This window comes from Alteromonas sp. K632G (genome assembly GCF_017653625.1).
In the GTDB taxonomy this organism is placed as follows: domain Bacteria; phylum Pseudomonadota; class Gammaproteobacteria; order Enterobacterales; family Alteromonadaceae; genus Alteromonas; species Alteromonas naphthalenivorans.
Window position 1 is genome coordinate 1 of sequence record NZ_JAGGDM010000018.1, and the last position, 57,671, is coordinate 57,671.

General features: G+C 44.7%; 48 protein-coding genes and 1 tRNA gene (1 of these 49 running past the window's edge). 35 read left to right on the top strand and 14 right to left on the bottom strand.

Annotation, left to right across the window (positions count from 1 at the left end; genetic code table 11):
• Window positions 1-40: 40 nt before the first annotated feature.
• The 5 genes from J5X92_RS16310 to glpK form a co-directional block, all read right to left on the bottom strand.
• On the bottom strand, window positions 41-1,489 hold the full coding sequence (locus J5X92_RS16310) for a tryptophan halogenase family protein (protein ID WP_208806124.1): 1,449 nt from the start codon (window positions 1,487-1,489) through the stop codon (window positions 41-43).
• Window positions 1,490-1,501: 12 nt separating this feature from the next.
• Complete coding sequence (locus J5X92_RS16315) at window positions 1,502-2,944, bottom strand: SLC5 family protein (RefSeq protein ID WP_013785876.1); 1,443 nt, start codon at window positions 2,942-2,944, stop codon at window positions 1,502-1,504.
• A gap of 69 nt (window positions 2,945-3,013) precedes the next feature.
• Entirely contained in the window at window positions 3,014-4,375 is a 1,362-nt protein-coding gene (locus J5X92_RS21140) for a TonB-dependent receptor (protein WP_339348813.1), read from the bottom strand.
• Complete coding sequence (locus tag J5X92_RS21145; protein WP_244360939.1) at window positions 4,376-5,722, bottom strand: TonB-dependent receptor; 1,347 nt, start codon at window positions 5,720-5,722, stop codon at window positions 4,376-4,378. It abuts the gene before it with no gap.
• Between the two features lie 329 nt (window positions 5,723-6,051).
• Complete coding sequence (gene glpK / locus J5X92_RS16325; RefSeq protein ID WP_208806125.1) at window positions 6,052-7,536, bottom strand: glycerol kinase GlpK; 1,485 nt, start codon at window positions 7,534-7,536, stop codon at window positions 6,052-6,054.
• A gap of 157 nt (window positions 7,537-7,693) precedes the next feature.
• On the opposite strand from glpK, the gene J5X92_RS16330 reads away from it, so the two are divergent.
• From J5X92_RS16330 to tldD, 27 genes are all read left to right on the top strand, one after another.
• Complete coding sequence (locus tag J5X92_RS16330) at window positions 7,694-8,452, top strand: DeoR/GlpR family transcriptional regulator (protein WP_013785874.1); 759 nt, start codon at window positions 7,694-7,696, stop codon at window positions 8,450-8,452.
• A gap of 344 nt (window positions 8,453-8,796) precedes the next feature.
• Window positions 8,797-10,323, top strand: a complete 1,527-nt coding sequence (gene glpD / locus J5X92_RS16335; protein ID WP_208806126.1) for a glycerol-3-phosphate dehydrogenase — start codon at window positions 8,797-8,799, stop codon at window positions 10,321-10,323.
• 134 nt (window positions 10,324-10,457) lie between these two features.
• Window positions 10,458-11,006: a histidine phosphatase family protein gene (locus J5X92_RS16340; protein WP_013785872.1), complete on the top strand. Its 549-nt coding sequence runs from the start codon at window positions 10,458-10,460 to the stop codon at window positions 11,004-11,006.
• Between the two features lie 92 nt (window positions 11,007-11,098).
• Window positions 11,099-12,064, top strand: coding sequence for an MSHA biogenesis protein MshI (locus J5X92_RS16345; protein WP_126872567.1), 966 nt, complete (start codon window positions 11,099-11,101; stop codon window positions 12,062-12,064).
• On the top strand, window positions 12,061-12,690 hold the full coding sequence (locus tag J5X92_RS16350) for a hypothetical protein (RefSeq protein WP_126872566.1): 630 nt from the start codon (window positions 12,061-12,063) through the stop codon (window positions 12,688-12,690). Before J5X92_RS16345 ends, J5X92_RS16350 begins: the two co-directional genes overlap by 4 nt.
• Window positions 12,687-13,331 (top strand): type II secretion system protein GspM, encoded by a 645-nt coding sequence (gspM, locus tag J5X92_RS16355; RefSeq protein ID WP_126872565.1) that lies wholly within the window; start codon window positions 12,687-12,689, stop codon window positions 13,329-13,331. The genes J5X92_RS16350 and gspM overlap by 4 nt, the downstream gene beginning before the upstream one ends.
• Window positions 13,324-13,665, top strand: a complete 342-nt coding sequence (locus J5X92_RS16360; protein ID WP_013785868.1) for a hypothetical protein — start codon at window positions 13,324-13,326, stop codon at window positions 13,663-13,665. Before gspM ends, J5X92_RS16360 begins: the two co-directional genes overlap by 8 nt.
• A 1-nt stretch (window position 13,666) precedes the next feature.
• The gene (gene mshL, locus J5X92_RS16365) at window positions 13,667-15,340 is read left to right on the top strand and encodes a pilus (MSHA type) biogenesis protein MshL (protein WP_126872564.1); all 1,674 of its coding nucleotides are present in this window, start codon (window positions 13,667-13,669) and stop codon (window positions 15,338-15,340) included.
• Window positions 15,341-15,342: 2 nt separating this feature from the next.
• On the top strand, window positions 15,343-16,257 hold the full coding sequence (locus tag J5X92_RS16370; RefSeq protein WP_126872563.1) for an AAA family ATPase: 915 nt from the start codon (window positions 15,343-15,345) through the stop codon (window positions 16,255-16,257).
• The gene (locus J5X92_RS16375) at window positions 16,254-17,516 is read left to right on the top strand and encodes a tetratricopeptide repeat protein (RefSeq protein ID WP_126872562.1); all 1,263 of its coding nucleotides are present in this window, start codon (window positions 16,254-16,256) and stop codon (window positions 17,514-17,516) included. The genes J5X92_RS16370 and J5X92_RS16375 overlap by 4 nt, the downstream gene beginning before the upstream one ends.
• The gene (locus J5X92_RS16380; RefSeq protein WP_126872561.1) at window positions 17,513-19,249 is read left to right on the top strand and encodes a GspE/PulE family protein; all 1,737 of its coding nucleotides are present in this window, start codon (window positions 17,513-17,515) and stop codon (window positions 19,247-19,249) included. Before J5X92_RS16375 ends, J5X92_RS16380 begins: the two co-directional genes overlap by 4 nt.
• Before the next feature lie 11 nt (window positions 19,250-19,260).
• Window positions 19,261-20,487, top strand: coding sequence for a type II secretion system F family protein (locus J5X92_RS16385; RefSeq protein WP_126872560.1), 1,227 nt, complete (start codon window positions 19,261-19,263; stop codon window positions 20,485-20,487).
• An 83-nt stretch (window positions 20,488-20,570) separates the two neighbouring features.
• A complete protein-coding gene (locus J5X92_RS16390) occupies window positions 20,571-21,089 on the top strand; it encodes a hypothetical protein (protein WP_013785862.1) in 519 nt (172 codons plus the stop codon).
• 44 nt (window positions 21,090-21,133) lie between these two features.
• Window positions 21,134-21,757 carry a prepilin-type N-terminal cleavage/methylation domain-containing protein gene (locus J5X92_RS16395; protein WP_013785861.1) on the top strand — a complete coding sequence of 208 codons (624 nt, stop codon included), beginning with the start codon at window positions 21,134-21,136 and terminating at the stop codon, window positions 21,755-21,757.
• 109 nt (window positions 21,758-21,866) lie between these two features.
• Complete coding sequence (locus tag J5X92_RS21330) at window positions 21,867-22,370, top strand: type II secretion system protein (RefSeq protein ID WP_013785860.1); 504 nt, start codon at window positions 21,867-21,869, stop codon at window positions 22,368-22,370.
• Between the two features lie 14 nt (window positions 22,371-22,384).
• Window positions 22,385-22,942: a prepilin-type N-terminal cleavage/methylation domain-containing protein gene (locus tag J5X92_RS16405; protein WP_208806127.1), complete on the top strand. Its 558-nt coding sequence runs from the start codon at window positions 22,385-22,387 to the stop codon at window positions 22,940-22,942.
• Window positions 22,932-23,474: a prepilin-type N-terminal cleavage/methylation domain-containing protein gene (locus tag J5X92_RS16410; protein WP_126872559.1), complete on the top strand. Its 543-nt coding sequence runs from the start codon at window positions 22,932-22,934 to the stop codon at window positions 23,472-23,474. The genes J5X92_RS16405 and J5X92_RS16410 overlap by 11 nt, the downstream gene beginning before the upstream one ends.
• Complete coding sequence (locus tag J5X92_RS16415) at window positions 23,474-24,337, top strand: prepilin-type N-terminal cleavage/methylation domain-containing protein (RefSeq protein ID WP_126872558.1); 864 nt, start codon at window positions 23,474-23,476, stop codon at window positions 24,335-24,337. The genes J5X92_RS16410 and J5X92_RS16415 overlap by 1 nt, the downstream gene beginning before the upstream one ends.
• A complete protein-coding gene (locus tag J5X92_RS16420; protein WP_126872557.1) occupies window positions 24,327-24,878 on the top strand; it encodes a hypothetical protein in 552 nt (183 codons plus the stop codon). The genes J5X92_RS16415 and J5X92_RS16420 overlap by 11 nt, the downstream gene beginning before the upstream one ends.
• 270 nt (window positions 24,879-25,148) lie before the next feature.
• Window positions 25,149-26,192 carry a rod shape-determining protein gene (locus J5X92_RS16425; protein WP_013785855.1) on the top strand — a complete coding sequence of 348 codons (1,044 nt, stop codon included), beginning with the start codon at window positions 25,149-25,151 and terminating at the stop codon, window positions 26,190-26,192.
• A 37-nt stretch (window positions 26,193-26,229) separates the two neighbouring features.
• Entirely contained in the window at window positions 26,230-27,147 is a 918-nt protein-coding gene (gene mreC, locus J5X92_RS16430) for a rod shape-determining protein MreC (RefSeq protein WP_208806128.1), read from the top strand.
• A complete protein-coding gene (mreD, locus tag J5X92_RS16435) occupies window positions 27,140-27,616 on the top strand; it encodes a rod shape-determining protein MreD (protein WP_041453083.1) in 477 nt (158 codons plus the stop codon). Before mreC ends, mreD begins: the two co-directional genes overlap by 8 nt.
• A gap of 17 nt (window positions 27,617-27,633) precedes the next feature.
• Complete coding sequence (locus tag J5X92_RS16440) at window positions 27,634-28,221, top strand: Maf family protein (RefSeq protein WP_208806129.1); 588 nt, start codon at window positions 27,634-27,636, stop codon at window positions 28,219-28,221.
• Window positions 28,221-29,687, top strand: coding sequence for a ribonuclease G (gene rng, locus J5X92_RS16445; RefSeq protein ID WP_013785851.1), 1,467 nt, complete (start codon window positions 28,221-28,223; stop codon window positions 29,685-29,687). Before J5X92_RS16440 ends, rng begins: the two co-directional genes overlap by 1 nt.
• Before the next feature lie 25 nt (window positions 29,688-29,712).
• The gene (locus J5X92_RS16450; protein WP_013785850.1) at window positions 29,713-33,708 is read left to right on the top strand and encodes a YhdP family protein; all 3,996 of its coding nucleotides are present in this window, start codon (window positions 29,713-29,715) and stop codon (window positions 33,706-33,708) included.
• On the top strand, window positions 33,701-34,519 hold the full coding sequence (locus J5X92_RS16455) for a carbon-nitrogen hydrolase family protein (RefSeq protein ID WP_013785849.1): 819 nt from the start codon (window positions 33,701-33,703) through the stop codon (window positions 34,517-34,519). The genes J5X92_RS16450 and J5X92_RS16455 overlap by 8 nt, the downstream gene beginning before the upstream one ends.
• Window positions 34,512-35,954, top strand: coding sequence for a metalloprotease TldD (tldD, locus tag J5X92_RS16460; protein ID WP_126872555.1), 1,443 nt, complete (start codon window positions 34,512-34,514; stop codon window positions 35,952-35,954). The genes J5X92_RS16455 and tldD overlap by 8 nt, the downstream gene beginning before the upstream one ends.
• A gap of 118 nt (window positions 35,955-36,072) precedes the next feature.
• Here the strand turns inward: tldD and J5X92_RS16465 are convergent, their stop codons facing one another.
• Together J5X92_RS16465 and yjgA are read right to left on the bottom strand one after the other, a co-directional pair.
• Window positions 36,073-38,499, bottom strand: coding sequence for an Ig-like domain-containing protein (locus J5X92_RS16465; protein ID WP_208806130.1), 2,427 nt, complete (start codon window positions 38,497-38,499; stop codon window positions 36,073-36,075).
• Window positions 38,500-38,517: 18 nt separating this feature from the next.
• Complete coding sequence (gene yjgA, locus J5X92_RS16470; protein ID WP_057794562.1) at window positions 38,518-39,063, bottom strand: ribosome biogenesis factor YjgA; 546 nt, start codon at window positions 39,061-39,063, stop codon at window positions 38,518-38,520.
• A 72-nt stretch (window positions 39,064-39,135) separates the two neighbouring features.
• On the opposite strand from yjgA, the gene pmbA reads away from it, so the two are divergent.
• The gene (gene pmbA, locus J5X92_RS16475; RefSeq protein WP_208806131.1) at window positions 39,136-40,467 is read left to right on the top strand and encodes a metalloprotease PmbA; all 1,332 of its coding nucleotides are present in this window, start codon (window positions 39,136-39,138) and stop codon (window positions 40,465-40,467) included.
• 66 nt (window positions 40,468-40,533) lie between these two features.
• Here the strand turns inward: pmbA and J5X92_RS16480 are convergent, their stop codons facing one another.
• Window positions 40,534-41,568 carry a helix-turn-helix transcriptional regulator gene (locus tag J5X92_RS16480; RefSeq protein ID WP_208806132.1) on the bottom strand — a complete coding sequence of 345 codons (1,035 nt, stop codon included), beginning with the start codon at window positions 41,566-41,568 and terminating at the stop codon, window positions 40,534-40,536.
• A 116-nt stretch (window positions 41,569-41,684) separates the two neighbouring features.
• Between J5X92_RS16480 and J5X92_RS16485 the strand changes: the two genes are divergently transcribed.
• Complete coding sequence (locus tag J5X92_RS16485) at window positions 41,685-44,867, top strand: beta-galactosidase (RefSeq protein WP_208806133.1); 3,183 nt, start codon at window positions 41,685-41,687, stop codon at window positions 44,865-44,867.
• A 151-nt stretch (window positions 44,868-45,018) separates the two neighbouring features.
• Here J5X92_RS16485 and arcA read toward each other — a convergent pair whose 3' ends face one another.
• The 6 genes from arcA to J5X92_RS16515 form a co-directional block, all read right to left on the bottom strand.
• Entirely contained in the window at window positions 45,019-45,726 is a 708-nt protein-coding gene (gene arcA, locus J5X92_RS16490) for a two-component system response regulator ArcA (RefSeq protein WP_013785842.1), read from the bottom strand.
• 155 nt (window positions 45,727-45,881) lie between these two features.
• Window positions 45,882-47,537: an ATP-binding protein gene (locus J5X92_RS16495; RefSeq protein WP_208806134.1), complete on the bottom strand. Its 1,656-nt coding sequence runs from the start codon at window positions 47,535-47,537 to the stop codon at window positions 45,882-45,884.
• Between the two features lie 101 nt (window positions 47,538-47,638).
• A complete protein-coding gene (gene glgA / locus J5X92_RS16500) occupies window positions 47,639-49,063 on the bottom strand; it encodes a glycogen synthase GlgA (RefSeq protein WP_208806135.1) in 1,425 nt (474 codons plus the stop codon).
• A gap of 152 nt (window positions 49,064-49,215) precedes the next feature.
• Window positions 49,216-50,295 carry a methyltransferase gene (locus tag J5X92_RS16505; protein ID WP_208806136.1) on the bottom strand — a complete coding sequence of 360 codons (1,080 nt, stop codon included), beginning with the start codon at window positions 50,293-50,295 and terminating at the stop codon, window positions 49,216-49,218.
• On the bottom strand, window positions 50,295-51,014 hold the full coding sequence (gene trmB, locus J5X92_RS16510; RefSeq protein WP_159528067.1) for a tRNA (guanosine(46)-N7)-methyltransferase TrmB: 720 nt from the start codon (window positions 51,012-51,014) through the stop codon (window positions 50,295-50,297). Before trmB ends, J5X92_RS16505 begins: the two co-directional genes overlap by 1 nt.
• Before the next feature lie 103 nt (window positions 51,015-51,117).
• Window positions 51,118-51,822 (bottom strand): alpha/beta hydrolase, encoded by a 705-nt coding sequence (locus tag J5X92_RS16515; protein ID WP_208806137.1) that lies wholly within the window; start codon window positions 51,820-51,822, stop codon window positions 51,118-51,120.
• A gap of 111 nt (window positions 51,823-51,933) precedes the next feature.
• On the opposite strand from J5X92_RS16515, the gene mutY reads away from it, so the two are divergent.
• The 6 genes from mutY to J5X92_RS16545 all read left to right on the top strand — a co-directional run.
• Entirely contained in the window at window positions 51,934-52,995 is a 1,062-nt protein-coding gene (gene mutY / locus J5X92_RS16520) for an A/G-specific adenine glycosylase (RefSeq protein ID WP_013785836.1), read from the top strand.
• Between the two features lie 26 nt (window positions 52,996-53,021).
• Window positions 53,022-53,294 carry an oxidative damage protection protein gene (locus tag J5X92_RS16525; protein WP_013785835.1) on the top strand — a complete coding sequence of 91 codons (273 nt, stop codon included), beginning with the start codon at window positions 53,022-53,024 and terminating at the stop codon, window positions 53,292-53,294.
• 149 nt (window positions 53,295-53,443) lie between these two features.
• Window positions 53,444-53,519, top strand: a tRNA-Phe gene (locus J5X92_RS16530).
• Window positions 53,520-54,225: 706 nt separating this feature from the next.
• Entirely contained in the window at window positions 54,226-54,399 is a 174-nt protein-coding gene (locus tag J5X92_RS16535; protein WP_208806138.1) for a DUF2986 domain-containing protein, read from the top strand.
• A gap of 119 nt (window positions 54,400-54,518) precedes the next feature.
• Entirely contained in the window at window positions 54,519-56,573 is a 2,055-nt protein-coding gene (locus tag J5X92_RS16540) for a TonB-dependent receptor (RefSeq protein ID WP_208806139.1), read from the top strand.
• 18 nt (window positions 56,574-56,591) lie between these two features.
• Window positions 56,592-57,671, top strand: the 5' portion of a protein-coding gene (locus tag J5X92_RS16545) for a PepSY-associated TM helix domain-containing protein (RefSeq protein WP_208806140.1). 159 nt of this gene lie beyond the right edge of the window; the window shows 1,080 of its 1,239 coding nt (coding positions 1-1,080); the start codon lies at window positions 56,592-56,594; its stop codon lies off the right edge, out of view.

Sequence of the window (57,671 nt, forward strand, 5' to 3'; positions counted from 1 at the left end):
ACCACCTCCGCAGCCATTTATTGGTGTGGTCTACAGAGGATTATGTCTTTTTAGAGGGGAAAATCCCTAGAACCCCATACTGGCTCAAGTTGGTCTTATGTGACATTCCATAAAGTATATAGCGATAGCTTTGTGCGCTAAATACCTCATCTGTATCAGTAAAGTCGCTATCAAGAATAGGGCGGTATTGCCACTCTTCAAGCAAGGATGCTAGCCGTTGTGGAATGCTCTGTGGTGATCTGTTTGCTAACCAGAAGTCTTCGTTACGATTACTAAGAACATAGTGTAGTTTTAAAAATTCTATAGTGCTTTGCCACTTATTAGTTAACGCCCGATTAAAGCGGCTTGCCACGTGGGGCATTACCTGTGTGTAGGCGGGTAATTGCTCAGCAAGTTGAATTGCACTTTGCTCAATTAACATCAGTGAAGAGGCCTCAAGGGGCTCTAAGAAGCCACTAGATAAACCTATAGCTACGCAATTTTTTTCCCAGAAACGTTTTCTATAGCCAGTTTTATAGTTAATTTTTCTAAAAGTAGAAGGTAACTCTTCGTTAGGGTTTATCGATTTTAGATAAGCCATAAACGTTTGAGTTGCCTCATCATCGGATTGAAATTCTGACGAATAAACGTAACCCGTGCCCCGGCGATTTTGCAAACCAATGTCCCATATCCAACCAGCTTCTTGCGCGGTAGATAGGGTGTGACAAGCAATAGGCTGATGTTCATCAGAATATGCAATTTGATGCACCAAAGCTGAATCTGAAAACAATACAGAGGATGCGTCTTCCATGGGAACATCTAGTGCTTTTTCGATAAGACGTGCACTAAAACCTGTGCAATCAACAAAAATATCACCGCGAATATGGTCATTATTTTTTGTCACGACATGCTTTATGCCTGCGTCATCAGTAGCAACATCGGTGACATCATCAATAATGTGCTCGACGCCTAACACTTTCTTACAGTGTTCACGTATTACGTTAATGAATTTACCGGCATCAAGATGATAGCCGTAATTGGCACTGAAGCTTTGCTTTGAATCGGCCTTTAATTTGGGGGCTAGACCTTGTTCGCACAGGCTAGGTTGAAAACATACATCTGAGGCATACTCGTTTAATGAGTCGTTGTGTAACCAATACGGGGTTATATCTACACTGGCCGAGCCTTGAGGCGCGCTAAAGGGGTGGTAGTATCCAGTGCGTTGCCCTTCAGTGTGCCAGTGAACAAACTTACTCGCCTGTTTAAAGGTCGCACTCGCTTGTTGGACGAGTGCAGCTTCTTCAATTCCTATTTTAGCTAAGGTGCTGCGCATAGTAGGCCAAGTGCCTTCGCCCACACCAATAGGATGAATCGAATCAGATTCAATAACCTTTACAGACAAGCGTGCGCCGGTGGAGCCTTGTTTAGAGTGGGTAGCCGCCAGCAGACCAGCAGTAAGCCAACCCGCCGTGCCTCCGCCTACAATAACAACACTATTTACCGGCGTCATACGCTGCGCTACCTAGTCTGCATCTACCAATCTGCCACGCCATTGCGCCGACTGTCTAAATACGAGTTTATTTACACCTAAGGCTACACCAATACAGCAAATTAAGGTAACCAACATAAGGTGAATATAATGCAAACCAAAAGGTGCGTGCACGAAGCTAAAGAATGAATAAAGTAACACGCCGAAGATAACAGCAGTAATGCCTGCATACGGGTTAACATTATTAAACAACAAGCCGACTATAAAAATAGAAAGTATAGGCATGCTAAGCAAACCATAGAGTTGTTGTAACAAGTTAATGATACTTTCGGCTTGCGCGTAGATTGGCACCATTACCAGTGAAACTACAGTAAGAATTGCGGTAACAATTCCACCTAACTTGGCCACTTCAGGCTTTTTGTTCACGTAAGCTTCGTGTATATCGCATACATATAACGCCGTGGCTGAGTTTAAGTTACTGTTATATGTTGTGAGTACCGCCGCCGCTAGCGCAGCTGCAAAAACGCCCGACAACCAATCAGGTAAAACGTCGCCAACTAGTGTTCCGTAGGCTGCATCGTTTATGTCACCGTAAAGTTTGAATGAGATGATGCCAGGGACAACAATTATACTAGGAACAATGATAAAGCGAATGATCGCTGCTGCGTACACGCCTTTCTGTGCCTCTTTGATATTAGGGGCAGCCATAGCGCGTTGTGTAATGGTTTGATTGGTACTCCAGTAGAACGTCTGAATGAAGATCATACCGGTTAATAGGGTTTGCCATGGAAGAGGAGAGTCTGCATCACCAATTAATGTTAAGCGTTCTGTAGGAATGCCTGAGAAATCAAAATCGATAGCTACCATTGCCAATATCACTACAACTATTGCCATAACCAGCAACAAAACACCCGAGTACGTATCTGATACCGCAACCGCGCGTAACCCGCCAAAAATTGCATACAACGCACCAATGATGGCAAAAGCTGTAGCTACATACATGAGTGGAAGGTCTAGGTTAAACATGTTAATCATGAACAAAGAGCCAGAATAAATAACCGCTGGCATAAATATAAGGCTGCTACCTAAGAAGAAAAGCAGCCCAATAAGCGCACGAATATGCTTGTTGTTGTAACGCTTCTCTAAAAGCTCGGTAGTAGTTGTGCATTGATAGTGATAATAAACAGGAAGGAAAATACGGGCTAAGATTATTAAGCCTATAACGGCTGCAAATTCCCACCATGCCAGTAACGCCATTTGGTTACCGTTCATACCTACTAATTGGTCGGTACTTAAATTAGTTAACGTAATAGAGCCCGCGACAAAGATCCATGTAAGACCACCGCCAGCTAGAAAGTATTCTTTAGTTTCACTTGCCTTACTGTGTCCATGTCCGCGGCACTTAATGTAGGTGAGTAGACCTATAAGCGCAGTAATAACGAAGAAAACAATGATTTGGATTAAGCTGCCTGACACAAAAAACTCCTCAGCAGAAGAAACAACTAAAAAGGGGGCGAATGCCCCCCTCTTTCATTCTAGGTATAATTAAAAGTTAGCACGTACGCCAACTGCATAGCGAGCACCATCATTCACTTGTTGTACAAAGTGTTCAGATAGGCGACCACGACGCGTTAGCTCTTCTTCAGTAATATTGATACCTTCGAAGAACACGGTAACGGTTTCATTAACATCATAGCTTACGCTCATATCCACTTGGGTATATGTCTCTGTGAACAGAGGCTCAGTACCACCTAGTGAACTTACCGCTTCTTGCATGAAAGTTTCACGGTTGTTCAGTGCTACACGGGCTTGGAACGCATCTTTTTCATAGAAAAGCGTAATGTTTTGAGAGTTCCCCAAACCTGGCAGACTAAATTCAGCATCTGAATTTACGATAGTGGCGTTAGCTTGAATACCAAAACCATTTTCTAAAGTATGTAGCCAAGCTAGTTCAAGACCTTCAACATTCAGTGTCTCGCCATTACGAGGACGAAGCACACTAAATACATACTCACCGCTATCTAAGAATAAAGACTCTTCTTCAGTAGATGAAGAAATGAAGTCTTCAACTTCCTTATTAAATGCAGCCGCTGAGAAGTAACTAGTGTCATCGTAATACCATTCTAAAGATACATCCCAGCTAGAAGCTTGGTATGGTTGAAGTTCGGTATTTCCCGCTTGAGCTTGCAAGTTACCTGGACGAGATACCGTTACGTTAAATACAGGTACTAGGTCGTCCATCATTGGGCGAGTAAGTGTTTCTGAATAAGCATAACGTAGATACAAGTCGTCAGTTAGTTGAAGTTTAACGTTTACATTAGGCAGCAACGAAGAGTAGCTGTTTTTCTCATTAATCGGCGTTCCAACATCGGTCGCATAAACAACGTTAAGGTCTGATGGGTCGTTAGGAATAGGCTCTAAATCTTGAACCTGTTGAACAGTTCCATCTACAGATGTATCTGTTTCTGTGTAACGGAAACCGAAGTTAATATCTAAAGGTAAATCTGAGATTTCAGTTTGGAAGTAGAACTGCGTGTAAACACTTAATAGTTCTTCGCCCACAACGTAAGAGTCGGCACTTGCTTGCGGGTTACTAATATTTGTTGCATCAAGGGTTGCACGAACATCATCAAATGATAAACCTGTTGCATCAGCAATTTGCTGTGCAGCGGCGTCAGAGTTTGCATAATCGAAGAACGCTTCCGGGTTGTACGTCAACCATTGGTTAGGTACGCCAGCAAAGTAGTTTTCGGCAGTGAAAACAGTAAGTAGCTCATCAGGAATATCGAAACTGTATCCACAGTAAACATTACATGCTGAAGCGAAGCGACGTGTGTTGTCTTTTTCACGGTCTTGATAGTAAATACCAAAATCCATTTTGTAGAAGGCATTATCCGAATCTGGCACTCATGTGAAATCCGCACGGTATTCTGAAATAGTGTCTTCAGTATCGAAGCCGTTACGTTCGTTGTAATGCATGCGGCCTAACGATGGTGTTTGTAAGGCTGCATCACCACCATCAACAGTTAGTGTTGGTGTAGTCCCTGAATAATCTACGCTGTAGGCATTGTTGTAACCTACAACGGTAAAGAAGTTATCGCCACCACTGTTGTCTTCAGCCGTTGATGTTGATAAATCGATAACGGCAGTTAAATTGTCATTTACTAACCACTCGAAGTTCGCACCAAATGCTTGAATTTCAACGTCACGACCGTATCGACGACGGATAAAGTCAGTTGCACCACCAACACCTTCAACTAATGTACTGTCTAAGCTAGTTAGTGAGCCATTGTCATTAAAGGTCATATTGTCTAAGTTGCTATCGGTGAACCAATGACCAACACTGTGGGCGTCTGAATCAACTTCGAACTTTGAGTAAAGACCGTCTAAGGTAAGAGTCATATCATCGTTAGGAGCGTATTGAACAACCAAGTTTCCAGATGTTCTTTCACGATCTACCAAGTCAACAATTTGGTCAAAGTTCTGTGGAACGTAAACGCCATTGTATTGCGAGCTATCGGCATAGTCTGGGTTATCCAGTTCTGAACGATCTGTGATGCTAACACCTGGACGCCAGTAGCGTGTTTCCAACATATTTGTTTGAAGTTTACGTTGTTGGAAGGAAGCAGCAGCTAAAACGCCTAGCTTGCCATCCATAAAGGTATTGGTAACAAGGCCAGATAGTTGTGGTGTTGTTTCTTCAGAAATGTCTTCATACATGCCTTTAACACTTGCTACAGCTTTAAAGCCATCAAATGCGAAAGGGCGTGCAGTGGTAACTTCAACAGTCGAGCCAATACCACCTTCTTGCATTGATGCTAGCGGGCTCTTGTATACCTTTGCACCACTAATTAATTCTGCAGGAAGCGTGTCGAAGCTGAACGCTCGACCTTGGTTCTCAGTAGCGATTTGACGACCATTTACCAATACGGTGTTAAATTCTGGGCCGAAACCACGTACTGTAATGAATTGTCCTTCACCGCCACTTCTATCAATAGCAACACCAGTAATGCGCTGCAGTGACTCTGCAACGTTTTGATCTGGGAATTTACCAATATCTTCAGCAGTAATACCGTCGTAAACAACATCAGATGCTTTCTTATCTAGCATTGATGCTTTAAGTGAACTGGTAAAACCTTTAACTTCAATAACTTCAACTTGGTCTTCAGATGGTGTCGCTTCTTCTTGAGCGAATACCAACGGGGTGTGTAAGGCTGTCGCAATAGCAACGCCTAATAGTGAGCGCTTGGCCATTGGGCCTAATAATGATGTGATTAATTTTATGTGTCACTGTGTTTTCTCCGTGAGTAGGCTATTTTCTACTTAGTTAGCGTACAAATAGCGTAATAAGTATGTTCGGATCAAGCTTATTAACATTCTTTTTACACACCTTATAACCTAAATTTCGAATTATTATTATTAAGATGTTGAAATTAAAGGTTTTTAAAAATTAAGAAAAAAGGTAAACGTTTTCCTTAATTTTTGATAGTAACACAAATTTACATTGTAATGACAATGTTATAAAAATATTTTTTTATATTAAAAGCGCGGTTTATTACCGCGCTATATATGGAGAGGTAAAATTAACTACAGCGGATACGGGCAACGGCGTTTTTCCAACCGTCATAGGCCTTGTCACGCTCTTCTTTTGAAAGCCGAGGAGTGAAAATACTGTCACTTTTCCAGCACTCGGTAAGGGAATCAACAGAGGTAAATACACCAGCTTGAAGGCCAGCAAGGAATGCGGCGCCAAGTGCGGTGGTTTCAGTAATTTCGGGGCGTTCAACTTCTGCGCCTAATATGTCAGACAAGAAACCCATTACCCAATCGTTTCGAGACATGCCGCCATCTACGCGGATAGTGGTTGGCCGTGCGCCATCACTTTCCATGGCTTTCTGTAAGTCTTTGGTTTGATAACATACTGATTGCAAGCCCGCGGCAACAATTTCGCTTATGCCGGTGTCTCGAGTTAGGCCCAAAATCGCACCTCGCGCATCGGGATCCCAATAAGGAGCGCCTAGTCCGGTAAAGGCTGGCACAAGAAAAACACCATTATCTTGTCGCGCTCTTTGCGCCAACGCTTCGGTTTCGGAAGCATCGTCAATCAGTTTCAAGCCATCACGTAACCACTGCACCGTAGCGCCGGCCATGAAAATACTACCTTCAAGGGCGTAAGTGGTTTTTCCGTTTAACCTATAACCGATGGTAGTTAACAAGCGGTTCTTAGATTGAAGAGGCTTGTCGCCTGTATTCAAAATCATGAAACAACCCGTACCATAAGTACTTTTTGCCATGCCTTTCTGGAAGCAGGCTTGGCCAACAAGCGCAGCCTGCTGATCGCCGGCTACACCTTGAATAGGGATAGCACAGCCCAAAATATCTTTGCTTACAACACCAAATTCATCAGCACAGTCCATGACCTCAGGAAGCATGGCTTTAGGGATATTAAAGGTATCGAGTAATCGTTCGTCCCAACACTGAGTATTAATGTCGAACAACATGGTACGAGAAGCGTTAGTGGCATCGGTCTTATGTGATTCGCCGTTGGTCAAACGCCAAATTAAGAAGGTGTCCACTGTACCAAAAAGCAATTCACCGGCTTCGGCTTGCGCTCTTGCACCTTCTACATTGTCTAAGATCCACGCTAGTTTGGTGGCCGAAAAATAAGGGTCAAGCAGTAGCCCCGTAGATTCAGTAATATGCGCCACTAAACTTTCATCGTCGTCGAGTTCGCGACATTGCTGCGAGGTACGTCTGTCTTGCCAAACAATAGCCGGGTACACAGGCTTGCCGGTGTTTTTATTCCAAACTAAGGTTGTTTCGCGTTGATTGGTAATACCTATAGAGGCTATATCTTCAGGTGATACAGAGCACTTATCGAATACTTGCTTCATGGTAGTGGTTACGCTTTCCCAAATTTCTTCTGGATCGTGTTCCACCCAACCATCTTGTGGGTATTTTTGAGAAAACTCTTGTTGTGCAACAGCTACGATAGCGCCGTCCGCTGCAAAGATAATGCTACGTGAACTCGTGGTTCCTTGGTCTATGGCAAGAATATATTGGCCCATGACACGTCTCCTGAACATAATTTGGTAAGAGTTTGCACCATTTACACCAGTTTAACAATGCTATATTTTCGAAAACGAACATTTCAGTGTTCGAATTACCGTAGGCAGGCAAAGGTGAACCACGTATAATAGCTAAATCGCCACAAGGAATGACCCAATGAACCAAACGCAAAGACACGAAAAAATTGTTAGCTTTATCAAACAAAATGGCTTCATGTCTATTGACGACTTGGTTACTCGTTGTGATGTTACCCCCCAAACTATTCGTCGCGATCTAAACCAGCTCGCCGAGGCAGGTATTGTTAGTCGATACCATGGGGGCGCTGGACTTAATCGAAGTTGGGAAAATACGCCTTATCAAGAACGCAAAACACAAAACAGTGAAGTAAAAGAAAGAATTGCTGAGGCAGTGGCTAGCATGATCCCCGACGGGGCTTCATTATTTATAAACATAGGCACGACGACTGAAATGATAGCAAGCAAGTTACTTAATCATAAAAACTTGCACGTGGTAACGAATAACATTCATGTCGCGACCATTCTTTCTGCTAAAGAAGACTTCTCAGTTATTATCGCTGCGGGCGAAGTACGTTACCGAGATGGCGGTATTATTGGGGAAGCAACCTGCGACTTCATCAGCCAGTTTCGTATGGATTACGGCATTATAGGTATCAGTGGAATTAGCGCTGATGGTGCACTGCTCGATTTTGATTTTAGGGAAGTAAAGGTATCACAAGCGATATTAGAGCATACCCAGCACGTTATTCTTGCAGCAGATTATAGTAAGTTTGAACGAAGAGCTATGGTAGAGCAGGGGCATATTTCTCAGGTTGATTGCCTGGTATGCGATCAAACACCGCCCCCTGCTATTCGAAAAATTATTGATGAAAACAACATCAGTTTCATTAAGGCGTAAACGGCCAACTTATAACCTTAGTAGTCACTTATCAGTTTACTATCTACTTCCAAAACAGCATGCTGCCCAGCATTGTTGTAACGGCGCGCCATCCTTGTTACCCATGTATTAACTGCTATGGTTAAGTAAGCTTACGGCTATGCATAACAGTAGGCATACCTAATACCTGCAAAAGCTATATATCAAACTTTTATCTGAAACCATGGGGCTATGTTGAACCAGTGCTTTAATTGCGTAGGTTAAAAATGAGCAAGAATGTTCGTTAATGTTCGTTTTGTGTTGACATGTTTTCTTTTTGGTTGTCAAATAGCCAGCATGCTAGTGAAGCCGAAAGGGGCGAGAACATGAATCAGAATACAAATAGTACACAAACCGTTGACGTTTTAGTGGTTGGCGGCGGTGTCAATGGAGCCGGAGTAGCATTAGATGCAGCCGGTCGCGGACTTTCGGTAGCACTATGTGAAAAAGGCGATCTTGCAGGTGCAACGTCTTCCTCTAGCAGTAAGTTAATACATGGTGGTTTACGCTATTTAGAGCATTATGAGTTCCGCCTTGTGAAAGAAGCGCTCGCTGAGCGTGAAGTGCTATTGGAAAAAGCCCCACATATCATGTGGCCTTTACGTTTTCGTTTACCTCATCAAAAGCATCTTCGTCCCGCATGGATGATACGAATTGGCTTGTTTATGTACGATTCACTAGCCAAACGTAATGTATTGCCGCGCTCAAAGAAAATGTCTACGTCACCGACAGGCCCCTTGGTGAATGATATAACAACATGTTTTGAGTACTCAGATGGTTGGGTAGACGATGCTCGTTTAGTGGTATTGAATGCGTTAGCAGCGCAAGATAAAGGTGCTAGCATCTATACCCGCACTGAATGTATTAGTGCCGAGAAGCAAGACAAGTTATGGAAAGTGACTTTAAAAGACGCATTAGGGAAAACGTTTACAATCAATGCCAAGGCTGTGGTTAACGCTGCTGGGCCATGGGCTGTTTCATTCCTAGATAGACTTGCCGACACTAAAAACCCAAATGCGATGCGTATGGTGAAGGGCAGTCATTTTATTGTGCCTAAATTGTATGACACAGAAGAAGCTTATATTCTTCAAAATAAAGACGGCCGTATTGTTTTTGTTATTCCTTACGAAGATGACTTTTCACTCGTTGGTACTACCGATGAGAACTATGTTGGTGAGCCATCGCAAGCCGCTATTTCTGAAGCTGAAACTGAATATCTTATTGAAGTTGTTAATACGTATTTTAAAACCAAAATTGACGAAAGTGATATTGTTCATAGCTACAGTGGCGTGCGCCCATTGCTTGAAGAAAAAAATGCGTCTGCGCAAGAGTTAACGCGCGATTATAAAGTAGAGCTAAGCGGCACTGAGTCTTCGCCAATATTGCTTAATATTTTCGGTGGAAAAATTACTACCTACAGAAAATTGTCTGAGCATGCAGTAGATAAGTTAACTAGCCTGTTTCCAAAGGCAGGTAAAGCCTGGACCAAAAATGTAGCGCTTCCGGGTGGCGCTTTCACCAATAAAGCAGATTTAATTAAACAGCTACAACAAGACTACCCATGGTTACCTGAATCGGTAGGGGTTCGCTATGCGCGTCAATACGGCATGTTGTGCGTTAAGTTTCTTGAAGGAAAAGCAGATTTAGGCAGCATGGGTGAGAACTTTGGTGCCGACATGTACCAAGCAGAAGTGGACTACCTTATTGATCACGAATGGGCAATGTCTCTTGAAGACGTCATTTGGCGCCGAACTAAGCATGGTTTACGTTTAAGCCAGAGCGAGCAAACCAACTTAGAAAGCTATATAACGACTCAAGTGTCTAAAAGTGTCGATATGCAGCAATCTGCGTAGATATTCAATATAGAATCTTAAAAAGCCCGTATCTTTATTTCACAAAGTGCGGGCTTTTTTATGTCCAAAATACTTAACTACAGCGATATAGTTGGTCTACTGGTTTTAAAGCTATTCATATAGAGGAAGATAGGATGAAGGAAATAATTCTAATTCGGCACGGAAAGCCGTTGTCTGCTCACAACAATAAATTAAGTGCGGGTGAATTTACCAATTGGGTTCGCCAGTACAATCAGTCACCTTTAGACAGCGCCCATTACCCAAATGAAAAGCGCGAATTTGCCGCGCATCACATCATTGCTAGCCCGCTTAAAAGAGCGCAGCTCTCGGCGAACTATTATATGGGCGAGCCCGCAGTTGACGTTATTCCCGAATTAAAAGAAATGGATATACCCTACTACAGGCTACCGCTAAGATTAAAAGCGTGGCATTGGGTTTTATTAAACAGGCTAATGTGGATTTGCGGGAAAGCGGGGCGGTTTGAGTCTTTCGTTGAGGCTAAAAATCGCGTGGGTAAAGCGGCAAAGGAACTCGAAAAGAAAGCCGAACAGCACGCTCAAATTGTTGTGTTTGGACACGGCATGAGTAATCGTTATATTCGCATTCTTCTGGCTAAAAGAGGCTGGGAAATAACGGAGAAAAATAACGGTTATTGGGGTGTGACGCGTTTAATAAAAAATTGAAATATTCTTAAAAATAAACAACTTTCGTCTACTGGTGCTATTGTTATTACTTTGTTGTAATAACACAATTATTCATGGCCAAAGATTTTACAATGCACATTGGATGGCGCCAATACCTAAAGCAGAAATTTAGACGTGTTTCCAAGCACCATGTGCTCGGCGTTTCTGTAGACGCTGAGTCTGTATCCTTCTGCATCGTAAAACGTGAGCAAGATTCAATAGTTTTAGTTGACGAAGAAACGGTAACGCCAGAAAAATGGGGTGAAAAGCTTCATACTTGGCTAAAGGAAAAAAACCTTCTTGGTATCTCAACGTGCGTGTGTATGTCTCACAGTTGGTACAATGCGTTACAGCTAGACCGGCCAAATGTTGAGGACAACGAAGTTCACGGCGCACTGCAATGGTCTGTTGCCGAAATATTGGGTAGCGACAAAGCCTATGTATTTGATTATGTCGATTTGCCCGTGCCTCTTGCAGGCACTAACAAGGTAAACGTATTCGCGTTACCTCGCTCTGTCATTGCTGATGTTGTCAGCCATATCCAATTTGCCGATGTCACTTTAAAAGAAATCACGACTGCTGAATTAGCGCTATGCGAGCTCATGCCGTCAATGGAAAGCGCCACCGTACTGTTAACACAAGAAGCCGGTGAAGAAGTGGTTTTAAATGTGGTTAAAGATGGAAACCTTTATTCTTCTCGGCGGTTAAAAGGTTTTGAAAATATTGGCTCGTTTTCCCAAGAAGAATTGGAAATGGGACTGCTTGATAATTTGGGTGTGCAAATTCAACGTTCTATGGACCACTTTGAAAGTCAGTTGCGCCAACCGCCCATCCGTTCGGTTTTATTTCGGTTAGACTCCCCGCATTCTACTACGGTTAAGATGCAGCTCAGCCAGTTAATTCCGGCACAAATCGACCAGTTAATTTCGCCTATTCAAGTTAGCGAAGACATTGATGTTTATCGGCTGAACTTGGTGAGCTTAAGTGCTGCGTTTTGTGCATTGGTTCCACAACCTATAGCACCTCCTACTATGAGTACTACAGGAGAGCTAAAATGAGACAGCGGATTAACCTCTATTGGCCAGAGTTTAAACCGGAGTTTCGCTGGTTGAACGTAGGCACAATGCTCGTAGTGTGGTTACTTACATTGCTGATAGTCGTGCTAGTTACCATGAGGTTGAGCGTGACGGTTCAAAAACAAAGTGCAGTGTTAAACCAAGCGCAAGAGCGAACTATCCAGCTTGATGAAGAGTTAGCCATGGCGAAATCTCAATTAGCTGAACGAAAGCCATCACAAGTTTTATCTGAAGAACACGAAACGTTAAACCTTTCGGTCAGCCAAAAAACATTACTTATAGAAGAATTGAGTGGGCAAGAAACTCGAGAGCAGGCGCCATTTTACCAAGCCTTAAATGGTTTTGCCGATGTTGCAGACGGTTCTCTATGGTTAACGCGATTTGTAGTGCGCAGTGAGCGATTGTCATTATATGGCAAAGTAAACGACCCAGGTGCGCTGCCAGCGTGGTTAAAACGACTAGGAAACGCTACCTACTTTGAAGAAAAAGAATTTGAAGTCATTAAATTAAGCCGTGATATCAACAAGGATGGCAATCCAAATGGCGTGTTGTCGTTTGAGTTACTCAGTGAGCCAGCTGATGAAGACGTTGAGGTGGCACCAGAATGAGCAAAGATAGCTTGAACAGTAAACTGGCCGCCATGAGCCCTCGAGAACTCATCATGCTCTTCGTCGCGGGCTTAGTGGTGATAGTACTTGTTGGTTTCACGTTTTTCATCGAACCACTTTGGAAAAAGTCGCAATCGATGGAAAGAAGGCTTGCGTCTGAAGCCACGCAAACCTCTTCGTTAAGCCAGCAATTGCAAATTTATCTCGAAGCGCTAGAAGAGGATCCCGACAAGGCCTTGATATCAAGCATTGCAGAATTAGAAGAAAAAGATGCGATATTGGAACGGCGATTTAGAGATGAACTTAAGACCCTAGTCACCCCTGATGAAATGCCAGCGTTGGTTAGTCGTATGTTTGATGATGCACAACAAGTGCGCTTGGAATCTATGGCAACTATTGCGCCTGTTAATATATTTGCAGGGCGTGAAGACTTATCGGCGCTTACGCTTTATCGACACGGCCTAACCCTAACGTTCAGCGGTAGCTATTTTGATATCAGAGACTTTCTTCAACGTGCTCAAAAAGAAAATATAAAGCTTTATTGGGAAGCGATGGATTACCAAGTCAGCGATTACCCTAACGGAAAAGTGACAATAGAGTTTTATACCGTTAGCACGCAAAGGACATTTATCCGTGTTTAAACTAATACTAACAATAGTGCTCACTTTTAGCTCATTTTTGTTGTTTGCACAGCAAGACCCAACTCGTCCTGGGAATACCAAAATGACAGGCATTGGTGCTACGCAGCAAGGGGAGTTTTCCTTAAGCGCCATCATGTATTCTGCGCAAAGTAAGCATGCCATTATTAATAATAAAGTGGTCAGGGAAGGGGATGATATCGCCGACGGCAAAGTAGAAAGCATCACTAAGAATACCGTAGTAATTTTGAAAAACCGTTATGCCAAGCCTGTACGAACTGTATTGTCTCTAGCGCCAATAACAACAATTAAAAAAAATGTATCAGAGGATCTGTAAAATGGGCAAGTTACCCCGTCTGTTTGGAGTATTAAGCATATCTTTAGCGATGGCCGGTTGTCAGAGTACATCAGAGCCTCAGCAGCAGCTTGTGTCAAAAGTTGAACAAGACTTACAAGAACAAATTGATGCAGAAAAAGCGCGTAAATCTTCACAACTAAATACCCCAGTGCCCATTCCCTCTGCGGTATCAGCTGCATTGGCAGCACCCGAAAGTGTGTCTTCAACTAACAGCTTGTTCGGCCCACAACGTTTCGACGTTAACGCGCAAAGTGTGCCTATCAGCGCCTTTTTCGCAGGCTTGGTTGAAGGTACGCCTTACAGTGTTGCTATTCATCCGCAAGTAACTGGGTCGGTATCGCTGCAACTCAAGCAAGTTACAATAGATGAAGTTATGTCACTACTCAGTGACTTATATGGCTATGACATTGCGCGCTCAGGAACGGTGTTTAAAGTGCGCGCTGCAGGTATGCGTACTGAAACCTTTGCCGTGAATTACCTCTACATGCAGCGAAACGGGGCAACTCAAACCAGTATTACCTCCGGCGGTGTAACGCAAAATAATAATCAAAATAACAACAATGGTTCTTCTTCGGGCTCGTACAGTGGCAACTTCAGCAGTTCCGAAAGCTACGGAAGTCAAAACAACAGCAATACTAACGGCACAACGATAAACACTCGCACTGAAACCGACTTTTGGGCCGACTTGAAGGTTAGTCTTGAAGCTATGGTAGGTAAGGAAAACGGCCGTGCTGTATTTGTTACTCCGCAAGCAAGCTTAGTTACTGTGCGGGCTATGCCTGATGAATTGTCTGATATACGCCGCTTTTTGAAGACCTCAGAAGCGAACTTAACTAAGCAAGTTATTTTGGAAGCCCGTATTTTAGAAGTTGAACTGAATGACGGTTATCAGCAGGGTATTAATTGGAATGAAATATTGGCCAACACCGGCAATACAGACTTTTCGCTTTCAACCACTGCTGGCACGTTAGGCAATGACATCAGCGCTACTTTGGGTGGCGTGACAAGCCTCGCTTTTTTGAACAAAGACTTCTCAGGCGTGCTGTCATTACTGTCTACTCAAGGGAATGTACAAGTACTTTCGAGCCCCCGGGTGACCGCTATTAATAATCAAAAAGCGGTTATAAAAGTAGGTGACGATGAATATTTTGTCACTGATGTGTCAAGCGACAGCACGGTAACCAGCACTACAACGTCTATATCACCGGATATTGAACTTACCCCCTTTTTCTCGGGCATTGCGCTAGATGTAACACCGCAAATTGATGACAAAGGCACGGTACTTTTGCATGTTCACCCATCGGTGATTGAAACTGCTGAGCAGCAAAAAGTTGTGACTATGGATGATGAGCAAATTGTATTGCCATTGGCACAAAGCACCATTCGAGAGTCAGACACTATAATTCGTGCTGGCTCTGGCGAAATTGTGGTGATAGGTGGCTTAATGCAAACCAGTCAAACCGATGTGGTATCAAAAACGCCATTACTGGGTGACATTCCCTTGTTTGGTGAATTGTTCAAAAATCGCCAAGTTAGCGAAACAAAAAAAGAACTTATTATTTTACTCAAACCCACTGTTGTAGGACACGACACGTTCGAACAGCAACTTGAAACCAGTCGCCAAAATATGGTTGATTGGTTGTATGTGGATTAAGTATGTATTTGTATCATTTTGGCATTAGAGAGCTACCTTTTACTTTAACGCCAAACACCAGTTTTTTTTATGGCCTACCCAGTCATATTGAAGCCAGTGAGGTGTTACTCACTGCGCTTAAATCTGGTGAGGGCTTTATCAAAGTGACTGGTGAAGTCGGTACAGGAAAAACCCTTATTTGCCGGAAATTTCTTAATGAATTGCCCGCGCATTTTCAATCAGCCTATATTCCTAACCCTCTTTTAAGCCCAGACGAGTTGCGCCGTGCAGTGGCAAGTGAGTTAGGAGTAGATATAGGGCAAACCTGCGATCAGCAGCGTTTCACCCAATGTATTCAAGAGCGACTTATCGATATTAATGCCCAGCATCGCAGTGCTGTTTTGGTGATTGATGAAGCGCAAGCGTTACCGGTAGAAAGTATTGAAGCACTTCGGTTAATGACTAACTTAGAGACAGAAAGCCGTAAATTATTGCAGGTGGTGTTATTTGGGCAACCAGAGCTCAATCAAAAGCTTTCAATGCCGGAGCTGCGGCAGTTAAAGCAGCGCATTACATTCAGTTATTCGTTATCGCACATGGATACCGACCAAATTTACCATTATGTAAAACATCGTTTAGTGGTAGCAGGGCACACAGGAGAAGAGGTATTCGACTTAGCGTGTTGCCGATTAATGTTTATGGCTACGAAGGGGACGCCAAGGCTGGTCAACGTACTGTGTCATAAGGCCATGATGCTGGCGTATGGCGAAGGCAAGTACAACGTGGATGTATCGCATATTAAGTTGGCTATTGCTGACACCGAAGCCACTACATTGCCTTGGTACGCTTCTTTTGCCCTGTGGCCTTCTTTGGTAGCGGCCGGTGTGGTGGTTTCGGTTACCCTTGCCAGTGTACTCGAGTTTGGAGGCATGGCATGAGTGTTGTGAATAAAATGCTGAAAGATCTAGAAGCTCGCGAAGGCGTTGAACAACCGCAAGCTCGATACGAGCCCCCACAAAAAAAGTCAGTAAGTGCGCTTACTATCGTTGTGCTTTTGTTAGTTATCGTCACCATCGCGTTAGCTGTGTGGGTGCTGCTTAACCCCGCGCCATCGGTTTCATCTGCGGTGTTGCCCTCTGAATCAATGCCGATAACAGATACAAACGAAGTTTCATTAACCGAACCAAGCCCCGCTATATTGCCGGCTTCCCTGACAGCAAGTGCTCAACCAAGTACTGAATCTGCCGAAAAAGAAAGTGCTGAAAAAGAAACTGCTGAAAAAGGAAGTGCGGGACAAGGAAGTGTTGAAGCTAGCATCTCGCAAAACGACGACACGAATACGCCGCAGAATTTATCAAAACCGATGCAGACGTCTGCCCAAGTAGCACAGGATACCTCTTCAGAAAAGGCGAAAGCCACCGAAGGTGAATACATAAAAAGCCCAAGCTCGCGTGCTGCTTCTGATGCAAGCATTAACCCTACTTCCAACCCAGACAACAGCCCTACTGGCATCTTTGTAGCGAAGACTGTATCAAAGTCGGTAGACAGCGTAAAAACAGCCGAGTCTGCACCAGTGGCACGTTTCTCAAAGCAGATTGATAACAATAAAAACGCCCCTGCGATAGACGAGCAGGTGCGCTTGGCTCTTGATAATAACGACTACAACACAGCCATCAGGTTAATGCAGCAGAAAGCGCAAAGCCATCCAACCGATATTAGTGTTAAGAAGAAGCTAGCGTCCTTGCTGTTTGCCAGCGGCCAGGTAGAACAAGCCCAGGCCTTATTACAAGGTATGCTTGTGAATTCACCGGATGATCACAGTGTTCGCCTTATGTTGTCGCGGTTGTATGTGAAACAAGGGCTAACAACGTTAGCAATAGAAAACGCGAACGGGGCTGTTTCTTCACCCCGCAACCCACTGTCTGTAGAGTTACTTAGTTTTAGAGCGAATTTACTGCAGCAATATGGCGAGTTCGACAAGTCACTTAATGATTATTTAGTGCTAACTAAGCGGCGACCTCTCGAGCCCAAATGGTGGTTAGGTGCTGCGATAAGTGCTGACAATTTGCATCAATCTGCACTGGCGTTTCACGCGTTCTCCCAAGTAGTAAAGATTGATACGCAGCAGACCCTATCACCAAATGTACATCATTATGCGCAAGAGCGCATGGCTAGGCTTCGGGAAGTAGTAAAATGAATAAACCTAGAGTTCGCCTTGGCGACCTTCTTGTTCAGCATAATTTGATTAGTGCTGATGAGCTAATGACGGCATTGTCTGAGCAAAAAAGTACAGGCCGTAAGTTAGGTGCTACGCTAATTTCGATGGGGTTGGTGACTGAACACCAAATGCTTGAATTGTTATCTCGGCATTTAAATGTTCCGCTTATCGATATCGATCAATACCGCGTAAATCAACAAGCTGTGCTGCTTTTACCTGAAATTCAAGCTAGGCGATATCGCGCACTCGTTATTGATGATAAGGGGGACAGCCTGCTAGTTGCCATGTCAGATCCCGCCGATTTAACCGCGGTAGATCATCTTTCAGAAACGTTAAACAGACAAATTGAACTTGCCGTAGTTAGCGAGCAACAGCTGTTCACCGCTTACGATACTTTTTATCGAAAAACCCAAGAAATTGCGAGTTTTGCCCAAGAACTAGCAGAAGAATACGATACTGAAGATAACTTTAATATAGAACTTGGTGGTGCGGGCGATCAAGACACAACAGTCGCCCGGTTGCTGCAATCTATTTTTGAAGATGCGGTGATAGCAAAAGCGTCTGATATTCATATAGAACCTGATGAAAATCAGTTGAGAATACGACAACGGGTAGATGGGGTTTTACAAGAAACTGTGATACCCGAGAAAAGTATAGCGGCCGCGTTAGTGTTGCGTTTAAAGCTAATGGCGGGGTTAGATATTTCCGAAAAGCGGCTACCGCAAGATGGCCGTACTCAAATTAAAGTTAAAGGGCACAAAATAGACGTGCGTTTGTCTACCATGCCAGTGCAAGGTGGCGAGTCTGTGGTCATGCGTTTGCTTGATCAGTCCGCAGGAATACTGACCCTTGAACAAACCGGCATGCCTTCAGCACAGTTAACCCGCTTTAGAAATTTGTTACGACGCCCTCATGGGATGATTTTGGTTACCGGGCCTACAGGTTCGGGTAAAACGACCACTTTGTATGGTGCATTAAGCGAATTAAATACGGCAAAGTCGAAAATTATTACCGTAGAAGATCCGGTGGAATACCGCTTACCCCGCATTAATCAGGTTCAAGTGAATCCTAAAATAAACCTGACTTTTTCAAATGTACTTAGAACCACACTACGACAAGACCCCGACATTATTATGGTGGGGGAAATGCGTGATCAAGAAACGGTAGAAATTGGGCTTCGTGGTGCATTAACCGGTCACTTAGTACTATCGACACTGCATACCAACGACGCTATATCTAGCGTAGTGCGCTTACTCGATATGGGCGCGCCAGGTTACTTGGTGGCAAGTTCTCTTCGAGGCATTATTGCTCAGCGCTTGGTACGCCGAATTTGTGATAATTGCACCACCTCTTATACGCCAACGGATGATGAAAAGGTGTGGTTGAACGGTATTGATGAAAATGCCGCAGACGTTGCCTTTAAACAAGGGCGTGGCTGTCAGAAATGTAATCAAACAGGATACAGAGGGCGAATTGGGGTTTTTGAGTTACTCGAAATGACTGAAAACATGATGAATTATTTAAAATCCAGTGATATTCAAGGCTTTAGTGATGCCGCGACTAAAAGCGCAGGCTATCGCTCTTTGCCTCAATCTGCTCTGACTTACGCAAAAATGGGCGTAACCAGTGTAGAAGAGGTGTTAAAACTGGTTGAGATGGTAGCCCAAGATGCTCCCACCTCTGAAATCACTGACGACACAACAGTGCAATAAGGCAATGATAGATGGCACGGTTTAGCTACAAAGGGCGCGAAAGAAATGGCGCCCTGACAGAAGGCGAGTTAGACGCGAACGATGCAGGAAGTGCAGCGGCAATGTTGCGCGCTCGCAGTGTAACGCCAATTGCTATTGCCCCCATGAGTGATAAAAAAGAAAGTGTCGTGTCTGGTTGGCAAGGCTGGTTTGTCCCCGAAGTCACTTTGGACGATTTAGTTATTTTTTGTCGCCAAATGTTCTCGCTAACCAAAGCGGGTATTCCCTTACTAAAAGCGGTGTCCGGCTTAGCTGAATCCTGTAATTCTATTCGCCTTAAACTTGCCCTTGAAGACGCTATCGTAAGTTTAGAACGAGGCCGCACCTTGTCTTCCGGATTAAACCAGCACCCTAAAATTTTTAATCAATTATTTGTAAGTATTATTCATGTGGGCGAAAACACCGGTCAATTAGAAGATGCCTTCGCTCAACTGGCGGTGTATTTAGAGCGCGAACAAGAAACTCGCAAACAAATTAAAGCCGCCACGCGCTACCCCATTTTTGTGCTTATCGCCTTAGCGGGCGCGTTTGTAGTGCTCAATATCTTTGTTATCCCCAAATTCGCCGACATGTTTTCTAAGTTCAATGCCGAATTGCCTTTAATGACCCGAGCGCTCATAGGCACATCAGATTTCTTGCTGAACTATTGGTACCTGCTAATTGCTGGCGGGATATTCATTGCCTACATGATTAGGCGTTCATTAAATACGAAAGTCGGGCGTTTAAATTGGGATAGACGTAAGCTTTCATTACCTATAGTGGGCAGTATTTTTAATCGTTCTTTACTAAGCCGCTATTGTCGAAGTTTTTCAATGATGTTGCGCGCGGGCGTTCCCTTAACCAGTGCACTAAACTTAACCTCAGAAGCGGTGGGAAATGTGTACATGGGGCAAAAGATTATTGCGATGCGCGAGCGAATTGAAAAAGGTGAGGGGCTAGCACGAGTCAGCGCAGCAAGCGGACTATTTACACCTTTGGTGATGCAGATGATTCGTGTAGGTGAGGAAACCGGTCGCGTAGATGAATTACTGGTTGAGGCGTCGGAGTTCTATGAGCGTGAAGTTGACTACGATCTTAAAAATTTAACAGCAAAGATAGAGCCTTTTTTAATTGTCGTGGTGGCAGCCATGGTACTGGTGCTCGCGCTGGGTATTTTTACCCCCATGTGGGATATGATGAACGCAATAAAAGGCGTATAACTCCCTAGCTTAAAGATGTGTTATAACAGTATGTTAAGAGCAATTAATGACTGCGAAAAAGTAATAGCAGCAAGGGTAGTAACATGGTGACGAAAAGCGAAGCGGCAAAAAGTAAGAACAGATCCTTATTTATCAACATTATTGTGATCACGTTGTTTGCTTCACTAATGGCTGTTTTTATCGTGCGACTGAATACCAGCGAAGTTAATTTTGAAGCACAGATGCTTAGGCAGCTAGCGCTCAAGTTGGAAGAATCTGCAGTAACGGCTCATTGGAAGTGGCAGTCAGAAGGGCGGCCGGTTCGTATTCTGCTTACGCACTATGATAGGCAGGGTAATGAAGTTGGACGTACGCCCGTGCTAATGAGTCATGAGGGATGGCCAGAAGTGTCTCCTTCTGTGCAAGGGTGTAAAACCCTTTGGAACGCATTGCTAACCGTGCCTATGATGGTTAATGGTTTTAATGTGCGTGGTGAATATTTTCGTGGTGAGTTAGTCGACGATGAGGCCGTGAATGCACGCTGCCGATTTTCCTTAAGCGCGGGGGATTACTTTGACTACTTTGTATTTCGTGGTGATGTGGTTCCAGAAAACGAACAATAACAAACAAACTGAATTTTAATAATGAGAAAACTGGGGTGGTCCAAATGAAAAAGCAACGACATCAAATAGCGGGAAAACAACTGGGTTTTACGCTAATAGAGCTTGTGATTGTAGTCGTATTACTTGGGCTACTAGCGGCAGTGGCCATTCCACGCTTTCTTGATATTACTGAACAAGCTGAAGATGCCACGGTTGAGGGTGTTGCCGGTGGTTTCGCCACAGGGGTTGGGCTTGTGCGCGCACAATGGGAAATAGAAGGTCGGCCAGAAGAGAATGCGTCTACCAATCAGACCTTTGTGACACTTGATGGCATTAATGTCGCGGTTGATCAGGATACCGGCTATCCCACAGGCCTGCTAAACGGTGACGGTAACAGTCAAGACACAGCGATTACCGCATTAGACTGCGAAAGTATCTTTAGCCTGATAATGCAAAGTGCCCCCTCCATTACATCGAGTTTTTCAGAATCACCATTTGACGGTTACCGATACTTTGCTACAAATAGTAGTGGTGGCGGCGCAAGTGGTAATGACCTTTGCTATTATTACCTTAGCCAATCTATAAAAAATCTGAACAGTAGCCCTACCAATGATGCGCAAGGCGATGGGTTTCTATACGACCCACGGATAGGCCAAGTTATCGTTTTTAGTAATGATTCGAACTCATAACTATGTATTGAGTTTTATACGTAAACTGGTGATTTTTAAACTAAAGTTTTATATTCAATTACGCCATTTTTGCAATAATAAACGTAATTGAAACAAAAGGACATTTTTTATGCAGCAACGCGGTTTTACCCTTATTGAGCTAGTCATAGTTATCGTAATTCTTGGTATTTTAGCGGTTACCGCTGCGCCTCGGTTTGTAGGTTTCCAAACTGATGCTCGCATTGCCACATTAGAAGGAGTGGAAGGCGCACTGATTAGTGCTTCGGAAGCTATTCATGCAAAAGCAATTATTGCTGGCGCGACTGCATCGTCAAATACGACCATCAACGTAAATGGCACTGATATCAATGTTCGTTATGGTTACCCGTACAGCACATACTTCGATGACAATAACAATACCACCACTGTGCAGCTAGATTCATACATGAACCTAGATATTCGTGCAGTAAACACTACCGCAGACCAAGGTACTACAGATTGGTATGTGAGTGCTAACGGTACTTGGGCTCGCATTTACCCCGACGGTTTTGAAGGTGCTAACTGCTATGTTGAGTACAGAAATGCGGCAGCGGGTGGTTCTCCTACTATCACATTGACTTCGACTGCTTGTTAAATATTACCTAGCACATGGCCAGGCATTTCGTTCCTGGCCAGCGTCAGGCCCGAGGCGCTGGCTTTACGCTCCTTGAGCTTATTATTGTCATCGTCGTTATTGGTATTATAGGCGTGGTCGCTTCTGCGCGAATACAAGATGATACCGGCTACACAGAATACTCCCTTCAAATACGTTTTCTCTCTACCTTACGAAATATTCAAAGCAAAGCCATGCAAGATAACCGCGCAGGCTATTGTTATCGCACTATTGTGAGTTCGTCTGGTGACGGTGCTTACGGCCCTACTGTTGTTAACTACGGGAGTGCAAATCAATCAGCCAGCTGTGGCGCAAGTATTGCCGCCAACGCGCCCACATTTTTAGCGGCGCGGGGTGATGAAATTGGTGCTAAAGGGGTATCTATCACCTTTTCAGAAGGTGTTGCTTCGCCTTCTTATATTGACTTCGATTACCTTGGTCGGCCAATAACCGCCACCGGCAGTTGTGCATCAGATATTTGCAGAGTGACCTTTGTGGGAACAGCAACAGTTGGTGTCTGTATTGAAGCTCAGGGGCTTATTTATGCGTGCTGAGCGAGGTTTTACACTACTTGAGATCGTGATTGGGTTAGTGGTGACCAGTATTGTCATGCTTATTGTTACCGATTTACTTGGCGCGCAAGCGCAACAAAGCGTGGCGCCTGTAACGCAAGCCCGCGCTAATATTTTAGCCCAAGGATTACAACGAGAAATACTGAGTAAGGCATTTGACGAAAATAGCAGTGGGCATAACGCCGGTGAACGATGTAGCGACACTATTAACTGTACGACTAGCGCAAACTTGGGGCCTGATAGTGGAGAAAATCGTTCTACCTTTGATGATGTGGATGATTACCACGGCTACAGCGTTATTAGAAACAGTGCGGGTCAAACCATCACGCAAGGTGGGCAAAGTTTATATCAAGGTTACCAGCTCAACGTAGTAGTGTTTTATGATGATAACCTTGACGGTATTGATGATGCTGGCGTGGGTAGCTATACGGGCAACACCAAATTGGTTCGCGTGTCTGTACTTACCCCTAACGATAAAACCATAGTCTTTAGCGGTTATCGGTGGAATTACTGATGGCAAATAGCACACCAATGAACAAGGCTCGAGGCTTTACGTTAGTAGAGCTTGTCATCGTCCTGGTGGTTATGGGGGTGATAGCCACAGGGATCGCAAAAGTGGTTACCAGTAGCATGTCTGTATTTGTTGGTGTTAGTGAAAGAGAGCAGCTTGTTGCCCAAACGTCTTTTGCCATAAATCGTATGGCTCGTGAACTACAAAACGCCGTGCCTGCCAGTGTGAGAGTAAGGGGATCATCGTCTCAACACTGCCTACAATTCGTTCCCGCTGATGTGGTAACAGGTTACAGTGATATCTCTGTTCAGCCAGCCACTGAAAATACTATCGATATATTATTTCCTGCGGATGCCCTTGATAATACTCAGCCCTTTACCGCTAGTGCATCTGTGATTGTTGCACCACCTAGTGTATTAGATGTCTATAACGCCGCTAATGATTACCGCCAACCTATAGTAAGTTGTACCGATGACGGCGATGGCGACTGTGCAACGAGAGACAGCACTGACGATACCCTCGAGATTACGGTAAGTGATGCCTTTGCAGAAGCCTCACTAGCTAACCGTGCTTATATTGCCTCAAAAGCGGTGAGTTTTTGCTTAAGAGGTTCGGTACTTCACCGGATTGAGTCTGGGTTTACCACATCGCAGCCTTTGGCTTTGGCAAGTAGCCCGAGGCTTGGGGTGGACTTCATTAATGTTTTATCTGCCTCACCTGCTAGCGGTACCTCAAACGATGACCCTTTTCAGGTTCGTAGTGTGAACGGTGGGGTTAATAATATGGTGATGTTGCGCCTACGAGCCCAAAAAGGCGATGAAGTATTAAGTCTGACGACTGAGGTGGCAATTGAAAATGAGCCGTGAACCTTTATCCCAACAATATCTAGTACATAAAGCACATAAAGCGCTTTCAAGAACTGATAGAAATAGAGTAGAGAAAACACATCCTAGTACGGCAACGTTAGGCGGTTCGTTCTTTACTGCCTCGCGAAAACATCAGCGAGGAAGTATGTTGGTCATGGCGTTGTTTATTATGATAGTGCTGGCTCTGTTAGGGTTAACACTGGCCTCGTCACTCTCTTCTACGGGCAACAAAGTCGCTGCGGATAACCTAGGTTTTCGCGCTCAGCTTGCAACACAAGCGGGCATGGAGCATATAAAGGCCACTGCAAACCCTGCAGGTGCCACCCCATTATCTTGTAATGGCACCATTAATAGCCCCGCTTCGTTTGGCCAAGTAAGAGGCCTTGAAGGGTGTGCTTACCAAGCCAGTTGTCAAACAAGCACTACGATTATTGCAGGCGTAAACTATTATTTCTATCGTTTTGCCTCTACCGCCCAATGCACCGCTAGTGAGTTAATTTCAGCGCATACACAGACCGATTCAATGATGATTGAACAATAAATATTATATTAATGTGAAACTTCCGGTTCAAATGCTTGTCTACTCTCACTGGTTTAAAAATAGCCACTTAACAAGAAGTTGGTTGGAAGTGAGTAGAAGGCGCAGTGGGTTTCCACTTAATCGCCACCTAATTGTTTAAAAAATGGTTCTCTGCTTGCCCAAATATGCCCCCATTGTTAAAGTGTGCGGATAAACATCGACTTCACGTTAAAGCGCTGTCATCTCACCCTTGCTAACACGCGATAACACAGAAACAGGAATACACTTTTCATGTTTAAAAAGCTTCGAGGCATGTTCTCTAATGATCTGTCCATCGACCTCGGAACAGCTAACACGCTGATTTACGTTAAAGACCAAGGTATTGTACTCAACGAACCCTCTGTAGTGGCTATTCGCCAAGAGCGTGCTGCTGGACCTAAAAGCGTTGCCGCTGTAGGTGCAGAAGCCAAACGAATGCTAGGTAGAACGCCTGGTAACATTCGCGCTATCCGCCCTATGAAAGACGGCGTTATTGCCGACTTTTATGTAACAGAGAAAATGCTTCAGCACTTTATTAAACAAGTGCATGACAACAATTTCCTTCGCCCTAGCCCTCGTGTTTTAGTTTGCGTTCCATGTGGCTCTACCCAAGTAGAGCGCCGAGCCATTAAAGAGTCTGCGCTAGGTGCAGGTGCACGTGAAGTGTATTTGATTGATGAACCTATGGCCGCCGCTATTGGTGCAGGCTTACCTGTATCAGAAGCAACCGGCTCAATGGTGGTCGATATTGGTGGTGGTACAACCGAAGTGGCTATCATTTCACTAAACGGTGTTGTGTACTCGTCATCGGTACGTATCGGCGGTGATAAGTTCGACGAAGCTATCATTAACTATGTACGCCGTAACTTTGGTTCACTTATTGGTGAAGCAACGGCCGAGCGCATCAAGCATGAAATTGGTGCAGCTTACCCAGGTGAAGAAGTTCGTGAAATTGAAGTACGTGGTCGTAACCTTGCTGAAGGTGTTCCGCGTGGCTTCACATTGAACTCCAATGAAATCTTAGAAGCCTTGCAAGAGCCACTTACTGGTATTGTTTCTGCGGTTATGGTTGCCCTTGAGCAATCTCCACCAGAACTCGCGTCTGATATTTCAGAACGCGGCATGGTACTTACCGGCGGTGGCGCATTACTGAAAGATTTAGATCGTTTGCTAATGGAAGAAACGGGCATTCCAGTAGTTATTGCAGATGATCCGCTAACTTGTGTAGCGCGTGGCGGTGGTAAGGCATTCGATATGATTGACCTACACGGTGGCGACCTGTTTAGCTATGAGTAAACAGGAAAGGCAGCCTTAAGGTTGCCTTCTTTGTATTATGGATACTATTTTTACTCGCGGTCCCTCACTGAATAATAGATTAGCGCTGGCAATTGTTTTGTCAGCGTTACTTATTTTTGTGGATCACAAAGTAGAAGGGTTTAAATCGACTCGGGTCTATTTAAATTCATTCATGAGCCCCCTTCAATATTTAGCCAATTTACCTCGGCTAATGCTAAGCGAAAGCGCCCAGCGCTTGACCTCACATGAAGATCTTCTCGAAGAAAACGACAAGCTAACGAATCAACTGTTGCTCATGAGTGAGAAGCTCCAGCGGTTTGATGCCTTGTCTCAAGAAAATAAACAATTAAGACATTTGCTAGATGCACCTGTACGTAACGACTTACGTAAAATGGTGGCCGAGCTGATGGCAGTTGATAAAAACCCTTATAGCCAGCAGGTGGTCATCAACAAAGGCGCCATTGATGGAGTTTATTTATCTCAGCCCATTATTGATGAAAAAGGCATAGTGGGGCAGGTTATGGAAGTGGGCACTACCAATAGCCGCGTACTTTTACTGGCTGATGTGACTCACGCTATTCCTGTCCGCTCTCAGCGTAATGATATCCGCTTTATTGCTACTGGCAGCGGCGCGCTAAACGAGCTGTATTTAGAGCATGTTCCCCACAGCGTTGATATTAAAGCGGGAGATGTATTGATTTCCTCCGGCTTAGGAAAAATTTTCCCCGAAGGCTATCCCGTAGGTACAGTGAAAGAAGTACGACGGGATGAAAGTCGTCCATTTTCTATTGTAACCGTAACGCCTATGGCTAAATTAGACAGGTTAAAGTATTTGTTACTCTTGTGGTCTGATGAAGGCAAACCTATCGACAGTAATGTGGGTAGTGAAAGTGATGCGGATAAAGAAGATGAAAGCAACACGGTAAGCAAGGAGGAGGCTGAAGATGATTCGTAAGCGTCATTCGGTTATCGTCACTACGCTTTTGATTGCGCTAGTTCTTCAAATTGTGCCATTGCCTATTCAGGTTGATTTATACCGTCCTGATTGGGTTTTGATTGTGCTTGCGTACTGGAGCATGGCGCTTCCCCACAGAGTGAATGTGGGCGTGGCCTTCTTAACCGGTGTGGCGGTTGACATACTAGTCGGCACTACCTTGGGCATCCACAGTTTAAGCTTAAGCATTTCAATCTATATTTTAGCCGCGAACTATCAGCGGCTTCGAAATTACTCGGTATGGCAACAAGCTATTGTTATAGGATTGCTTTCTTCGCTGTACCACTTGCTAACATTCTGGGTACAGCACTTACTTACTGATATCTATTTCCAATTGGATTACTTGTGGCCCGTGCTTACCTCTATGCTGTTATGGCCTTGGGTATTTTGGCTACTTCGTAAAACCCGTCGTCAGTTTTCCATTAGTTAAAGTGTGAGGCTCTTATCGTGAATTACTCAGTGGTTTTAGCCTCTGCTTCCCCTCGTCGTACCATGCTGTTAGATCAGATGGGCATTGCCCATTCAGTAAAGCCAGTGGATATTGATGAATCAGCCTTTGCTAATGAAACGCCTGAAGCCCAGGTAGCTCGACTCGCTGAGCAAAAAGCGAAAACAGCACTTGCACGGTTACACGATGAAGATGCACTTAATGAAAATACGCGTGTATTAGCGTCTGATACGCTTATTGCCTTTAACGGGGTTAGTTTAGGTAAGCCTGAAGATAAAGAAGACGCTAGACGTATTCTTTCAATGCTATCGAACAACGAGCATGAAGTACTGACGGCCATTAGTGTGGCGTCTACCACCAAGCAAGTAACACAAACTATTACCACCAAGGTAACTTTTGCCGCATTGACGAACGATGAAATTGACGCATACTGGGACACAGGTGAACCTGCAGATAAAGCAGGCAGTTACGCCATTCAAGGTATTGGCGGTCAATTTGTAAAAGCAATAAATGGCAGTGCTAGCGCAGTGGTTGGATTGCCTTTGTATGAAGCAAGGCAGTTACTTAGAGAATTTGGAGTCGTGTAGTGAGTGCAGAGCTACTAATCAATGTTACACCGTCAGAGTCTCGTGTTGTTCTCATTGAAAATGGGATATTGCAGGAAATTCACGTAGAGCGTCATACCAAGCGTGGCTTAGTGGGCAATATCTATCGCGGTAAAGTGAGTCGGGTACTTCCTGGAATGCAAGCCGCATTTGTGGATATTGGCCTTGAAAAAGCCGCTTTTCTTCATGCCTCGGATATTGTTATTCATAATGAAATAGCAGAGGAAGTATCTGCCAGTCACATTCAAAAACAAGACATTCGTGAGCTTGTTCGAGATGGTCAAGATATTGTTGTGCAAGTAGTGAAAGATCCTATTGGCACCAAAGGCGCCCGCCTTACTACCGATATTACTATTCCAAGTCGCTATTTGGTGTTTATGCCAAGTGTTACCCATGTTGGCGTATCTCAGCGTATTGAAGAAGAAGCCGAGCGAGAGCGTTTAAAAACGCTAGTGCAGGAATTCTGCGATGAAAACGGTGGTTTTATTTTACGTACCGCAGCTGAAGGGGTAGGTAAAGCCGAATTACAGCAAGATGCTGCCTTTTTACGCCGACTTTGGGACAAAATTCAATCGCGGATGAAAAAGCGTAAGTCTAATGTGTTGTATGAAGATTTACCGCTGGCGCGCCGTGTGCTTCGTGATTTTGTCGGCACCGAGTTAGACAGAATTCGAATAGACTCTAAGTTGTCTTTTCAGGAGCTGTTCCAGTTCACGAAAGAATACGTGCCCGAAATGAACGGCAAGTTGGAATATTACACGGGCGACAGGCCCATATTCGACTTGCACGATGTTGAAAATGAAACCCAGCGAGCGCTTGAACGTAGGGTCGATTTGAAATCAGGCGGCTATTTGATTATCGATCAAACCGAAGCCATGACCACCATTGATATAAATACCGGCGCATTTGTTGGGCACCGTAACCTAGAAGAAACTATCTTTAATACTAACACCGAGGCGACACAAGCCATTGCTAGGCAGCTTCGGTTACGTAATTTAGGCGGTATGATCTTAATCGACTTTATCGATATGATTGAACCAGACCACAAAAGACGTGTCTTACATAGTCTAGAAGTGGCGACAAGTAAGGACAGGGCCAAGATTAATATTCACGGGTTTACGTCGCTAGGGCTCATAGAAATGACCCGCAAGCGCACCCGTGAAAGTATTGAGCACATACTGTGTGGCGAATGCCCCGTATGTAAGGGCCGAGGTACGGTGAAAACCGTTGAAACCATCTGCTTTGAAATTATGCGTGAAATCGTTCGGGTAAACCGCGCATATGATGCCGATAAATTTGTTGTTTATGCTTCGCCAAAAGTGGTTGAAGCATTAATGGGCGAAGAATCGCATATGCTTGCAGAGCTGGAAGTGTTTGTATCGAAGCAAATTAAAGTACAAACCGAAACCTTGTACAACCAGGATAAGTACGACGTCGTCATGATGTAATGCATTAACTATACGAAGGCGAAGTGTGACAAATTTAACGTCGGTAGCAGCCTATTTAGTTAAAAAAATATGGTTGCTGCTTGCCATCCTGCTTGTTCTATTCGCGCTGTTAATCAGCGCCGCTCGCTATGCGCTGCCGCATATTGAACACAACAAGCATCTGCTGGAAGACTATATCAGCCAGCGCTATGGCGTAAATCTTACTATTAACAGCGTGCATGCAGTATGGCAACGCTCTGGGCCGAGTATTGTCTTGAATTCGGTCTCCATGGCGCAAAGTGATGCGTCTCCTGTCGGACTCAATATTCGTCAAGTCTATGTTGAATTAGATTTTTGGCAGTCTTTGAGACGACAAATGATCTCCTCTACACGTTTTGAACTTCGCGGCCTTAAGCTCGATGTTGATGCCGATAGGTTCGAGCGTGCAGGCGATAACAACTTTCCTGTTGTTGATGCATTAAAAAGCTTATTTCTAGAACAACTTCAAAGCTTCTCTCTTGAAGAAGGGGAAGTGCTTCTCTCTAAAAATGGCGAGACTCAATCTTTCATCATCGACCAGTTAACCTGGAACAACAGCGGTAAACGTCACCAAGGCTTAGGGCAAATGAAGGTGGCCGATGTATCGTCGAATTCTGCTTCTTTCATTATTGATGTGACTGGCAACAAAGATGCCTTTGAAGGGGTGTTTTATGCCCGCGCTGAAGATTTAGATATTTCACCTTGGGTGAGCGACTTAATCAAAACCAAACGTCCCTTAACTGAAAGCCGAGCCAGTTTCGAAATATGGGCCGATGTACAAAGTAATGGCATTACGGGTGTTCAAGCCCAGTTTGAAGAAAGTTTATTGGAATGGGGCGGAGAAGAATACTCAACCCTAGTCACAGGTATTCGTGGTGGCAGTATTGAAGCAGCACCCACGCAAGATGGGTGGAGCGTTAGGGTAGATCAATTGGTGATAGACTCTGGCAACGAAACCATAGAAGCTGATTTCGTAGGTAAAGTAACAAATGCAGGCGACGCAGTCGTCAGCATTGTAAAACCGGTTCAGATAAATCCATTTCTGATGCTTCTACCCTTGTTTATGGATGACACCAGCGAAGAGGAAATTCGCGCGTTAAATCCCACAGGGCAACTTGCCACGTTGGAACTTCAATTTAGAAATCGCCGCCCGGAATTAACCGCAAAAATTCTTGATTTGTCATGGGAGCAAGCCGGCAAAACCCCAGGTCTTACCTCGCTAGATGCCGACATTTATTGGTATAAAGAGTCTGGCGCTGTTTACTTAAAAAGTGAAAACAGTACCTTATCTGCTGACAATATTATTAAGCAAAATCTGGATATCAATGCCTTCAACGCCAACCTGTACTTTCATACCCTAGCGGTAGGTGACGAAAAGCAATGGGTGATGACGGGCAAAGAGCTCGTGTTCGACAGTGAACAGTTAGTGTTAGAGCCCGCATTTCGTGCCAATTTAACCACGGGCAACCTAGACATATTTGCCAATATTGAGCCTCTGGCGTTAAACGCCGTAAATAACTTCTTTCCTGCCTCGTTGATGGGCGTGAATACCGATAAATTTCTTACCCGTGCCTTCGCTGGCGAAGGTAGCATAAGCAAAGCGCAAGTATTGTGGCACGGTAATCCTAAAAACTATCCGTTTAACGACAACAGCGGCATTTTTCAAGCTTATGTCGATATTGAAGATAGCGACTTTGTGTTTTCATCAAAATGGCCTGCGTTAAATGAACTTGATTTGTCGGTACGTTTTGAAAATGCCGGCTTAGTCATGGAAAGTGACAAAGGAACGTTAGCAGGTATAGATGTGGCGGCTATGTCGGCAGAAATTCCACGTCTACACCCATCTTCAATGTTAACGATTAAAGCAGACGGCTCTGGAACAGGGGAAAAGTTAACCTCGTTAATGAAACAGTCTTCAATTGCCAGCTCGCTAGGCAAAGTGCTCGATAAAGATGTGCAAGTTTCAGGACCATTATCCGCAAGCTTAACATTAGATATACCGCTTAAAGGCAAAGATATACGTGTTCAAGGCGAAGCTCAGTTAAACAACAATGATGTGTATATTACTAGCACACGTATGCAGTTCGATGATGCTAACGGAACGCTTACCTTCGACAACGCAGAAATTGACGCTAACGGGTTAACTGCGAGTTTATTGGGCCAGCCTGTGGAAATGTCAATCCAGGGGCGTCAGAACGATAGCTACGACGTTAATGTGAACCTTAAAGGGTTGTGGCATGTTCACCCGCTAGTGAAGTATGTGAAAACCGACCTTATTGATTACCTAGACGGTGAAACCCATTGGCAGGCCGATGTTAATTTGAGCTTATCTAATAGTGACTTTTCCTACAATGCCCAAATTAACGCCGATTTAACGGCAACCCAAAGCTTGTTGCCAGCGCCGTTTGCAACTGTTCAAGGCACCAGTCTGCCACTACAAATTAACAGTGAGGGTAATCTACAAGCGTCGAATATAGAGGCAAGGCTCGGTGACAACATTCATTTCGACGGCGTATTGCCCCATAAAGAAATGCAATTTTCTCGAGCACTTCTTTCCTTAGGCGACGCAGATGTGGGTGATAGAGGTACCGGGTTTAGTATTGCCGCGAACTTAGAGCAGGCCGACATTGTTGAATGGTTCACTACCTTGCAGACGCTGATTATGCCGAGCAAAATGGACGATGCTAGTACGAGCTTAACCGTTAATACAAACACCAGCGCCATAACAAATAAGAATATCAATAGCGATACGTTATCCACACAAAACCGTGCCCAAAAGCAAAACATCTTCGGGGTGCCATCACGCATATTTGTGACTGCAGATACCTTAACAGGGTGGGGGCACTCACTGAATAACGTGTCTTTAACCGCTCGAGAACAAGACAAAGATTGGCTGCTACAGGTGGATGCGGCAAAAGCGCGAGCAACTATTAGGGTGAATAACGATATTAATAACCAAGGTATCGATATTAATGCTGATTACTTAGTACTGGATAAACCTGCGACTGAAACTGAATTAAACGAGACACCGGTAGAAGAAATCGAAATTGCTAAGCAGCAAGCTGAAGTCGTGGAGGTTGACCCGCTAGATGTACCACCTATCTACTTTTATTGCAATGTGTGTAGTGTTCATGGTCTCGATTTAGGCGAAGTCACCCTTGATGTAGCGAAAACAGACCAAGGATTGCAAATAAGACAATTACTCACGCGCTCTTCCAGTGCCGATGTAACTGCAACCGGATACTGGCAGCATGAAAACGGCGACATCACCACCCGTTTAAACGGCACGCTTTCTTCCCCTGATGTAGGCCAAATGTTAAAGCAACGAGGAATAACGTCGGGTATTAAAGACTCTGAAGCCGATGTTAAATTTGATTTGGGTTGGCCTTCCGCTCCATTCGACTTTTCGTTAGACAAACTAAGTGGTGACGTAGATTGGGCCCTCACTGATGGTTATCTCACTGAGGTCAGTGATAAAGGGTCGCGCATATTCACATTATTCAGCCTAAACTCATTAGTACGTAAGTTAAGCCTAGATTTTAGAGATGTATTTGCCACGGGTTTCTTCTACGACAAAATGGGTGGAAGCCTACAAATTGCGGACGGTACCGCCTTTACCGACGATACTGAAATAGACGGCGGTGCAGGTGAGATTGAAATTAAAGGGTATACCAATTTAAATACCGGTGGCCTTAATTACAATATAACCTTTGCCCCTAATGTAACGGGCAACTTGCCCTTTTTAGTGTACTTTTTAGCTACGCCTCCAACCGCATTGGCTGCGCTGGCGTTAGATCAAGTGTTAACATCTGCTAAAGTTATCTCGAACGTGAACTATAAGGTTTCTGGTACCATTACTAATCCGCAGTTCGAAGAAGTAGAACGACATAGTAAAGATATAAGCTTACCGGCGAATGTGTCGCCAGAAAGCACTTCGCCATTAGATCGGCCGCTTACCGAAGATGATTTACGCAGAGTAAAAATGGAGGTTATCGATGGTTAATCTAGTTGCAGTTCAAATGACATCTACACCCAGTGTAGAAGACAATTTAAATCATGTAGAGCAGGCGCTTGCCAACGAACAAGTCCCAAAAGACAGCTTGGTGGTATTGCCAGAATGCTTTGCCTGTTTTGGTACCAAAGATGGCGAGCTACTCAATGCCGCCGAAGTCAAAGATGAAGGGCTGATTCAGCAACGTTTATCGGCGCTAGCCAAAGCCCATGAGTGCTACATTGTTTCGGGCACATTTCCTATGGCTACCAATGATGCGTCAAAGTTTTCAGCAGCGTGTTTATTGTTTGGCCCAGACGGCACAGTATTGGCCGACTATCGTAAAATTCACCTTTTTGATGTGTCGGTTGATGACAATACGGGCAGCTACAAAGAATCTAAGTTTACAAACCCAGGCAGTGAAGTTGTTACGGTAAAAACCCCAATTGGCAACATTGGGCTAGCGGTATGTTATGATGTGCGCTTTCCAGGCTTGTTTACCGCCATGGGGGATATCGATATTTTAGTGTTGCCTGCTGCCTTTACGCAAAGAACAGGTGAAGCGCACTGGCACACGTTAGTGAAAGCGCGAGCCATTGAGAAACAATGCTATGTAGTAGCCGCTAATCAAACCGGTGAGCACCAAAATGGCCGTGAAACCTTTGGTCACAGCCTAGTGGTTTCGCCGTGGGGTGAAACCTTGAGCGAGCTACCTCAAAATATTGGTGTCATTCAAACCAGTGTTAATATTGAAACGCGACAAGCCATTAAACAAAATATGCCGGTTGCCGAACATAACCGATTCAGGAGTCACTTTGTCTAAATCTGTTGAACGCCATTTACTGTCTGACTCTGGACTAGATGTAGCGTCGCTAGAAAAAGCCCTTTCGGGTATCCATCGTCACGATACCGATTATGCTGATCTTTATTTTCAGTCGAGCCAACACGAAAGTTGGGTGCTCGAAGATGGCATTATAAAAGAAGGTAGCTATAACATTGAACGTGGTGTTGGCGTTCGCGCCATTAGCGGTGAAAAAACCGGTTTCGCCTATTCAGATGAAATCAGCGAAGATGCCTTGGTAAAGGCGTGCAACGCTGCGCGCAGTATTGCCCCGGATGGCGGTTCGCAAAAAGTATCATCGTTAGGGCGTAGCGACTATCAAGCGCGCTACGGTGAGAAAAACCCTATTCTCGCTATGCAAGATGCAGAGAAAATCTCTTTGCTAAAAGCCGTGGACGCGTATGTTAGGCAGCAAGAGCCATCAGCCAATCAGGTTGTAGTGAGCATTAGTGGTGTATACGAAGAAATTTTAGTGGCTGCCAGTGATGGTACATTTGCCACCGATATCCGCCCCTTGGTTCGCCTTAATTGTTCTGTGTTGCTTGAAGACGGTGATCGTCGTGAGCGTGGCAGTGCGGGTGCTGGCGGTAGATACGCCTATTCCTTTTTTGAGTCAGATAAAGACGGTCGCCCCTACTATGAGCAATTAGCCGACGACGCCCTGCATATGGCTCGGGTTAATATGCAAGCGGTGGCATCACCAGCGGGTGCTATGCCGGTAGTATTGGGTAATGGCTGGCCTGGTGTATTGTTACACGAAGCGGTGGGTCATGGTCTTGAAGGCGACTTTAACCGTAAAGGTGCATCTACCTTTAGCGGGAAGATTGGTCAGCGAGTAGCTGCAAAGGGTGTAACAGTAGTAGACGATGGCACATTAGCTGATCGTCGTGGCTCGTTGTCGGTTGATGACGAAGGTACACCAACACAGCACAATGTACTTATTGAAGATGGCATTCTAAAAGGCTACATGCAAGATAAGCATAACGCCAAGCTAATGGGTGTTGCGCCAACTGGAAACGGTCGTCGCGAGTCTTATGCGCATTTACCTATGCCGCGCATGACCAATACTTACATGCTAGAAGGGCAGTACGATCCGAAAGAGATTATCGCCTCTATCGAAAAAGGTATTTACGCGCCTAACTTTGCCGGTGGGCAGGTTGATATCACATCAGGTAAATTCGTATTTTCTAGTGCAGAAGCATACCTTATTGAAAATGGTAAAATTACCGCACCAGTTAAGGGCGCTACTTTGATTGGAAATGGCCCTGAAGTTATGCAGAAAATTTCCATGATTGGCAACGATGTGGCATTAGACAACGGCGTTGGCGTGTGTGGTAAAGACGGCCAAAGCGTGCCTGTTGGCGTAGGCCAACCTACATTGAAAATAGACGAGCTTACTGTGGGCGGAACGGCGTAAATTGCGCGTTACGCTAGTGTGAGAATTCGAAAAAGGCGCCGGTTGGCGCCTTTTTTATTGCAATATTTATGACTGTCTATATACGGTCAGTGCAACATGTTAGCTGCGAAAGAGCCTTCTATTCTAAAGTGACTACCATATCAAGACTGGTAGTAACCCCACTGGGAGAGGTCACTAGCGCACTTACAATCGCACTGGTGCTGGCTTCCGACTCATCTAATAGATTAGTCAGTACGAAGGATAGTTGTCTGTTACCTGCCGCGTTGCTAGAAGGGACTGTGGCTTCAAGTGAACCTGAAATACCTCCTTCAGAGCTTGTAATGCTAATTTCGGTATCTTCCGCTAGTGGCTGATTGGCGGTATCTGAATACGCTAACGATAGCAACGCATTGCTTCCTCTTGGGATACTCAACACAGGCGTTAACCCAGGCGGATTAGTATTGTTCGCTAGTTCATCGGTACTGCTGTTAAACGTGAGTAATGCAGATGACGATGACATAATAATCACCATGGCACGCCTCACATGCAGCGCGCTATTTCCGCAGCTTGTGGCATCGCATTGCGGGCCATCAAATAGTCCATTGGCCAGGGTAAAGTCACCTGAACTGTCGTAATCGAAAAAGGGCTCTGTGGCGTCATAGCTACCGTTTTCGTTATCGTCTCTCCATGCTTCAGGGTAATCGATAAAGCCGGTGGTATCAGGAAGCAAAATGGAAAGTCCGTTACCCGTGCTGCCGGTAATGGCGCCGCCATCAGCATCGTCGTATAGGTTATTGCCATTAGCATCTATTAAGGTTTCATGGCCTACCGCTGTCACCATTACCGTAATTCGGTGATCGGCTACTCTTGGCTCGGCACTTGTCCAAGTCACACTGCAACTGCCGCTTTGGGTGGTACAGCTTGGTTCAATTAACCCGCCTTCGGTGGTGAAGTTTAGCGTGGTGCCATCTGGCACTGGATTGTTAAAAGCATCAGCCGCGCTAGCGGTAATGGTCAGTTCGTTGCCATTAATGGTGTGCGCTTCAGGGTTCAAACTCGATGGCGACAAACTAATACTGTTTTGATCTGGCAACCCAGTGTTCACGCTAAGCAATTCAGACTGAGACTGAATGCTAGTATCATCAATTTCAGTAACAGCAGTAACGCGAACGGCAGTAGGTACGCTACCTGCTGTCACAAAAGTGCTGACTTGGCCTTCAGAGTTAGTCAGTGCAGTGTCAGGGGAAAGCGCCAGGCCACCAATATTACTGTTTAAGCTAAACGCCACTTCTTGTTGAGCAAGCGGGTTACCCAGCGCACTATTAACTTGAAAAGTTACTCTTGATACTGAGCTTGCATCTTGACCGCCCGTACCACTGATTACAATCGATGACGGAGACGCATCGATAAAGGCGATGCTACCTGCGGTTTCAGGCAGAATTTCTATAGAGCGGGACACACTTAACGTACTGCTATTGATAGTAACCGTTGCACTTATTTCGTCGTCGAAGCCGGTATTTCCCGCGCAGCTGTTGTCTTGAAATGTAGAGCGAGCTTGTCCGCTTGCGGTAAATACGGTTTCATCAATATCGGCACTATCGTTCGCCACACAAACCGAACTAAAGGTAACAGGAATGCTGGTGGCATAAGTTTCGCCTTCAGAATTAACCAGTGCTACGTTAACACCCAGGGTTGCGCCAGCGGCGATGACAACGTCTTCGTCCGTGGTGTAACCGTCTACCCCTAATAAACCAGCGACAAATTCGCCGTTATCAAACGTACCAATTTGAATAACCTCATCGGTTACCGCAGAAGACTGAATTTCATAATTGAGTGTAGCTGTTAGGGTTTGCTCATTATAAACGTATGACACAGTGGCGGTGCCAGCACCTAGGTCATCGTCGGTAGGGAGTAACTGACTATTGGCAAGGCCGTCACTAGTAGTTAGCGCATCATCTATGCTTACCGAGCCGCGAGATACCTGGAAGCTAACAATGGCATCTGTAATTGGGGTGTCATCGATATTTACCAGCGACGCGCTAAGGGTGCCGGTTTCATCAGCGGTAATTCTACTGACTTGATTGCCTGCACTGTCACTTAAGGTGAGTAAAAGGGTGGGTAAAAATACGGTATCGGTGTCGGCAATTAAAAACTCAATATTTGCTTCTGACGATGTGCTGTCGTATGTCGCGGTTATCGTGCTAGCACCAGCGATAGCGCTATCTGAGTCTAAATACACAATGGCTTCACCGTTACTGTCAGTGAGCTTATCGCTAACAGAGAGTGTGCCTATACCGCTTGTGAAACTGACTATTTCCCCGGCTAACGCGGCACCATCTTCGGTAATGGTAGCGGTGATGCAGGCAGTATCACCAATATCGAAACTAGCCTGATTTACCGTATTACAGTTAGCATCGCCAATCTCAAGAGAAAGTGCTACGACTGGAGAGGTGGTACTATCGTCGCTATCCGAACTGCCAAAGGGGTCGTCGCCGTTTGCCCCCGAGGTACCGTTACATCCTGATAATACCCAAACGAAAGCACATGCCGCTAAAAGCCGCCCCATATACCTCTCCTTATGTTGCTACTCTTTTTGAGTAACGTCTTTTAAATATTGGAATAACTCCCTGTAAGCTTTAGGAGGAGCATTCTTTTCTTGCTCTTTTTTCACTTGGCGATGGAACTGCCTTAATTTTTGTCTATCTAGCTCAGGGTATTGTTCAATAAGCCCCTGAATGGCGTCGTCACCACGGGTTATCACATCTTCGCGAGCACGTTCTAATTCATGGAACGCAGCGTTATTTGCTTGATGTTGATGGGTTATTTTAGCCAAGGCGACTTCAATAGGGGAATTATCCCTTTGTCTAAGTAGCTTACCAATGAACTGAAGTTGCCTTCTGTAACCGTCTTTTTTCTTATTGATGACACGTGCAATATCTAGCGCATCTTTCAATTCTTCATCAAGCGGAATGGTGGCGTAGTGGGCAGGGGTAAGGTTTACTACGGTTTGCCCTAGCTTTTGTAAGTCTTTAGATTGGCGCTTTAGTTCGCTTTTACTAATGAGCTCTTCTTCTGGCTCGGCGCTTTCTAACTTAGATTGTTGTCGTGATTTAGATTTCTGATCGCTCATTTCAAACTCATAAGTGTTACACTTTAGCTAAATTGTAACTATCACAGTCGGATTTAGACAGCGAAACTTACTATGCAAATTGAGCAACAGTTATCAGAAATTCAGAATGTCGTTGATGATGTACTGAAATTAGCCCTAAAAAATGGGGCAACCCAAGCAGAAGCAAGCATGTCAAAAGTGGAAGGTATTGCGGTATCTTCACGTATGCAAGAAGTTGAAAACGTAGAGTTTACCAACGATGGCGGCTTGGGAATTAGTGTTTACGTAGGTAAGCGAAAAGGCAGCGCATCAACGGCTGACTTAAGCAAAGAAGCCCTTACCCGGGCCGTGGAAAAAGCCGTAGATATTGCGAAGTACACCAGTGAAGATCCTTGTACTGGTCTTGCCGATGCTGAACTTATGGCCACAGAATTCCCCGATTTAGATTTATATCACCCGCAAGAGCTTGATACCGAGAAAGCCATTGCCACCACGATTGAAGCGGAATCTGCGGCATTAGGTTACGACCCTCGCATTACAAATTCAGACGGTGCATCGTATAACGCTAACCTTGGTATGCGTGTTTACGGTAATACCCACGGTATTAATGCTGGGTATCCAAGTAGCCGTTACAGCTTAAGCTGTATGGTGATTGGTTCGCAAGATGGTGATATGCAGCGCGATTACGCGTACACAGTAGACCGCCAGGCGCCTTTGTTGCAATCGGCAGTATCTATTGGGCAAGAAGCGGCAAAAGCCACTGTAGAGCGTTTAGGAGCTCGTAAGGTTAATACGGCTCAGGTGCCTATTCTTTTGCACAAAGACATAGCGTCTAGTTTATTTGGGCATTATGTGGGTGCTATTAGTGGTGGTAGTTTGTATCGTCGTTCATCGTTTTTGTTAGATAGCTTAGGTAAACAAATTTTTCCTGAGTGGCTAAACATTGAAGAACGCCCATTTATAAAGTCGGGCTTAGCGAGTTCTAGCTTCGACAATGAAGGCGTTGCTTGTAAAGACATGACAATAGTTGATGGTGGAAAGCTTTCTACTTACCTTTACACCACCTATTCGGCTCGTAAGCTAAACACCCAAACCAATGGTCACGCAGGTGGCATACACAACTGGTTAGTGGGCGACACTGGTCATAGCGACAGCGACCTGCTAAAAGAAATGGGCACTGGCTTATACGTTACCGAGCTTATGGGGCAGGGCGTGAACACAGTGACCGGCGATTATTCTCGCGGTGCAGCTGGGTTCTGGGTAGAAAATGGTATTATTCAATACCCAGTGCATGAAGTCACCATTGCTGGCTGCTTACAAGATATGTTCGCAGGCATTGTGGCAATTGGGAAAGACAAAGATTTGCGCGGTAGTGTGCATACCGGTTCTATTCTTATTAATCAGATGAAAATAGCAGGAAGCTAGTTTCTCTGTTTCGATTTAAGTCGTTCAAACCCTCTCGGTTTACCTAGCGCGTTTGAACGAACTTGCTTAATGTAAAGACTGCCGCTGGCGAAATTCGCTGGGCGGCATGCCTTCTGATTTTTTAAACCGCTTCGAAAACGTAAACACATTGCTGTAGCCCACATAGTTGGCAATATAAGCAATGGGCCATTGCGTGCTTATCAGTAAATTTTTAGCCCTTACCATGCGCAGATAAATAACATGCTGCATGGGGCTTCGACCAAACTGTGCAAGGCATAGCCTATGTAGGTGAGGGGCCGAGTAGTGTACTTTGTCTACCAAGGCGTCTATATCCCAATTGAACTGCAATTGCTTTTCTACCGCAGCAAACAGGGCCGATAATCGTACTTGGTGCGTGCTTTTCACCGGGGTGGCAATATGCTGCAAATATTGCTGAATAATTGGAATCACCGCTTGCCTATGTTGGCTATTGGTTTCTAAATACAATAATTCCATCGCATGATGTAGTCCTGACAACTCAATGTTGTGCTGAACGGGGTGTGCTACATCAAAAAAATGCTGCCATCGAGGGCAATCAGATAAATTAAGCCAAATAATGTCCCACTGCTCTTGATCCGCTCGCGGCGCTTGATTGGCACGCGACGCTCGCTCTGAGCTTTGCTCTTTCTTATCTCGGGGGGCTTTCTCAGCGTTAACTCTATCTTGTACTTCACAGGCTTCGCTTTTCGTTACTTCAGTTGCATCCGGCGTTGCGCTGGTTTCATCAAAATGATCAATTTGTACTTCAAAACTTTGGTGCGCTGGCAAAATAATCACACTTGAAGCTGGTAGTGCGTACTCGCCAGACGGGGTGAGTATTTTACCGCTGCCTTTTAAAGAATAAAAAATAGTGTGGTTAGGAGGCGTAACCCGGCCTACTTGATAAGTACCCGATAAATTCGAGCAACCCGCCAACTCAATGTCTAGCGCTTTAATTTCTGGCGCATTTGTACTGTCTATAAAGCGTTCAAGGCAGTGTGGCCCAATATTCACGATATCGCGAAAGGTTCTCTGCGCATGCACATTTTGGGAGCCAGAAGAAGCTAAGTTAATAGGTTGCATAATTGTAAAATGAGAGTTTTGGATAAATTAAAGAGAGAAACAAGCATAAAGGATTGCGCGTGTTTCCGCTATATTTCACCTGTTATTAAAAAACCTTATCGTAAAAGGAGCCAGTAATGGCAAATGTTGCTCAAGTTGTTGCGCAAAAAGATTGGCAAAACCCTGTTGTATTTCAAAGAAATCGCGTGAATGGACATAGTCCATTAAACGGTTTTTTAACTCAAGAAGATGCTAAACATAACGCTAATGCGCAAAAACAAAGTTTGAATGGCGAGTGGGATTTTAGATTATATCCCCAACCTGAGGCCGTTACAGAAGACATATTGAGCGAGGTATTGTCTGACGCACTGCCTGAAGCTGCAAACTGGCAGTCTATTGTCGTGCCTTCAAACTGGCAAATGCAGGGGGTTGATAAGCCTATTTACTGCAATGTTAAATATCCTTTTCCGGTAAACCCGCCAGAAGTACCTAGCGATAACCCCACAGGCTGCTATCGCAAAACGTTTACGGTAAGCGAAGAGGCAGTACAGCTGCGTAATCATATAGTGTTTGAAGGGGTTAATAGTGCCTTTCATCTTTGGTGCAACGGCGAATATGTGGGGTATTCGCAAGATAGCCGTTTACCGGCCGAATTCAATTTAACGCCTTTTTTAAAGGTGGGTGAAAATCGCTTAGCGGTAATGGTTATTCGCTGGTCTGACGGAAGTTATTTAGAAGATCAAGATATGTGGTGGTTAAGCGGTATATTCCGCGATGTGGTATTGGTAACGAAACCTCAGCATCATATTCAAGATGTATTTGCCACACCAAAACTAGATGCTTGTTATCGGGATGGCAGCTTAGAAGTACGTACCGCGATTAATGCACCAGCGAGCTATACCGTGGGCATTCAGTTGTTTGATGGTGAAACCGCCGTTACCGAACAAGCAGTGTCAGGCACCAACAACCGCCGTATAGATGAGAAAGGCGGGTGGGATGATGTGATTTTTCAATCGCTAGCGGTTACGGAACCAAATAAATGGACGGCCGAGACTCCTTATTTGTATCGCCTAGTTGTCACTTTGTTTAACGACGTAGGTAATGTGGTTGTTGCCGAAGGCTACAACATAGGTTTTCGTCAGGTAGATATGCTTGATGGCCAGTTGTGCGTGAACGGCAAGCCTATTCTTATTCGTGGTGTAAATAGGCACGAGCATCATGAAAGCAAAGGTCATGCGGTAAATGAAGCCGACATGATTGAAGATATTAAGCTTTTAAAGCAAAACAACTTCAATGCGGTACGCACTGCCCATTACCCTAATCATCCGCGTTGGTATGAACTGTGTGATGAGTATGGTTTGTACTTGGTAGATGAAGCCAATATTGAAACCCACGGTATGTTCCCGATGGGGCGTTTATCGAGAGATGCGGTGTGGGCAGGAGCTTATTTAGCCCGTTATACGCAAATGGTAGAGCGGGACAAAAACCACGCTTCTATTATTATTTGGTCATTAGGTAATGAATGTGGTCATGGGCCAAACCAAGATGCTATGTACGGTTGGTCTAAAGCCTTTGACCCATCCCGACCTGTGCAATACGAAGGCGGCGGTGCGAATACTACCGCAACCGATATTATCGCGCCTATGTATGCCCGAGTAGATACTGATGTACTTGATGAGGCCGTACCTAAATGGGCCATTAAAAAATGGTTATCACTACCTGGTGAAACCCGCCCTGTTATTTTGTGTGAGTACGCTCATGCCATGGGGAACAGTTTAGGAAGCTTTGCGGACTACTGGCAGGCATTTAGAGACTATCCGCGTTTGCAAGGAGGTTTCATTTGGGATTGGGTCGATCAAGGCTTAGTGAAGCATACAGACAGCGGTGAGGCCTATTGGGCCTACGGAGGCGACTTTGGTGATACCGATAACGACCGTCAGTTCTGTATTAATGGTTTGCTGTTTCCTGATCGCACGCCGCACCCTGCTTTATTTGAAGCTAAATACTGCCAACAGCATTTAGCATTCACGCTTAAATCTTTACAGAACGAACAAGCTGGCAGTTATCAGTTAACCATCGCAAGCGATTATGTATTTCGTTCAACCGATAACGAAGCACTGCAATGGCAATTGCTTAAAAACGGCGAGTGCGTTGCCAACGGCACTGAAACATTAAGTATTAGCCCCCAGTCGTCACAAACACTTGTGATAACCCCTAAAATAGCGTTTGTGCCTGATGCGATGTACCACCTTAATATTGATGTGGTGCTTAAAAATGATTGTGACTGGGCGAATGCTGGGCATGTATTAGATACAGAGCAGTTCGAGATTGCCAATACCGCAGGTTTTTCTGGACTGACAGCCGCAGATTTTTCTCCTTTAGCATCAGCCAGTACGCATACTGGTGACGCTAGTAATAGCGAGAATAAAGACAAAGCTAAACAAAAAGTAGCGGTAGAGCGCACCGAAACTCAGGTGAATATTCACGCGGCAAGCAATCACTTCATGCTTGATACTAACACTGGGTTACTTACTTCTTGGTTAGCCAATGGCGAAGAGCAGCTAAGTGCACCACTTGAAGACAACTTTTTTAGGGCACCACTAGACAACGACATTGGCGTAAGTGAAGTGGATAACCCCGATCCTAATGCATGGGAGTCTCGCTGGCGCCGCGCAGGAATAGGCCAGTGGCAACGCAGCTGTGTTGATGTTGATATTGTTGAATGTGCACACGATGTGCGTGTTACGGCACTGTTTAATTACCATCACAACAATGCGCTAGTCGCTGCTACAAGTTGGTGTTACCGCGTAGATGCAACAGGTACATTAGCATTAGATGTTCAGGTTAAGTTAGCCGATACATTGCCACCTATGCCGCGTATCGGTTTGCAGTGGGCAGTGCCTCATTCAAGTCAGACTGAAGGTAACATTCAGTGGAAGGGGTTAGGGCCATTTGAAAATTATCCCGACCGACTAGCAGCAGCAAGGTTTGGTAGTTACAGTGAAAGTATTGCAAATATGCATACGCCTTACATCTTTCCTACCGACAATGGGCTTCGTAGTGATTGTCGAGAGCTTAGTATTAACGCTGTACAAGTAGCGGGTGATTTTCACTTTGCTGTAAGCCCTTACGGGCAAAAGCAGCTTGATGAAGCTAAGCACACCTGCGACTTAACTACTGCCGACAGTACTTACGTGTACATCGACCATGCTCACATGGGGGTAGGCGGTGATGACTCGTGGAGCCCAAGTACGCACAAAGCCTTTTTGTTAGAGAAAAAAGCCTATCGGTATTTTTTATCTTTTACTGCATGCTCATAAGAGCATCGCACGCTAGCTAAGCTTAAGTGCGTTCAACACTTACATTATCAATTTTGGACGTAAAAAAGCCGCTCTATTGAGCGGCTTTTTGGTATTTAATCAGGCTATTACTTACAACGGTAACTACCGTTGGTGTCTCTACTTGGGCTAATTAGCCGTCGACAGAGCCACAGAAGCGGTAACCTTCACCGTGAATGGTTACAATCAATTCTTCATCAGAAGGATCTGATTCGAAGTGCTTACGAATACGGCGGATAGTTACATCTACTGTACGGTCGTTAGGGCGAAGCTCACGACCTGTCATTTCCATAATTAGCTGTTCACGGGTAAGAATTTTACCTGGGTTGCTGAGGAATAAATGTAGTGCACGGAATTCACTGCGTGGTAAACGGAACTCTTTACCTGTTGGTGAAATAAGTGAACGGCTGTCGCCATCCAAAATCCAGCCATTGAAGTTTACACGGCTTGGTAAATCATCGTCTTCTGCAGAGTTTGTGGTGCGAGATAATAAGTTACGCGCACGAATAGTCAGTTCACGAGGATTGAAAGGCTTGGTTAGATAGTCATCTGCGCCAATTTCCAGACCTAAGATACGATCAACGTCGTTATCACGGCCAGTAAGGAAAATAAGACCTACATTTTTGCGGTCACGTACTTCACGCGCCAAAATTAGGCCATTTTTACCTGGCAAATTAATATCCATAATAACCAAATTAATTGCGTGATTTTCAAAGAAGTCATGCATTTGATCACCATTTTCAGCTTCAAATACATTGTACCCTTCTGCTTCGAATAAACTCTTTAGCGTGGTACGTGTGACCACTTCATCTTCAACAATTAACACATTTGGCGTCTGCATGGTGTTTTACACTCTTTATAAAATCGGTTTAAGCAATTACTGATTAAATTTTAATATTCGTTTACTTATATGCAAGTTACTATCGAATATTACTAAATTCAAGGTATTGGGGTTAGCCAACAAATTTCAAGCAAAGTTCAATAGTTATACAGGTATTATGACGTTTTCGCACTGGAAACAGGAAAAACAATAACAAATTCTACACCACTACCAACTTCACTGGTAATTGAGATAGAGCCATTGAGCGCTTGAGTGACTAAATTGTACACTAAGTGCATGCCTAATCCAGACCCCCCTTGTCCACGTTTTGTGGTTACGAAAGGGTCGAAAATACGTTTACGAATATCTGATGGGATCCCGATGCCGTTATCCCGATACACTAACTTTAGCTTGTTTGTTGTAATTAATTCAGCACAGATATCAATCTGGCCTTTTTCTATGTTCTCAAACCCATGAATAACCGAATTCATAATAAGGTTAATAATGATTTGATTAATAGGACCAGCCTTCGTTTCAACGCATAAGGTAGGGTCGCAATCTACGTTGATGTTGTGTTGTAATTTTTTTAAGCGAGGCTGTAACGACAGTAGTATCTCATTAACTAGCTGTGCAAAGCAAAAAGTTCGGCTACTTTCGCTCGATTGATCCACTGCAACCTGTTTAAAACTGGAAATTAGCTCGGCTGCGCGGTTCAAATTGCGATAAATGATGTTTAAATTTTCATGACTTTCATCCATGAAGCGTTTCATGGCACTGGCTTTTAAGGTTTTGTTCTCAAAATCCCTTTCAATAACCGCAAGTCGGTCGAGCATCATCGTAGAGGCTGTAACCCCTAAACCGATGGGGGTGTTAACTTCGTGGGCAACCCCGGCAACCATGTCACCCAACGACGCCATTTTTTCATTTTGTACAATTTGACGTTGAAACTCATGCAGCTTTTCAAGCGTTTGAATTAATGCTTGGTTCGCGTCTTTCAATGCATTAGTGCGTTGGCTTACCATTTCTTCTAAGCTGGCATTCAGCTTTCGATGCTGCTCTTCAGCCTGACGCTGTTTGTGCATGTATTCTTGTATGCGAGATAGCATAATATTTACATCATCAGACAGCACGTCTATTTCTTTAATATTCGACGGTTCTGCGCGTGCTGAATAGTCCCGCTGCCTAGAAGTGCGTTGTAAGAAAAAAGAAAGCTTTTCAATAGGTGCAGTGGCACGGCGCTGAAAACGCAATGCTAGCAAAAAGCTGAATACGAGTAAGAAAAGCATAATCCCAAGGTTAACCAGAACCGTTTTAATAACGTGCTGGCTAAACCCGTCTGCAGACATGCGAAGATAAACCCATCCCAAAACTTCATTGGTCTCTTGGTCAAAAATTTCCCGACTACTTTCTAGATAATCATTATCTTCAGTAAGTAAGGGAGTTTGATCTAGATTGACTAGCTGTTTTTGCTTTCCAGGAATAAGTAACTGGCCGCCTTTGTTGTATGAAGCAAAACGTTCAACGGCGCTTAAGGTGTTAGAGCCATCCGGTAAGGTTTTATAGATATGAACGTTTAACACTTTGTCAGCAGCATCTAAGAATTGCAAAGACTCTTCCACCAATGCTTGGCTAGAATTTCTTAGCGGGCTGGCAACCGCATTGGCGGTCATCTTAGATAGTAGATTCGCGCGGTTATCCAATTCGTATCGATAAGCATTTATTTGGGTGTAGATGGACAAACCGGAGGTACTTACCAGCGAAATTGCGGCGATGGTCATTACCACCCACAAAAATAAACTTCGTATAGAAAGTTTTATAGCCCGATCTGTCATGCTGATTATCAGATTTTCTAATTCAATGAACGCTCAATAATAGTGGCGCATTCTTTAACAAAAAGAAAGAAACGCCATACAAGCCACTAAAGGGTAAATACTTAAACGAACATAGATTCGTAAAGTTTTATATATTCACCCGCTGCACGTTCCCACGTAAAGCGGGTGTTCATGCCTCTTTGCTGCATTTCTCTGAACTTCACTGGATGCTCGTAATAAAACAGTAAAGCGCGACGAATACAGGCAAGCAGGGCTTCAGGGCGTGGTTGTTCAAAAACAAAGCCGGTAGCGTCTTCGCTATGGCGGTTGTCCACCACAGTGTCTTTTAAGCCACCTACCGCTCGCACGATAGGAATGGTGCCGTAGGCCAAACTGTACATTTGATTCAGCCCACAAGGTTCAAACTGCGATGGCATTAAGAAAAAGTCAGCGCCGGCCTCAACTAGGTGAGCGTGCTCTGAGCTAAACCCATTAATAAAAGCGAACTGAGAAGGGTGATTTTGTGCAAATTCACCTAAATCCATACACATTTTAGGATCGCCAGTACCTACTATAACGATTTGCACATTATGCTGAACCAGTTCATCAAGAATAGGCAGAATATAGCCAAACCCTTTCTGCTCGGTAAGACGACACACCATACCAATAAGTGGAATGCTTACATTCATCGGCAAGCCGGACTTTTCTTGTAGGGCGTGCTTACAGGTTTGTTTAGGCAGTAAGTTGTCTACGTCATAATGTTCTGGCAAAAACGAATCTGTAGCGGGGTTCCACTGCGTATAGTCGCACCCGTTTAATATGCCGGAAAGGTCGGTTTTGCGTCTAACCAAACGCTCGTGCAAGCCATGGCTGCCTAGGTCGGTTAACAGCTCTTGCGCGTAATGGGGGCTTACCGTAGTTACTTTTGTCGCAAACTCGATCCCCGATTGCAGCATATTGATATAACCGCCATGAACCTGTGCCAGTATGCCGGGGTGGTGGCGTAGAAACGGTACTTTTTCTAGTAGGTTTACCCCTTGAAACGCGGCATTGTGAATAGTGAACACGGTACGGGTTTTATCAAAAAAGCCTGTGTTATCGTAAGCAGTCAGGTAAGGCAGCATGGCCGTATGCCAATCGTGGCAATGGATAACGTCTGGCGAATAATTGATAGCTTGAAGGGTAGCCAATACTGCGCCACTAAAGAAACAAAAGCGCTCGCCATTATCTTCATAGGCTTCATATGCGTTGGAATACAAGCCTTCACGCATAAAGTATTCAGGGTAATCGACAAAATATACGGGTATGCCATGCCAGTCCATAACACGCACTTCGAAATTATATACTTTGTACTCGGTGAACAGCGTTTGTGTTTCACATGCCGAGGGTAAGTCTAACGCGTCTGCCAATACCTTGTAGTAAGGCATAACAATAACTACGTCTTCTCCTGCGTCTTTTAATGCAAGTGGAAGTGCTTTGCCTACATCTGCTAAGCCACCTGTTTTTACCAGTTCTTCTACTTCAGAGATAGCGAATACAATTTTCACACGAACGCCTCGTATTATATGAACGCGCCTATGGCCTCTGAGTGGGCTCTATAGCTGTTGCGCGAATTAGGGCTGACATATCTTCAGCCCCATATATCGAATATAGGGGGAATCTATTTACGTTAGCACAGGCTCTAGCAAAAGTGCTATTACTATGCAGCCTGATATAACGAAAATTGTGTGGTTTGTGCAGTGGTTAACACGCGTGGAAAGTGTTCAGACAATAGCCCCGGGTAGGGCAGAAAACGATTGGCAACCATTTGCAAAGTGCCGTTTTGACTTAGCATTTTACGAGCATCTTCAATAAATCGCTTAGTAATGGTGTAGTCGGTTTTAAGCCCTGTATGAAATGGTGGGTTGGTGACAATATGCTGTACTTTACCCTCGATGCCATACAAACCATTCGCAGCATGCAAGGTGGCTAATTGACCATTGGCCGCTAATGTCATCGCGCTGGCATAAATGGCAATCGCGCTAATATCAGACAGCTGCATTTTTAGGTGAGGGTAGGTCAGCATTAAGTAACTAGCAATTACCCCAGCACCACAAGCAAAATCTAATACGTTGCCGCTCATACCCGAGGTATGTTTTTCTAGTAGTAGTTTAGTGCCCTTGTCGAGTTCGCCATGGCTAAATACGCCAGGTAAAGAGCACACAGGCCAGCTTGTATTGCCAATCTCATAAGTGTCGGTTTCAAGCCAAGCTTCTGGTTCAAATGCTAAGTGAGGCTGTTCAACAATGGTGGTAATTAAACTGCAGTGACGGGCAGAGTCCACTTTATGCGTAACCCCGTAAGGTTGCATGAGTTTAGCCGCGCTTTTTATACCGCCTTTGTTTTCGCCCACAACGTGTATGCGGCCATTTTGACCCACCATGCCTGCTGCCATGCGCAGTAACATTTGAAAATGCGACTTTGATTTAGGCAGAAAAATTAGCACGTCAGTATGGGTGTGTTCATTGCGCATAAAAGGCGTAAAGTAATGGGTGTGCGGCCCCACTTTTTGCACCACCTCAAAACCCTCTTTCGTGATATCTCGGCTATCAAAACTGGATGAAGATATCACTCGAACACATTCAGAAAATATGTCGAAGTACTGGTGCATTACCGTTACATTTTTATGCTTAAGTGCATCGAGGAAGTAGGCATCAGAAGGATTGATAAACAACCATTCGCCTTGCTCAAAAATGTTGATGTTGCGTTCTAAAAGTTGGCTTTGAGGCGTTAAAATCATTACTGCGCTCGCTCGTAAATAAGATCCCAAACACCGTGGCCTAGCTTTTGACCACGGGTTTCAAATTTAGTGATAGGTCGATATTCAGGGCGAGGCACATAGGTACCTTCTTGTGCAGTATTTGCATAACCTGAAGTTGCATCCATTACTTCGGCCATGTGTTCTGCGTAAGGTTCCCAGTCGGTAGCCATATGGAAACAGCCACCTTTTTCTAATTTGGTTAGCACAAGGGCAGCAAACTCAGGCTGAACAATACGTCGCTTATGATGGCGCTTTTTATGCCAAGGATCGGGGAAAAACAATTGAAGTCGAGATAATCCACCCTCTGGGATCATATTCTTAAGCACTTCAACCGCATCGTGATCCATCACGCGCAAATTGGTTAAGCCCTGTTCGCCAGCTTCAGCTAAACAAGCGCCAACGCCTGGGCGATGCACTTCAATGCCAATAAAATTTTTCTCAGGGGCAGCCGCGGCCATTTCAACTAATGATTTACCCATACCAAAGCCAATTTCAACCACAACAGGCGCGGTTCTGCCAAATAGAACTGATAAGTCCAGTTCGGCATTTTGGTAGTCGATACCCATGGTTGGCCAAAATTCTTCAATGGCACGGGTTTGCGCTTTTGTTAAGCGGCCTTCGCGCTTTACAAAGCTTTTAACTTTACTTACGTGAACACCAGCGGCTTCAGCCTCGGCCTGGCTTTTGAATTGCCTCATTTGCAATACCTTTCTTGCCCCAATTTACTGGTGGCGCATTATCCAGTTAGCGGCATGTTATGCAACGCTATATTTAATAAAGTGCGCATAAAATGCGGTTTTTTTAAACATCTATACAATTGCTAAGCAGTGTAGCAAGCTTTTCGGGTTGTTCCAGAAGCATCATATGGCCTGCATTTTCAACCTTGTATATGTTCGCGGAGGCGATGTTATCTGCCATAGCTTGTAGCAAAGCAAGCGGTACAACTTCATCGTCAGTTGCTGCAATAATATTGACGGGCACCTTCGATTTCGCCAACGCTTTTACAAAGTCTTCCCTTGGCGATGTGGCTTGCGTATGAGCCAGCAAAGTATTTTTGCCTAAATCTTCTGCCATAGATTGTACAACGCCCATTACATCAGGACTTTCCTGATGAGTTGGATGCACAAAACGCGTAAAATAGGCAGGGTTTTCTGGCTTGAAGTCGCCACTGTTTAGCATAGTAACCAGCTGTTTGCGCCTTGCTATTTCTTCTTTCGATAAGCCTTTAGCATCGTATCCAATAAGCGTAATAGACGCCACGTGCTCCATATTCTGCGATGCCCATAGCGCGGAAATGTAACCACCCATGGAGAAGCCCACAAGATGTACTTTTTCATCTTGAATAACACGGTCGGAAGTAAGCGCTAGCATGTCGTCTTTGGTGGCTGCCCACTGTAAGGGTACATAGCGACGTTGAGAAATTTTCATGCGTTGCCAAACGGGCAACCAAACACGTTCATCGCATAAGGTTCCGGGTAAAAATAGAACAGGGGCGCTGGTGGTCACAAAGACTCCTAAAATACATTTATACCTTCACATGCTAACATAGCAGGCCATTTATCAATAAAACCTAATGGCTATTAAATGTAGCTAACGGTCATTCACTGCGCAGTTTTTATGACAAATACGGTTACCCCAAATACTTTTGCTGAGCGAGTACTTGCTTGGTACGACATTCATGGCCGCAAGCATCTGCCATGGCAACAAGATATTACCCCGTACAAAGTGTGGGTATCTGAGATTATGCTACAGCAAACGCAAGTCACCACCGTCATTCCGTATTTTGAGCGGTTTATGCAATCTTTCCCCAGCGTGGTAGAGCTTGCCAATGCAGCGCAAGATGACGTACTGCATCATTGGACGGGTTTAGGTTACTACGCCCGCGCTAGAAACTTACATAAAGCGGCGAAGCAAATAGTAGAAGATCATGGCGGTACGTTTCCTGACAATATAGACGATGTTATTGCCTTACCGGGAATAGGGCGCTCTACTGCTGGCGCGGTATTGTCTATTTCACGAAATCAGCGCCACCCTATATTAGATGGCAACGTAAAACGCGTGCTTGCTCGCTACTATGCTATTGGCGGCTGGCCTGGCCAAAAAGCGGTAGAAAATGCGTTGTGGGAAGTGGCAGAAAAGAATACGCCTGAAAAACGCAGTGCCAACTACACTCAGGTGATGATGGATTTGGGGGCTATGGTATGTACCCGCAGTAAGCCAAAGTGTGATGAATGCCCGTTACAACATGATTGCTTAGCCTATGCCCAAGGGGCACAAACAGAATTTCCCGGTAAAAAGCCCAAAAAAGCGATTCCAGAGCGAAGTACGCTACTTATAGTGCCGTTGTTCCAACAGCAGGTTTATTTAGAGCAGCGGCCTTCTAGCGGCTTGTGGGGCGGTTTATATGGTTTCATTGAAGCCCAAGACATAGAAAGTGCAGAAGCAGAACTTGCCAAACGAGGTATTGAAGCCAGTTCATTTGAAACCCAAACGGCGTTTAGGCATACCTTTAGCCATTTTCATTTGGATATAACACCGGTGTTTGCCGTGGTAAACTCTGTACCCAGAAAGCAGGTGGCAGAACAAAAAGCCCAGTGGTTTATGTTTAACGAACCTATTGAGGTAGGTTTAGCTGCTCCGACTAAGAAAATCATTCAACAATTAGTGCATGTGCTTTAGCGCATCGAATAGGTTAAGGACATACAATGAGTAGAGTGGTATTTTGCCAGCGTTTACAAAAAGAAGCCGACGGTTTAGATTTTCAGCTTTACCCCGGTGAGCTAGGAAAACGTATTTACGACAACATTTCGAAAGAAGCATGGGCCGACTGGCAAAAGAAACAAACCATGCTAATTAACGAAAATAAGTTAAATATGATGGAACCGACCGCCAGACAGTTTTTAGAGCAAAGTATGTCGGCTTACTTGTTCGATGGCGTAGAGCCTACGATTGAAGGCTATGTTCCGCCTGAAAAGTAACCAAAAAAGCGTATTTTGCATAAACAATGTGCAAACGGTAACAAAACCGAAAAAAAACCGACAAAAACGGTTGACTTGTTAGCCGGAAATCCGTTTAATACGCACCCACAGCGAGACAGGCAGCAAACGCCCAAACGCTAAAAGATTTTGCCTCGATAGCTCAGTTGGTAGAGCAGCGGATTGAAAATCCGCGTGTCCCTGGTTCGATCCCGGGTCGAGGCACCATTATTCGAAGAGCCCTGAACAGAAATGTTCGGGGCTTTTTTGATCTAGGTTGTTGTATCAAGTTAGCGGAACACGCTGGCGTGTCCCTGCGGCTGCACCGCGCGTTAGAATCCCGGGTCGAGGCACCATTATTCAAGAAGCCCTGTACGAAAGTACGGGGCTTTTTTGATCTAGGTTGTTGTATCAAGTTAGCGGAACACGCTGGCGTGCCCCTGCGGTTGCACCGCGCGTTAGAATCCCGGGTCGAGGCACCATTATTCAGGAAGCCCTTGCAGAAATGCGAGGGCTTTTTTGATCTAGGTTGTTGTATCAAGTTAGCGGAACACGCTGACGTGTCCCTGCGGTTGCACCGCGCGTTACAATCCCGGGTCGAGGCACTATTATTCAAGAAGCCCTGTACGAAAGTACGGGGCTTTTTTGATCTAGGTTGTTGTATCAAGTTAGCGGAACACGCTGGCGTGTCCCTGCGGTTGCACCGCGCGTTACAATCCCGGGTCGAGGCACCATTATTCAACAAAGCCCTTGCAGAAATGCGAGGGCTTTTTTGATCTAGGTTGTTGTATCAAGTTAGCGGAACACGCTGGCGTGCCCCTCACCGCATCTACATTCCACTCAATATTTGAATTCGATAAATACGCATATGGTAGCTTTACCCTTGAACACTGTATAATAAGTAGAATGAGTGAGGATGTTGAGGCAATTGGGAATGAACCGTCGTAAAAAAATCATCAAGAAACTTCAGAAAAAAGATAAAAAGGCCAATGCTAAAATTCATAAGAGCAATAAGCCGGCTTATATTTCTAAAGCAGAACGGGAAAAGTTAGCTGAACAAGCTAATAGCGATGAGCAAAGTAAACAGCCTGAAAACGAACAAGAATAACCCTCTAAAAATTCCTATCAGTTCAAAATGTAACAATTGTAAAAACACTACCTTTTTTTCATCAAGTAAATGAGAATGTTTCTTATTAAGAATAACTAAACATTTAATTGGAGCTTTCTTTGAAAAAACGAGTGTTCATTGGTGCGGTTTGCACTCTATCTAGCGCGTTTTCCTATGCCCAAGTACAAGCAGTTGATGAAACTAAGCCTGTCGAATCGGCCGCTGTTGAAAAAATATCGGTAGTAGGTGCTACAACAAACCTAAGTATTACTGCTGAAGACATCGAGCAATACCAAGCTAATGATCTCGCTGATATATTTCGCTACTCGCCTTCAATTAGTGTTGGTGGTTCAGTTGGCGTGGCACAAAAAATATATATTCGCGGCCTAGAAGATGCTTATTTAAATGTCACAGTAGATGGTGCACAGCAAACCTCCACACTTTTCCATCACATTGGCCGTGTCACTATCGACCCAGATTTGTTACAACAAATTGATGTGCAGGCTGGCGCTGGGGAAGCAACCAGTGGTCCAGGCGCTATTGGTGGTTCAATTCGCTTTAAAACCAAAGATGCGGATGACCTGTTAGCTGAAGGCGAGCAATTTGGTGGCCGTGTTAAAGCAAGCTACTTTTCGAACGATGGTACGCGCTATAGTGGCAGCCTTTACGGCAAGCTAAGCGATACATGGGGCGTGCTAGGTTATTACAGCACTGTCGATCGCGACAATATGGAAGATGGCGACGGTAACGAAATTTACGGTACAGCAGCCGATCAGGACATGTTGTTCCTTAAAGCCAGTGGCGATATTGCTGAAAATCACTATTTGTCGCTAAGTGTTGAGCAACGTGACGAAGAAGGTGAGTTTTCAGCACGCCCGAACTGGGTAGTATTAGAAGGTGCGGCGCTTTACCCAAGTGAAGCCGAGCGTGATACCTATGTAGCAAACTATCGTTTCGCACATAGCGATATGGTTTACCTAGAAGCCACCGCTTATCAAACCGATTCTTCATTTCAAGGTGGCCGTTTTAATTGGTTAGCCGAAATAGACACCTACGGTTTTGATATTCGCAATACCAGCGAAACAGCAAACCACAAGTTTGTATACGGGGTAGATTACCGTAGCGATGAAGTGGAAAGTGGACCAGCTGCAGGAGCGGTAGAGAACGCGGAAGAAAGTAGCGTAATGGGTATTTATGCGCAGGGTTACAGTGATATTACCCCTGAGCTATTACTTAGCTACGGTGTACGCTACGACGACTATGATTTTCAGCAACGCATATTGCTTGAAGAATATTACGGCACACCGGTTACTGACAGCGAAGCTTCACTAGACGACTCTGAACTAAGCTTTAATATTGGTGTTGCATATCAGCTTACTGAAGCATGGACCCTAGGTTTGGGTTATGCCGAAGCGGCTAGAGGAAAAGAAATTGGCGATGGTTTTACTATCGACGGTTACCTTTATGATGGCTCAGATATTCCAGTGGTTGCTGATGATCTTGTACCCGAAACAGTACAAAACATTGAAGCGTCTATTGAATACAGTGCGAATAACTTAAATGCGAAATTAAGCGTTTATAACTCAACCCTAGATGATGTGATTTTTGAAGGTTTTGAAGGAAACTCTGTTTTCAATAATATCGGTAGCGTAGAAAGCAGCGGTATTGAATTCGACCTTGCTTATCGCGTCGATTCATTCGACTTCTTCTTTGGCTTCTCGACCGCCGATACTGAATTAGACCCAAGAGACGGCCTATACAGCGTTGACTATTCATCTATTGATTTAAACGGTTATGAATTTGTGGGCTTAGGTAATAGCCGCGGCGATACCATAGTGGTTGGCGTAGATTACGCCGTTAACGCCGATATAAGTGTGGGGACTAGCATCAGACAGGTTAGGTCTATTGATATTGATACCTTGCACCAAGCAGTTGATTTGGGCTGGACAGACAGCTTGTATAGCTTAAACAAACCAAGCTACACACTTGTTGACTTGTATGGTGAGTGGCAGGCCACAAGCAATATTCTTGTTAACCTAGCGGTATCTAACTTGTTTGATGAGTACTACATCGACCATTCAAGCGTGGGTGACTATAGCGAAGTATTTGGCACTGTTATTGGCCCCCATGAAGCAGGTAGAGATATCAGGCTATCAGTAACCTACGACTTTTAGCACTAGGTCGTTAACCTGATGGTGTCTAAAACGATAAAGAAGTGGGTCTTTTGGACCCACCTTATTGCCGGCTTAATAGCCGGCATATTTGTTTTGTGTATGTCCTTTACGGGTGTATTACTGACTTATGAACGGCAAATTGTAGAGTTCAGTGAAAGGCTGCATGATGTAGAGCCTGCTAAGCTGTCTACACATGTGGGTGAAGCGGCTGTGCAACACGAAGGCGAGGGCATAGGCGGGTACACTGAAACACAAGCGCATAGCGCCGTTAGCGCGCGCATTAGCACCGATGAAGTGGTTACAATTCTACAGGCATTGAAGCCTAACGAACCACATATTTATGTTCGGTGGGTAAACCGCGAAGGCGCAGCTATCCCTGCTTGGGCGGGGCGACACAGCTTTTTACTACATCCTTATACTGGCGAAATTCTACGAGAAGGCGAGGGCATGGTGGGGGAGTTTTTCCATGTAGTCACCGACTTTCATCGTTATTTATCTCTTGCGGGCGACTATCGCGTGGTGGGTAAAAACATCACAGCGTATGCCAACTTAGTATTCCTCTTTCTAATCGTAAGTGGCCTGTATTTATGGTTGCCTAAGCGTTTAAATTTAAGAGCCCTAAAACAGCAGTTTCTATTACCTAAAACCTACCAGAATTCCCATCATCGGAATCGTCAGTGGCATGTCGTCTTCGGTATCTGGTGTTTAATACCGCTATTTGTTATTGCCTTAACCGCCACTATTTTTCATTTCGATTGGGCCAATAAAGCCATATATGGCGCCTTTGGTGAAAGTGTGCCTGCCCGAGAGCAGCATGAGGAAATTACCAGTTTAGCGGCTGACGTGGTGCCCTATGAAACGCTGTTTAATTCAGCCCAGCACCACGCCAACGCGAATGGCTACGCAGATTGGTATTCAATGTGGATGGAAATAGGTGAAGATATCCAGGAAGCACGTTTTTTCATTGATAAAAGCATAGGGCATAGGCAAGAACTCGCGTATTCGCTTTTTTCCGATACCCAAACAGGCGAAGTAACCAAGGTGCTAAGAAAGCAAGATTGGTCTCCTGGTGGTCAAGCGTGGGGCACGGCGCGCTTT

Bases quoted from the DNA above. Each gene is read 5' to 3' on its own strand.
- J5X92_RS16310 (WP_208806124.1), bottom strand. From the start codon at position 1,489: ATGACGCCGGTAAATAGTGTTGTTATTGTAGGCGGAGGCACGGCGGGT.
- J5X92_RS21145 (WP_244360939.1), bottom strand. From the start codon at position 5,722: ATGGCCAAGCGCTCACTATTAGGCGTTGCTATTGCGACAGCCTTACAC.
- glpK (WP_208806125.1), bottom strand. From the start codon at position 7,536: ATGGGCCAATATATTCTTGCCATAGACCAAGGAACCACGAGTTCACGT.
- J5X92_RS16330 (WP_013785874.1), top strand. From the start codon at position 7,694: ATGAACCAAACGCAAAGACACGAAAAAATTGTTAGCTTTATCAAACAA.
- glpD (WP_208806126.1), top strand. From the start codon at position 8,797: ATGAATCAGAATACAAATAGTACACAAACCGTTGACGTTTTAGTGGTT.
- J5X92_RS16340 (WP_013785872.1), top strand. From the start codon at position 10,458: ATGAAGGAAATAATTCTAATTCGGCACGGAAAGCCGTTGTCTGCTCAC.
- J5X92_RS16345 (WP_126872567.1), top strand. From the start codon at position 11,099: ATGCACATTGGATGGCGCCAATACCTAAAGCAGAAATTTAGACGTGTT.
- J5X92_RS16350 (WP_126872566.1), top strand. From the start codon at position 12,061: ATGAGACAGCGGATTAACCTCTATTGGCCAGAGTTTAAACCGGAGTTT.
- gspM (WP_126872565.1), top strand. From the start codon at position 12,687: ATGAGCAAAGATAGCTTGAACAGTAAACTGGCCGCCATGAGCCCTCGA.
- mshL (WP_126872564.1), top strand. From the start codon at position 13,667: ATGGGCAAGTTACCCCGTCTGTTTGGAGTATTAAGCATATCTTTAGCG.
- J5X92_RS16370 (WP_126872563.1), top strand. From the start codon at position 15,343: ATGTATTTGTATCATTTTGGCATTAGAGAGCTACCTTTTACTTTAACG.
- J5X92_RS16375 (WP_126872562.1), top strand. From the start codon at position 16,254: ATGAGTGTTGTGAATAAAATGCTGAAAGATCTAGAAGCTCGCGAAGGC.
- J5X92_RS16380 (WP_126872561.1), top strand. From the start codon at position 17,513: ATGAATAAACCTAGAGTTCGCCTTGGCGACCTTCTTGTTCAGCATAAT.
- J5X92_RS16385 (WP_126872560.1), top strand. From the start codon at position 19,261: ATGGCACGGTTTAGCTACAAAGGGCGCGAAAGAAATGGCGCCCTGACA.
- J5X92_RS16390 (WP_013785862.1), top strand. From the start codon at position 20,571: ATGGTGACGAAAAGCGAAGCGGCAAAAAGTAAGAACAGATCCTTATTT.
- J5X92_RS16395 (WP_013785861.1), top strand. From the start codon at position 21,134: ATGAAAAAGCAACGACATCAAATAGCGGGAAAACAACTGGGTTTTACG.
- J5X92_RS21330 (WP_013785860.1), top strand. From the start codon at position 21,867: ATGCAGCAACGCGGTTTTACCCTTATTGAGCTAGTCATAGTTATCGTA.
- J5X92_RS16405 (WP_208806127.1), top strand. From the start codon at position 22,385: ATGGCCAGGCATTTCGTTCCTGGCCAGCGTCAGGCCCGAGGCGCTGGC.
- J5X92_RS16410 (WP_126872559.1), top strand. From the start codon at position 22,932: ATGCGTGCTGAGCGAGGTTTTACACTACTTGAGATCGTGATTGGGTTA.
- J5X92_RS16415 (WP_126872558.1), top strand. From the start codon at position 23,474: ATGGCAAATAGCACACCAATGAACAAGGCTCGAGGCTTTACGTTAGTA.
- J5X92_RS16420 (WP_126872557.1), top strand. From the start codon at position 24,327: ATGAGCCGTGAACCTTTATCCCAACAATATCTAGTACATAAAGCACAT.
- J5X92_RS16425 (WP_013785855.1), top strand. From the start codon at position 25,149: ATGTTTAAAAAGCTTCGAGGCATGTTCTCTAATGATCTGTCCATCGAC.
- mreC (WP_208806128.1), top strand. From the start codon at position 26,230: ATGGATACTATTTTTACTCGCGGTCCCTCACTGAATAATAGATTAGCG.
- J5X92_RS16455 (WP_013785849.1), top strand. From the start codon at position 33,701: ATGGTTAATCTAGTTGCAGTTCAAATGACATCTACACCCAGTGTAGAA.
- J5X92_RS16465 (WP_208806130.1), bottom strand. From the start codon at position 38,499: ATGGGGCGGCTTTTAGCGGCATGTGCTTTCGTTTGGGTATTATCAGGA.
- yjgA (WP_057794562.1), bottom strand. From the start codon at position 39,063: ATGAGCGATCAGAAATCTAAATCACGACAACAATCTAAGTTAGAAAGC.
- pmbA (WP_208806131.1), top strand. From the start codon at position 39,136: ATGCAAATTGAGCAACAGTTATCAGAAATTCAGAATGTCGTTGATGAT.
- J5X92_RS16480 (WP_208806132.1), bottom strand. From the start codon at position 41,568: ATGCAACCTATTAACTTAGCTTCTTCTGGCTCCCAAAATGTGCATGCG.
- J5X92_RS16485 (WP_208806133.1), top strand. From the start codon at position 41,685: ATGGCAAATGTTGCTCAAGTTGTTGCGCAAAAAGATTGGCAAAACCCT.
- arcA (WP_013785842.1), bottom strand. From the start codon at position 45,726: ATGCAGACGCCAAATGTGTTAATTGTTGAAGATGAAGTGGTCACACGT.
- J5X92_RS16495 (WP_208806134.1), bottom strand. From the start codon at position 47,537: ATGACAGATCGGGCTATAAAACTTTCTATACGAAGTTTATTTTTGTGG.
- J5X92_RS16505 (WP_208806136.1), bottom strand. From the start codon at position 50,295: ATGATTTTAACGCCTCAAAGCCAACTTTTAGAACGCAACATCAACATT.
- trmB (WP_159528067.1), bottom strand. From the start codon at position 51,014: ATGAGGCAATTCAAAAGCCAGGCCGAGGCTGAAGCCGCTGGTGTTCAC.
- mutY (WP_013785836.1), top strand. From the start codon at position 51,934: ATGACAAATACGGTTACCCCAAATACTTTTGCTGAGCGAGTACTTGCT.
- J5X92_RS16525 (WP_013785835.1), top strand. From the start codon at position 53,022: ATGAGTAGAGTGGTATTTTGCCAGCGTTTACAAAAAGAAGCCGACGGT.
- J5X92_RS16535 (WP_208806138.1), top strand. From the start codon at position 54,226: ATGAACCGTCGTAAAAAAATCATCAAGAAACTTCAGAAAAAAGATAAA.